We start from the raw sequence: 46,626 nt of genomic DNA on the forward strand, positions 1-46,626 counted from the left end.
GTGGGGGGCGGTGGCCCCGTCTGTCCCACGGCTGACGCATGCGGGAAGGACGGGGCAGGGCGGCGGACATGCGCGGGGCGGGACGGCCCCGGGCGGCCGGCGCTCACGCGAACGGGCGGGGCGGTCCCTGCGGGGCTTGTGCCGTACGGCGCGACAGCCCCGCCCGGCGGGTCACTTGCGGTAGCGGTCTCCGTGCCGGCTGACTAGCTGCTCGTCGAGGTAGGCGACGGACTCGGGGGCCATGTCGGCGGTCGGTACCGGCTCGGGGATGAAGGTCCCGTACGGGTCGCTGCCGCGCACCAGAGTGGCGGTGTCGGTGGTGCCCTCCTCCCGCTTGAAGGGCTTCATGTAGCGGACGGCGATGCCGATGCGCCGCTCGTCGCTGTGGCTCGGCCCCGAGCCGTGGAAGATGAACTGGTGGTGCAGCGAGAACTGCCCGGGCCGGAGCTGGATCAGCGTGGCGTCGTTCTCGTCCACCTCGACGGCGATCTCCTGCCCCTGGGAGAGCATGTTGGAGCCGTCGCTGTTGAAGGTGTGCTCGGCCTCCTTGGTGTGGGTGCCGGCGACCACCTTCAGGCAGCCGTTCTCCACCATGCTGGGCGCCAGCGCGATCCAGGCGGTGATGATCTCCCCGCCCTTCGGGATGCTGGAGAACGGGGCGTCCTGGTGCCAGGCCACATATCCGGGGTGGTGCGGGTTCTTGATGAAGAAGGAGGAGCCCCAGCAGTAGAGGTCGGGGCCGAGAAGGCTCTCGACCACGTCCAGCACGGGCTCCAGCCGGATCAGCTCGTTGACCCAGGGGAGCACCAGGTGGGCCTTCGAGCGCAGGATGGCTGAGCCGCGTTCGCCGTATTCGGCCTCGAACGCCTCCAGCTTCGCACGGTAGGAATCCGCCTGATCGGCCGTCATGGCATCCAGCGGGAACAGGAAGCCGTTCCGGCGGTAATCGTCGACCTGGCCCGGGGACAGGGCCCCGGTCGTCGCTGTGGTCATGGAACACACCTCTCTCTGGTGGGGTTCTGGCCGTGCCGAAGGGACCCGCCCGGGTCGACGGGCGGTGAAGCCGCCCTCGACGGGCCGGGTGGACGGACGGTGAAACCGCATGCGACCGCCCGGGTCAACGGGCCGTGAAGCCGCCGTCGATCGGCAGGGTCACGCCGGTGATGTACGAGGCGGCGTCCGAGGCGAGGAACGCGATACCGTTCGCGACCTCCTCGGGCTCGGCGAACCTGCCGCCGAGGAGCCGGTCCCGCAGGCGTTCCTGCGGCTGCGGGATGCCCCGGTCGGCGATCCGTGTGGTCATCGTCAGTCCGGGACAGACTGCGTTGACCCGCAGACCGCGGTCCGCGAACTCGGCGGCCAACTGCCGGGTGAAGCCCAGCAGTCCTGACTTGGTGGTGGCGTAGCCCAGCGCCGCCGGGTTGGCGGCCAGAGCGTGTGTCGACGAGACGTTCACGACCGACCCGCCGCGCGGTGCCGCGAGCAGCGCAGGCAGCAGTGCCCGGGTGAGCAGGTAGGCACTGGTGAGGTTGCGGGCGAGGTCCCGGTCCCACTGTTCCGGGTCCAGGTCCTGGATCGAACGCCGGCTGTTGACCCCGACGTTGTTGACCAGTCCCTTGATCACGATCCCGGACTCGTCCACCGCCCGGGGGATCCGCTCTACGTCGGACCGGTCGGTGAGGTCGGCCTCGACAACGGTGCAGGCGGCACCCGAACCGGCCAGACGTGCGGCGAGTTCGGTCAGACCGTCGGCGTCGATGTCGATGGCCAGGACGTGCGCACCGAGTCCGCCGAGCACCTCGGCGGTCGCGGCGCCGATTCCGGCGGCGGCTCCCGTGACGACGACTCCCAGGCCGTCGAATCCGGACTTTTCCAGCATGCGGTCACCCCCTTGGAAGGAAGGACGGGCAAAGGTCGGTCGATGCGGTCGACGCGGCTCGCATCGACCCGACAAGAAATCCAGTCATCCGCTTCTCCGAATGAATCAGCTGCAACGTACATGGCTCCCCGCGGTCGCACCAGAGGCGTGCAGCAACCTTTTCAAGGGCCTTCCAGCCCTTTTCTGTCGACCAAAAGGACCTCGACAGCACCATTGCGCCCCCTGCCGACCGGCCCTATCCTCCAGTCATCCTGATCAGCGGATGAATCTTCAGAGCTTCGGTCGCACCCCCGCCCTGCGGCCGCCTCACCGCCGGAGCCGACCGTTCAAGGGTCGGAAGAGAAGGAGGCGCAGATGCGTCTTGGAGTCTTCGACGGGAACCGCCTCGCGGTCTCGACGGACACGGAAGTCATCGATGTGACGGACCTGGTCCCGGGCCCCGACACACCACAGGGCCCGCTGCAACGGCTGTTGGAGCAGGACCTCGGTCACGTCCTTGCCGCCCCGGAGGCACTGCGCGACTCCCCCCGGATCGACCCGGAGAAGGTGGCCTGGTCCGCCCCCCTGCCCCGGCCGCACAAGATCATCGGCGCGCCGGCCAACTACCGGGCGCACGTGGCCGAGATGAACAACCCGAACACCATCGCCGAGTGGGGTCTGTTCCTGAAGGCCGCGTCCTCCGTCATCGGCCCGGACGAACTCGTCAGGCTCCCCTACAGCGACGTGCGCACCGACCAGGAGGCCGAACTCGGAGTCGTCATCGGCAGGCGGGCCCGCAACGTGAGCCGGGAGGAGGCACTCGACTACGTCTTCGGCTACACCTGTGTCCTGGACATCACCATCCGCTCGACCGAGGACCGTTCCACCCGCAAGTCCTTTGACACCTTCACTCCGATCGGCCCGTTCGTCGTCACCAGGGACGAGGTCGGCGACCCCGACGACCTGGAACTGCGCTGCTGGGTCAACGACGAGTCGCGTCAGCACAGCCGGACCTCCCTGATGATCTACAGTGTGCCGCGGCTTATCGAGTACGCCAGTTCCGTGATGACCCTCATGCCCGGCGACGTCATCGCCACCGGCACCCCGGAAGGCGTGGGCCCACTGGCCGACGGCGACCGCATCGCCATGGAGGTCGAGAAGGTCGGACGCCTGGAGGTGGGCGTGACCGCCGACGGCGCACTCCCGTACGTCTCCCGCCTGGGCCGCGGCACGAACTGATTCCCCGGGGCCGGGGCCCCGCCACGAGCGGCCAGGGAGCCGTGACGCCGCGGCGGGCACCGGCCCGGGAAGCCGGCCGCCGCAACTGTCAATCCCCTCGGATAGTGGAGACCTTCCTATGCAGCCAGCTCCTCGGTGAGGGCGGCTCGGTAGTCGTGTTCGTAGTCGATTGGGCTTTTGAACCCGCACACGCTGTGTAGCCGACGCGTGTTGTAGAAGTCGGTGATCCAGGTCGCGATCCTGATCCGGGCCTCGGTGCGGGTAGTGAAGGTGTGCCGGTGGACGTACTCGACCTTCAAGACGCTGTTGAACGCCTCGCTGACGGCGTTGTCGAAGCAGGAGCCGACGCGTCCCATGGACCGGAAGACGCCCAGCCTGCGGCAGGCCCGGCGGAACCTCCGTGAGGTGTATTCGCTGCCGCGGTTGCCGTGGAAGATCACGCCACGGACGTCCCCGCTGCGGGTCGCGGCGGCCATGTGCAGCGCGGCGACGACCAGGTCGGCGTCGTGGCGGGCGCCCATCGCGTAGCCCAGCAGGCGCCGAGAGAACAGGTCGATGACCGTGGCCAGATACAGCTTGCCCTCTCCGGTGACGATCTCCGTCATGTCCCCGCACCAGACCAGGTCGGGCTCCTCGGCGGTGAAGTCGCGGTGCACGAAGTCCGGGCTCGCCGGCCGTTTCCCAGGCCGGGTCAGCCCGCTCCGCCTGCGGACCTTGCGGGCGACGAGGCCGAGCTCGGCCATGAGCTTTGCGATGGTGTTCACCGAGACCCGCCAGCCCTGACGCACCAGCGCGATCCAGATCTTCGGAGATCCGTAGGTGCCGCCGGACTTGGTGAATTCCTCCGTAACCGCTTAGGCCAGCTGTTGGCGGCGTACTTCCCTGCCGGTGGGTTCGCGGTTGCGGTGCTTGTAGAACCACGACTCGCTCACGCCCAAGGCGTGGCAGGCGACGCGGTGCGGGATGCCGTGCTCGGTCCTGAGGTCGCTGATCGCCCCGACGACGGCCGCCGGGTCCCCCACGGCTACTTCACCCACAGGACCATGCAGCGTTTGAGGACTTCACGCTCCATCGCCAGCTCCTTGTTGTCCCGCTTGAGCTGAGCATTTTCCCGTGTCGGTGTCACTGCCACGAGCGCACCGGAATGGCTGATTCCGAGTCGCCGGGTTTCACCTGTTGGCATCTCGCGGTGGGCGATCTCACGCACTTGCCTCAAGACTGGCCGACGCTCCACGAGACGTCCACCAGCGAAGGAGGGGGCAGTGGCTCTGACCGAAGAGCAGGAGATCAAGGTCCCAGGACTGCTCAGCCGGTTCGTCCGGCTGCAGTCGGGTGTGAAGGCGCACTATTCGACCTCGGGTGAGGCCGGTCCGGCTGTCGTGCTGCTGCACGGCGGCATCCCCGGCTCATCGGGCTCCGCGGGTTTTCGCTACATGGCTCCGTTCCTCGGCGCGCAGGGCTTCCGCGTATATTGCCCCGATTTCCCCGGGTTCGGCCTGACCGAGGATCCAGGTCGCTTCTACGCCTACGGGCAGGGCGGACAGGTCGATTACCTGCAGGACTTCGTCAACGCGGTCGCGCTGGACACGTTCTGCCTGGGCGGCAACTCGATGGGCTGCCAGACAAGCGTCAACTACGTCGTGGCGCACCCCGAGCGAGTGGAGCGGTTCGCCGTCATCGCCGGCATGATCGGCGACCTGGTCACCCGCGACGAGATGCGTGCCGTCGACAACCGCGCCAAGCAGGGCCCGCTGCCCGGCAGCGGCGGAACCTACGACGGCTCCGAGACCATGATGCGCGCCATGATCGAGTCCATGGTCGTCGACCGGTCCGGTGTCACCGACGAGCTCGTCAGCATGCGCACCGCGGCCGCCAACCGCAACCGCGACTACTACGACCTCAACATGGGCCGGGTGCTGCGGCCCACCGACCCGAACGAGCTGATCCGGCTCACCACCAAGGGGCGCCTGGACAAGGCGACGATCCCGGGCATCGCGATGTTCGGCGACAGGGACGTCCTGTACGCCGTCGAGGCGGCGCACCTTCAGGAGGACGCCCTGCCGAACGTCCAGTTCTTCTACCCCGAGAACACCGGTCACCAGGGGCAGACCGACCGCCCGGAACTGCACCACCAGGTGTTCCTGGAGTTCTTCCGCGACGGCAAGGTCTCCTGGGAGACCGCCCGGGCCGCGGGCATCTCCACGCGCCGCCCACCGAACCCTGATCTCGTCGGCATCCCGACGGATGCCCCCTTCACCAGCTGATTCACGAAGCGATCGGAACCTGCTCCATCAGCGCGGATCAGCCCAGACCAGCACTGATGAGCCATCGACCACCAAGGAGACCTTCATGACCGCACCGACCGGAGCCGCTGTTCGTGCGCACCACCGCACCTCGCTGGTCGACCGGGCCCGGGAGATCGCTCCCGTCGTCGCGAAGTACGCGGCCGACAACGACGCCCATCGTGTGGTGGCCGACGAGGCCGTCCAGGCCATGGTCGACTGCGGACTCACGCGAGCCCTCCAGCCGGCCCGGTACGGCGGCGAGGAGGCGCACCCGGTCGAGTTCGTCGAGGCCGTCATCGAGGTCGCCAAGTCCTGCACGTCGACCGGCTGGGTTCTGATGCTGCTCGGCGTGCACAACTGGGAGGTCTCGCACATGACCGAGCAGCTGCAGGACGAGCTGTTCGGTGACGACCCGACGACCCTGCTGTCCTCCTCGTACGCGCCCCACGGCACCGCCACCCCCGTCGAGGGCGGCTACATCCTCAACGGTTCGTGGAAGTCCTCCTCGGGCGTCACCCACGCGTCGTGGGTCATCCTCGGCGCCAGCGTGGAGGTCGACGGCAAGCCGCTCATGCACAACTTCGTCGTGCCGCTGGCCGAGGGACGGATCATCGACGACTGGTTCGTGCTGGGCATGCGGGGGACCGGGTCCCGTTCCGTCGAGCTCGACCAGGTCTTCGTCCCCGCGCACCGGGCGCTCGACCGCCAGATTCTGCTGGCCCAGGCCGGTCCCGGTCTGAAGAAGAACGACGGCCCGCTGTACCGCGTGCCACAGGGCTACCTCTACAACCTCGTCGCCGGCGCGCCCGCGCTGGGCGCGGGCTGGGCGTTCTACGAGGAGTACGTCGACCAGCTGAAGAAGTTCACGCGCCGCTTCGACAACGCGAAGCTGAGCGAGGACCGGGTCGAGCTGCTGCGTACGAACGACGTGCGGGTGCGCCTCGACGACCAGCAGAAGGTCGCCCTGCGGATCCTCGATGAGGGCTACCGGCTCGCCGAACTGGGCCAGGTGCCGGGCGACCTCGAGGCCGCGCGGGGGATCTACGACGCCGCACGCACCGCCGAAGCTGCGCTGTACGTCGCCCAGCAGCTGATGCCCACCATGTCGGCGCGGGTGGTGCACGAGCTGAACCCGTTGTCGCGGCTGTACCGGGATCTGATCGTGGCCCGTCAGCACTTCACCCAGAACACCGACTTCGCGGCCGCCACCGCGGCCAACCTCGAGATGGGCAACCCGGCGGCCGCCACCTTCCTGCTCAGCGAAGCCGAGCGCACCGCGGCGGTCGACCGTTCGAAGCGGCTCTATGGCTGACCCTGCCAAGGCAGGCCCGGCTCGTGGGGACTCCCTGGCGTCGGCGCTGAGGCACCGCCCCTTCGTGCAGTTCTGGCTGGGGGCCTTCCTGGCCAGCGCGGGCGGCTGGTTCCAGTCGCTGGCGGTACCGTTCGTCCTCCTCCAGCTCACCGGGAGCGCCTTCTGGGTCGGTCTCGCGACCGCGGCGCAGTTCGTCCCGATCATGGTGCTGGGTCCGTGGGCGGGCGTGGCGGCCGACCGGCTGGACCGCCGCCGGCTGGTCATGGTCACGCAGCTGGCCCGTTCGCTGGTGGCGCTGGCCATGTGCGTGTGCTGGTGGTCGGGCCGGCACGACCCGCTGCTGCTCGTGGGCCTCGCGGTGCTGACGGGGTGCGCCCAGGGCATCTCGATGCCGAGCTGGCAGGCGCTGGTCAACGACTACGTGCCGCGTGAGGCGCTCGACTCGGCCGCGTCGCTGAACACCATCCAGTTCAACCTCGCCCGCTCGCTGGGCCCTGCCGTGGCGGGTCTGGTGCTGTTTTGGGTGGGCCCGGCGGCCGCCTTCTTCGTCAGCTTCGTGATGGTGCTCGTGGTCGTGGTGGTCCTGCTGGTCACCGAACCGGTCAACCCACAGCCGCGACGAGCCTGCAAGGATCGCGTCGCGGACGGTGGTTTCCGTGAGGCGTTGCGCTACACCTGGGGCTCCCCGGGGGTGATGACGGCCCTGACGGTCGTCTTCCTGGTGGGCAGCCTCGGCATGCCGGTCTTCCAACACGTGATCACCTTCGCGGAACAGGTGTTCGACTCCGGTGCGCTCGGCGTGGCCCTCCTCAACCTGGGTCTCGGTGCCGGAACCCTGGCGGGTGTGCCCGTGCTGGGCGGAATGCTGCGGATCATGAGGCGTTCGACCGTCGTGGCGATCGCGATGTGCGGCTACGGCATCGCCTTCGCCGTCTTCGGGCTGGCCCCCAGCCTCCTGACCGCGACCCTCGCCACCGTCGGTGTCGGTGTCTTCTTCCTTCTCGCCCTGTCCGTCGCACAGAACACGATACAGATGCTGGTCGCCGACCGGGTGCGCGGACGGGTGCTGTCCATCAACGTCATCGTCTACACCGGCTCCGTCTCCCTGGGGGCCGCCGTCCAGGGCGGGATCGGGGACTGGCTCGGTCTGAGGGCGACCGTGCTCGGTGCCGCCGCGCTCCTCGTCCTGGCCGCCGCCCTCCTGGCCGTGGGCTCCCATCGCCTGAGCCTGCGCCACCTCAACGGCTCCAGGGACGAGTCGTACGTCTCCGTCACGCCGGAGCCGGCTTCCTCCAGCGCCTCCTCAGGCGCTTCGACCGCTCACGAAAGGACAAGAACCGATGCCTCCTGACGCCTCCGTGCTGTCCACGTCCGCCCCCGAGGCCATCGACCCCCAGGTCATGAGGCAGGTGCTGGGCAACTATCCCACCGGGGTCGCCGTCGTCACCGGACGCGCGCCCGACGGCACACTTCTCGGGATGGTGGTGGGAACGTTCAGCTCCGTGTCGATGGAGCCGCCGCTGGTCTCGTTCATGCCGATGAAGACGTCGCGGACCTTCACCGCACTGCGCGAGTGCGCGTCCTTCTGTGTCAATATCCTGGCCGCCGACCAGAGCGACGTGTGCGGGTCGTTCATGCGGCCCCCGGAGGAGAAGTTCCGCGGCCTGCGGTGGCGTGCCGCGCCCGACGGCGCTCCCATCATCGAGGGCGTGACCGCCTGGATCGAATGCACCTGGGCCGATGTCATCGAGGTAGGCGACCACTACTTCGTGCTCGGCGCCATCCAGTCGCTCGCCGCCGAGCGCGAATGTCTGCCGCTGCTGTTCTTCCAGCGTGGGTACGGCCGCTTCACGCCGGGCCTGCTGATGACCTCCGACCACCGTTCCCTCGCCGCGGCCGTCGGCGTCGCCGAACGCGGTCGCCTGGAGCTGGAGCATCTGGCCTCGGAGCTGGGCGCGGAGGTGAGCCTGCTCGCGCCGCTCGGCGACGAGTTCGCGTTCGTGGCCACGGCCGGCTCCTCCGGCGGAACCTCCTCGCCCCCTCCCGGAACCCGGCTGCCCTTCGCTCCGCCCCTGGGAATGCTGTTGGTCGGGCATCCCGGGGCTCCCTCGGCCGGGCAATGGCTCGACCGTGTGCCGGCTTCGGCACCACAGGTGCGGGAGGCCGCCGCCGTCCAACTGCGCCGGACCCAGGAGCGCGGCTGGTCCCTGACCCTGCACGGTCCGCTCGCGACCGCACTGCTCGACGAGCTCGTCGACGCGTTCAGCGAGCCGGCACGCACCCCGGACAACGAACGGCGTCTGCTGGAGGCGCTGCGCCGGATGACGGCGTTCCACGAGCCGGAGCAGATCGTGCCCGACCGGTCGTACAACGTTCTGCAGGTGTCGGTGCCGGTCTGTGACGCCGATGAGAACGTTGTTCTCGTCCTGCGCCTGTCCGGGCTCCCGGGAAGCTCCTCAGGGGCCGAAATCATCGCCTTCGTCGACCGGCTGCGCCTGTCCGCGAGGGCCATCGAACGGACATTGACCCCCGTTTTGTGACAGCGGCCACCTGGTGGCACAGCAGGATCGAGCCAACCGCTGTGATACAGCCAACGTGTGGCCTCACTTCACCTCGCGGGAAGGTGACCGTCTTATCGATCGCGTCTCGGCCGCCTGGTGATCCAGGTCCGGGACGCGACCGGAGAAGAGGATGTTCGATGGATGTGTTGGCTGAAGTCCGGTCGTCCAGAATGACCGGTCTCCAGATCCGCGCCGTGGCAGTCGCGATGGCGTTGATCATCATGGACGGCTTCGAGATCGCGATGATGGCGTTCACCGCCAAGCCGATGGCGGACGCGTGGGGCGTGAGTGATGCGACGCTCGGGATCGTGCTCAGCGCGAGCCTCTTCGGTATGGCCGCGGGTGCGATCCTGTTCAGCCCGGTCGGTGACCGCCTCGGCCGCCGACCGCTGACGACCATCTCGGTGACCATCGTGCTGGTCGGCATGGTGCTCGCCGTGGTGGCCCCGAACGTGGCCGTCCTGATCGTGGCCCGGTTCATCACCGGGTTCGGCATCGGAGCGATGTCGCAGCTCAACGCGTACGTCTCGGAGTTCGCCTCCGATCGCCGTCGCGGAACGGTGGTCGGGATCTACGCCACCGGGTTTCCGATCGGTGCCACCCTGGCCGGCGTAGCCGCGAGCCTGCTCGTCGAGCCGGCCGGCTGGAAGTCGATGTTCGTGGCCGGTGCGGTCCTGGCTCTCGTCATGCTCGTCGTGTCATGGGCGTTCCTTCCGGAGTCGATCGACTTCCTGGTGGCCCGCCGTCCCAAGAACGCCCTCGAACGGGTCAACACCGTCCTCAACAAGATGGGGCGGCCAAGCCTGAAGGAGTTGCCCGAAGTGACCGAGGGCGAGCGTGCCCACCTCGGTGTCTCCGCGGTCTTCGCCGGTGCCACCGGGCGCAAGACGCTCGTACTGTGGCTCGGCTACGCCTGCCTGATGGCGTCCTACTACTTTGCGAACTCCTGGATTCCCAAACTGGCCGCGGAGGCGACCGGTGACGATCAGATGGGCACCACGGTCGGCTCGTTCCTCAACTTCGGCGGCATCTTCGGCAGCCTGCTCTTCGCGGCAGTCGCGATACGGGTGCTGCCGAGGAGGATCCTGCAGGTCGCCATGGCCCTCAGCGTGGTCGGCACCGTTGCCTACGGGGCCACGTTCGGTGTCGCCTGGCTCGCCGTCGTCCTGGGAGTCCTCCTGGGAGTTCTCGCGGTCGCCGCGGTGGCCGGCTTCTACGCCGTGGCACCCGAGGTCTACCCGGCGGCGCTGCGCGGCACCGGTGTCGGCTGGATGCTCGGTGTCGGACGGCTGGTGTCGATCGTCTCGCCGATCAGCATCGGTTACCTCCTTGACGGCGGCTGGTCCGCGGGGAGCCTGTTCTACCTGATGGCTGTACCCCTCGCGATCGGCACGGTCTGCATCATCGTCCTGGGCCGACTGCAGAAGGGAGATGCGGGCAAAGTCCACCGGGCGCAGGTGCCGGCGAGCCCGTCCCCCGTCTCCTGATCGGACTTCCGAATCCGTCACGCGGTGCCCGGCCGGACTCCCGGCCGGGCACCGCGTGGGTTGTGGTGATGCCGGCGTCGCGACGGGCGCGGCGCGACGGCCTCTCAGGAACAACCGTGCGGGAACTCCGCCTCCATGTCCCAGTGGACGTCCTGGAGCCCGTAGTCCTCCGCGAGCTCGCGGGCGCGGATGAACCGGCCGGCCACCAGACGCGCGGTGCGCAGCACCGCTCCGTCCGTCCTGGCCTTGTCGATGCGACTGCTCGGTGCCGAGACGCTGACCGCGGCGATGGGGCGACCGTTCACCAGGACCGGAGAGGCGATGGCGCCCTCGCCCATGGTGTATTCCTCGTGCGTGTAGGCGAGGCACGTCTCGTGCGTCAGCTGCAGTTGCGCCCGCAGCCGTCCGGCGTGCATCACGGTGTGCCGCGTGCGGCGGGAGAGCTCGAGGTGCTGCGCGATCACACGGTCGCGGTTCGCGGCGTTGACGAAGGCGAGCATCGCCTTGCCCGATGCCGTCGTCAAGGCGTCTTCCCGTACGCCGACCACGGAGGAGGCGATGCTGCTCCGTGAACTCGTGACCTGGTCGATCAGGATGACGTCGGAGCCGTCCAGGACCGACAGACCCACCGCCGCACCGAGCTCGAGGAAGAGATCACCCAGCAGCGGAGCCGCGACCTCCCTCAGACCGTGGGGACGCGCGTGGACGAAGTGGTTTCCGAGTTCGAACATGCGTATGCCGAGCCGGTAGCTGTTCCCGCTCCGGATGACGTGACCGCTCTTGGTGAGCTGGACGAGGATGCGGAAGGCGGTCGACTTCGGGATCCCGGTCCGCTGTGCCAGTTCGGTGACACTGACGGTGTGCCCGGCCTCGAGGAAGGCATCGAGGAGAGCCAGGGCCCGGCTGACCGCGACACTCGGTTTGACGCGGAAGGAAGCTTCGAGAGGATCCGAGCCTCCGCCCGCATGCTCGTCAGTCATGGTCAACTTCCTTCCCTCCCCCGACGCCGTACGGGCGCACACCGATGTCCGACCGATGATTTCCCGACGGAGGACAACCCGCAAGGCCTCGAGTGCCCTGGTCAGCCCGATCCCAAGGAACGGCGTACGGATCGCCGGTCTCGGAGAACGAACCCCGGATTCGCGACTCCACGCCGTCGGAGGACGCGGAACGCAGGGCAGGGAAAGCGATGCGTCAGCGCACGGAGCGGAGCCGGGCCCGGAACCCTGCCGACGCGTCCGTGCCGCGGACCACCCCCGCTGACCGACGGGGCCGACGCGGACTCAACGACCGGCCGGCTCGACGGCGAGCCGTGCCTGCCAGCGGTAGAGGTCCCCCCGGTACCAGCTGTGCAGGCAGTCGAGCGGTCCGGAGGGCGAGCGCAGGACCCGCTCGGCGAAGAGGACGGCGGCGCCCAGCCCGATGTTCAGCCGGTCCGCGACCTCCACGTCCGCGAGTCGCGCGGACAGGGTCTGCTCCGCTTCGCTCATCTCGACGTTCTCCCGGCGCAGGAGGCTCATCAGCCCTTCCTCCGCGAGCTCGGCACGGCCGAGAACCGCCGCGACGGTGGGACCGACGTAGTGGACCGAGTACACGAAGGGCTGATCCCCCCACAGCCGCCTGGTGCGATAGACGGTGCCCGTCTCGGCGTCCGTGCCGAGGGCCTGCCGCACGCTCGCGGGGAACCGGACGTCCTCCTCGACGTGGACGTCGAGGACCTTCAGCTGTGGCGTACCGCGGATCAGATCGCCGATGGACCCCACGAAGCCGCGTGCCGCAGGGTCGTCCCCGGAGCCTCGGACGTACGTACCGCTCCCCTGTCGCCGGATGAGCTGACCACGCGCGACCAGCTCACCGACCGCTCTGCGGACGGTCGCCTTGCTGACGCCGAACTCCGCCACCAGTTCGTCCTCCGTGGCGAACCGGGAGCCGGGCGCGTAACCGCCCTGGCCGATCCGCTGGGAGAGCACCGCGAAGATGCGCTGGTAGAGCGGCGCCGGTATCGGCGTGAACGTCATCTCGGTCCCCCTTCTCGGTCCGGCCCCCGGCCCGGGGCCCGGTCAGCCTGCCGTGCCGGCCACCGGAACAGCGGCACACCGCGATTCCGGGCAGGGAGGTACGCGCACGCCCCGATCGGACCGGTGTCCCTCAGGTGCCACGTTCAGCTCCTCTTCGGCCTGTGCCACTGTGCAGCACCCTGGCCACGGCCCTGCGAAGACACCGACCCTAGTCTATTCATACGGAAGTGCGGATGACAGTGACTGATGGGGTGGACGCGGTGCTTCTCGAGAAAATGCGGTTCGACGGCCAGGGCGTCGTGGTCACCGGCGCGGCCGCGGGGATCGGCGCGGCGACGGCCCGCGCCTTCGCGGAGCTGGGGGCGTACGTCATCGCGGTCGACCGCGACAGCGAACGGCTCCCGGCGCTCGCCGAGAGCCTCGGCGACGCCCAGCACACGCTGGTGACCGCGGATGTCACCTGCGCCGGCCACATCGACCGGATCGTCCGGGCGGTGGCGTCCAGCGGCGTACCCCTGAAGACGTTGGTCAACAACGTCGGCGTCAACGACAAACTGGCAGCCTCGGACACCACCCGAGAGCGCTGGCACCGTGCCCTCGACCTCAACCTGAGCGCGAACGTCTTCCTCACCCAGGCACTGCTCGACCCGCTGCTGGAGTGCCCGACCGGCGGAAGCGTCGTCAACGTCTCCTCGGCCCACGGACTGGTCGGCATGCCCGGCGCCGCCAGCTACGCGACCTCGAAGGCCGGACTGATCGGATTCACCAAGCAGCTGGCCGCAGAGCACTCCGCAGCCGGCCTCCGGGCCAACGCGGTCTGCCCGGGCCTGACGCTCACCGAACGGATCACCGAACGCGGTGCCCTCCCCGAGGATCAGCGTGATCGCCTCCTCGGGCGGCGCTTCGCCGAGCCCGGCGAGGTCGCCTCGTGCATCGCCTTCCTGGGCTCCGACGCCGCGTCCTACCTCACCGGCGCCGTCCTGCCGGTGGACGGCGGCTACACCGCACGCTGACGACGGACCCCCGGCCGACCCGATCGGGCCGCGGACCGGCACCGCGCCCATGACGGAATGCCGGTCCGCGGCCCGTCAGACGGTCGGCATGCCCATACGGTTCCCGTACGGCAGCGCGCCGGCGGCCGAGACGGTCACGGCGAGCCGGCCGACCCGCTCGATCTCGACGACGATCTCGTCCCCGTCGGCAAGGGGGCCGACCCCCTCCGGGGTGCCGGTGGCGATCACGTCACCCGGCTGCAGGGTCATCACGGAGCTCGCGTACGCGATGAGCCGGCGGACACCGTAGATCATCCGGCTGGTGTTCGAGTCCTGGCGCAGCTCCCCGCCGACCCAGCACCTCAGGGCGAGGTCGTCCGGGTCGCCGACCTCTTCGGGGGTGACGACGAGCGGGCCGAGGGGCGTGAACGTGTCGTAGGACTTCCTGGTCGAGCGGTCCTCGGTCGAGCGGGTCGTGATGTCGAGGACGCAGGTGTAACCGAAGACGTAGTCCAAGGCATCCGACGCCGACACGTGCCGGGCCTCCTTCCCGATGACGACCGCGAGCTCGCCCTCCTGGTCGGTGCGCACGTCGGTGTAGGGCAGCTCGACCGTCCGACCCGGCCCGATCACGGACGTACTGGCCTTGAGGAAGACACCCCACTCCACGATCGTGTTCGGGTTGCCCATCTCCGCGACGTGAGCGCGATAGTTCGCCGGCGCACCGATGACCTTCCGCGGGAACGGCAGTGGCGCGTCCCAGGCCGCACCGCCGACGTCGACCGCCGGGGCGCTGCGCACCTCGGCGGCGCTCAGCGGCCGACCGCGCTCGATCAGCCTCTGGAGCGGGCCGGCCGGACCGGCCGGCGGGCCTGCCAGGGCGGTGACGTCGTGGGCCGCGCCGTCCGGCAGGACGGCGATGAGGCGGTCGTCGAGTACTCCGAAGCGCATCCGGACTCCTTGTGGGCTGGTGTGAGTGGGGGTCAGATCCAGGACCCGGGCCCGGGACCTGTCGAGGCGCGCCCGGCCGGCCGGGCGACGAGGGCCGCCGCGTGGCCCGGGCGATCCGGCCGGCGGGCGACGTCGTCGCCGGGCAGGCGGGACGGCTCGGCGAGTGCCCCGTCGCTCAGGGCCCCGACAGCACCGAGGAACACCGCCGTGCGCGGTTCCTTCCCGGTGCGGGTCCCGGCGAGATCGGTGGACGGAGGCACACCTGCGGAGCCTAGGCACCGATCAGCACGCCCACCTGAACACGATGCCACCTGGTGACACAGCCGCATGGCTCGCTCCCCGCGACACGAAGGACTCTTCTGGGCACCACCCTCCCCACCTCTGGAGGAACAGCTTGAGTACGACAGCCGAAAGCCGTGCAGCGGCGAGCACCGGTCCGAACTTCGCGGTTCCGGGAGAACCCGACGCCGCCTTCTACGGGCGTCTGGGCGAGGCCCATCTCGCCCCCCTGTGGCGTGTCCCCGGCACCGACGCTCCGGAGCCGGTGGTCACCGACGTTCCCCACGTCTGGCACCGACGCGACGTCATGGCGCTCATGGACGAGGCCGCCACGGCGGTCGACCTGGGCGGTGAGTCCGATCGCCGCGCCCTCAACGCCGTCAACCCCGCGCGCCGCAAGGGCACCACGCACACGATGATCGCCGGCTACCAACTCGTCCTGCCCGGCGAGACAGCCCCCGCGCACCGGCACACGCCGTCCGCGATCCGGCTCATGCTCTCCGGCTCCGGCCACACCATGGTCGAGGGAGAGCCGATGCGGATGAACCCGGGCGACCTCATCCTGACCCCCGGCTGGACCTGGCACGATCACCGCAACGACGGCGACGAGCCCATGCTCTGGCTCGACGCGCTCGACGTCCCGTTCGTGCAGACGATGAACGCCCAGTTCTACGAGGACTTTCCCGGCAAGCAGCTCCAGCCGCTCACCCAGGCCGAGGACGCGAGCACCAACCGGTACGGCACCGGGATGGTTCCGTACGGCACCCGCTCCGGGACATTGCACTCGCCACTGACCAAATACCCGTACGCCGCGACGAAGGAGGCCCTCGCCAAACTGCGGGTGGACGAGGGCTCCCCGGAGCACGGGGTCGAATTGGAGTTCACCAACCCCCTCACCGGCGGGCCGGTCCTTCCGACGATGACCTGCGGGATGCACCTGGTGCCCGCCGGCAACGCCGCGATCACGCGCCGGCACACCTCGAGCGTCATCTTCTGCGCCGTCGAGGGGGCCGGCCACACGGTCATCGACGGTGAGCGCTTCGACTGGGAGCAGCACGACTTCCTCGCGATCCCGTCCTGGTCGACGTACCGGCACGTCGCCGACGACGGAACCGACGCGGTTCTCTTCAGCATGAACGACCGGCCCCTGTACGAGCCGTTCGGGCTCTACCGCGAAGAGCGGGAGGACCAGTCATGACCGCACCTGACACGATTGTCGTCGTGGGCGGGGGAATCGGCGGCGTGAGCGCCGCCGTCGCCCTCGCCAAGCGCGGGATGGAGGTCACCGTCCTGGAGCGCGCCCCCGAGATCAAGGAGATCGGCGCCGGCCTCCAGCTCGGCCCGAACGCCGGGCGCGTCCTCCAGGACCTCGGCGTCATGGACGCCGTCCTGCGCACCGCGGTTCTCCCGCACCGCTTCGTCCTGCGCGACATCTACACGGGCAACGAGATCTACCAGGCCACGATGGGCAAGGAGTTCGTGCAGCGGTACGGCGCCCCGTACACCGTCATCCACCGCGCCGACCTGCTCGACGCGCTGCTGGAGGTCGCCCTCGCCACCGGCAACGTCGAGGTCGTGACCGGCAAGGAGGTCGTCGCCGTCGAGCAGACCGACACCGCCGCGCGCGTCCAGTGCGCCGACGGCAGCACCTATCGGGGCGACGCCGTCATCGGCGCCGACGGCCTGCGCTCGGCCGTACGCAGGCTGACGCTGGACGGCTCCGAGCCGATCCGGTCGGAGTACGTCATCTATCGCGGTCCCGGGCCCCGGCCGGAGGGCACCGAGGACGCCGTCATGCTCTTCGCCGGCGACGAGATCCACCTCATGCAGTACCCCGTCCAGGGTGGCGAGCTGCTCAACCGGGTGCTCTCCTTCCGTAGCCGCACGGCGGCACCCGGCAGTGAGGAATGGGCCACCCGCGAGGAGCTCTTCGAGCGGTTCGCGAACACCTGCGACCACATCAAGGAGTCGCTGCACACTCTCGACCTGGAGACCAGATGGGTGCAGTTCGACCGCAAGCCGATGGCCGGCTGGAGTGACGGCCGCATCACCCTGCTCGGCGATGCCGCGCACCCGATGCGGCAGTACCTCGCGCAGGGCGCCGGTCAGGCCATGGAGGACGCGGTCGTGCTCGCCGACGCTCTGGGAAGCGGCGCTGCGGACGTCCCGGCCGCCCTCGCGAAGTACGAGGAGATCCGCTACCCGCGCACCAGCGCGGTGCAGGAGAACACCCGGTTCTTCGGCGAGATGGTCCACCTCGGCGGCGCCGGTGCCATCCTGCGCGACGCCTACCTCGGCACGCTCGCCAACAACGACTACTCCCTGGCCCAGTGGCTCTACGGCACCGACGGCGTCGCACCGCCGAGGGTGCCCGGCCACATGGACATCTACTCCAAGAGCTGAAGGCGGCTGACGATCCTCTGATGAGCAAGCTCAACCTGACCATCGCGGCCACCAACTACGACCGCCTGCGCGCTCTGCAGGACGGACGGGTGCGGGCCGAGGGCATCGACCTCAACTACCTGACCCTCCCGGTCGAGGAGATCTTCCACCGCCAGATCAAGCACCACGAGTTCGACCTGAGCGAGATGAGCCTGTCGTCGTACGTGCTCACGCTGGAGCAGGGCGCGCCGTTCGTCGCCGTTCCCGCCTTCCCGTCACGTTACTTCCGGCACCAGTCGATGTTCGTCAACCGCAACAGCGGCATCGCCTCACCGGCCGACCTGAGGGGCAAGCGCGTCGGCCTGCCCGAGTACCAGATCACCGCGGGTGTCTGGCAGCGCGGCATGCTGGAGGACGAGTACGGCGTCGCCGTCGAGGACATGCGGTTCTTCACCGGAGGCGTCGAGGACAGGGGCCGCAGCGAGAAGATCCGGCTCGACCTGCCCGAGGGCATCTCCGTGCGGCCCATCGGTCCCGAGCAGACGCTCTCGCAGATGCTCGCGGCCGGTGAGCTCGACGCGGTCTTCAGCGCCAGCACGCCGTCCAGTTTCCACACCAGCCCCGACGTGACCCGGCTCTTTCCGGACTACAAGGCGGTCGAGGCCGACTACTACCGGCGCACCGGGATCTTCCCGATCATGCACGTGGTGGCGATCAGACGTGATGTCGTCGAGACGAACCCGTGGGTGCCGCTGTCGCTCTTCAAGGCGTTCGAGCAGTCGCTCGCCCTGGCCCGGGAGGACCTCGAGTACCGCAGTTCACTCAAGCTGATGCTGCCGTGGCTGGCCCATCACCTCGAGGAGACCGTCGAGGTGATGGGCGAGGACTTCTGGAAGTACGGGGTGGAGGCCAACCGCCAGACCCTGGAGACGTTCCTGCGCTACTCCAGGCGTCAGGGACTCGCCAAGCGGAAGTGGAGCCCGGAGGAGCTTTTCGCCCAGACCACCACCGCCGCCGGCTTCACGGTCTGACCAGGATCGCTGTCAGCTCGGCGAGGTCGTCGACCTCGTCGAGCCGGCCGAGCAGTTCGAGGGCGTCGTCGGCACGGGCCGGCTCGAGTATCCCGGTGAAGCACCAGTTGGCACGGAACTTGGCCTCGATCCGGGCCGCGCTGAGCGGGGACGAGAGCGGGTTGCCCGTGGCCGTGTCGCGACTGGCGGTCAGGGACGTACCGTCCCGCAGCCCGACCGTGAGAGTCGCTGCCTCGGGGGTCGCCATCGGACGGCCACCCGTGATCGAGACGCGGTCGGCCAGCGCCGCGACGGCGGGGTCGCCGACCGCCTCCTCGGTGTATTCCGCCAGAGCCGCCCGGCCGCGGAGCAGGGCGCTGGCCGCGGCGTACCTCAGACTGAAGATCGCGTGCCCCTGCGGGTTCCGGCCGGGGGCGAACGGCTGGTCCAGCGGTGAGTCGACGTGCATCGGCGCGACGTCGAGGTGGATCCGGCCGATCTGCCGGGCGTCCGCGCCGGCCTCACGGAGCCGGGCGGAGATCTCGAGCGCGCAGTCGATCGCCGAGTGGGTGAAGCGGCATGAGGGGTAGGGCTTGAAGGTCGCGTCACCGTGGAAGACGGCGCCGAGACCATCCGCCAGGACGTCCAGGTCGACGCCGTCGCAGTACATGTCGATGTAGCCGTTCGGACCGAAGAACGGATCGGGGCTGCCGGTCCAGCCGTGAGCCGCGAGCTCCGCCGCCTCGATGCCGTCGCGGGCGGCCAGGCCCTGGGCCAGCTTGAAGGTGTGGGCGCCGGCGTCGATCGCCTGGAAGGTGCCGCCGAGCTGGTGGAGCACGATCCCGAACGCGTCGCGCAGCCGGAGTTCGTCCAGGCCGAGGAGCCTGCCGGCGATCGCTGCGACGCCGAACTTGTTGACCAGCCCCGGGCTGTCCCAGCCGGCTCCGGGGACGTACGTCGCTCCCGCCGTGAGCCGGGCGGCCAGGTCGTCGCCGAGAACGAGGGCGGTGATCAGCTCACGACCGGACGCGCCGGTGCTCTCCGCCATCGCGAGGGCGGCCGGCACGGTGGACTCGGAGATGTGCGACCAGACCGGTGTGGTGCCGATGTAGGGGATGAGCACGCCGAAGTCGTTGCCGCGGGCCGCGATGGCGTTCGCGAACGCGGCCGGGGCGGTCGGGAGGCGCTCTCCGCCGGGCAGGACCGTGGCGCCGGGCCTTCCGCCCCGAGCGACGAGGAGGCTGCGCAGTTCAGGGCTGCCGGCGGTGTCCGCACCGCCGATGACGCAGCCGACGATGTCGGTGATCCGCTGCTTCGCGTGCCGGACGGTTGCCGCGGGGAGGTCCTCGAAACGCGTGCGCGTCACGGCGGCGAGGATCGCCGCCGTGACCTCGGAGGGGACGGGCGCCGTCATATCCGGCTCCCCGTGCGGGCACCGTCGAGGGTCGCGTGGACCAGTCGGCGGGGTGCCAGGGCATCCCCCACGCGATAGAACTCGCCGGCGGTCTCGGGGAAGGGCACCGGCGTGGAGGTGGTCACGAAGACCACCGCGTCGACTTGCCCGATCGAGCTGATCCGGCCGCTGAAGACGTCGCGCAGCTCAGGCTCCACCCCTGCCTTGTGGAACCGGGTGACCGGCCGGATGTCGACCTGCTTCTCGTGGAGCCGCTTGGTGAGCAGGTGGAGGATGGACGGCTCGGCGCTCTGCCCGGGGAGCAGGCACTCCGAGATCAGCGTGACGCTCCTGCCCGCCTGGGCGAGGTAATCGGCCGCCGCCAGCGGGGCGACGTGGTCGTTGAGCCCGCCCACGACCAGCACCCGGTCACCGATCCGGTCGAGGTCCTCCTCCAGCAGCGAGAGCCCGGAGTAGACCGGCACGTCGTCGATCCCGGCCATGTCGGGGATGTCGGGCACCGAGCCCGTGGCCACGACCAACGCGTCGGCACCGTACGCGGCGATGTCCCCGGGCCCGACCTCGCGGCCGAGCTGCACCTCGACGCCCGCCTCGTGGACCTCGCGGACCAGGTCGCCGAGCAGGTTGGCCATCTCCTTGCGGAACGGGTCGCTCACGAGGGTCGCGATCTTGCCGCCGAGCCGGTCGGACCGTTCGGCGAGCACGACGTCGTGCCCGCGCTGAGCGGCGGTCCTGGCGGTCATCAGACCGGCCGGGCCGCCGCCGATGACGAGCACTTTCTTGCGGCGGACGGGGTCGGGCAGGTCGAGCTCGTCCTCCCGGCCGGCCCAGGGGTTGACCGGGCAGGAGGAGGCGCGGTCGGGGTAGTGGCACTCGTTGATGCCGATGCATTGGTGGATCCGGTCGGCACGCCCGCCGGCGGTCTTCCGGATGAAGTCGGGGTCGGCCAGCAGCGCCCGGGTGGTGCCGATCAGGTCGCAGACGCCCTCCTCGAGGAGCCGCTCCATCAGCTGGGGGCTGTTCATCCGGCCGGTCAGGCCCACCGGGATCGAGACGGCGGCCTTGACGGCCGCCGCGGCCTCGGCGTTGAAGCCGGGCTCGAAGAGGGTGGAGGCGACGTACGGGAGAACGACCCCGTCGTGCAGCGCCATGATCGTGCCGGCGGTGATGTTGACGTAGACGAGGTCCTTCTCGACCGCCTTGACGATCCGGCAGATCTCCTCGGTGGTGAGCCCGTCGGTCTCGGCCTGGTGGCCGCTGATCCGCATCGCGATCGGGAAGTCGGGGCCGCATGCCTCGCGGATCGCCGCGATCGTCTCGACGAGGAACCGTGTCCGGTTCTCCAGCGAGCCGCCGTACTCGTCGGTGCGACGGTTGGTGGTGCGGGAGAGGAACTGCTCGATCAGGTAGCCGTGGGTGGCGTGGATCTCGACGCCGTCGAGGCCGGCCCGCTGGACGCGGGAGGCCGCGCGTGCGAAGAGACGCACGACCCGCTTGACCTCGCTGGTGGACAGCTCGTGCGGCTGGGCTCGCACCTGTGGGTCGGGCAGGCCGCTGGGAGACACCATCGCCTGGAACGTCTCGGGCAGCCGGATCGCGCCCCGGTTGGCGACCTGGCCGAAGGCGACCCCGCCGTGCCGGTGCACGATCTCGGCGCGAGCCCGGAGCGACGGTAGGAGGCGCTCGTCGTAGTAGGCGTCGCCCTCCTCGGTCTCGGCGTCCGGACCGTTGTCGATGTCGTGGACGCCGACATGGTCGAGGTGCCCGGTGTCCACGAAGGCGAGGGTGGAGATGGCCTCGTGGAGCACCGGGATCCCGACCAGCCCGACGCCGCCGGCCACTCGGGTCTCGAGGTACTTGAGGTAGCGCTCCTCGCTCAGCTTCGGGTTGTGCGTGGTGAGCATGATCCGGTTCGGGATCGTGAAGCTCCCGACCGTGACCGGGGAGAGCAGGCGGCTGTAGGCAGCGTCGGGCATGGGGGTCTTCCGTCCTTTACGCGGTGAGGTCCTACGACGTCGTCCGAAGGCGCGTCACATCGTGGTCCGGTAGCGGTCACCGTGGAGTCGCACCAGCTGGTCGTTGCGGTAGGCCACCGCTGCCGGGTCCATGTCGGAGGACGGGACGGGCTCGGGGATGAAGGCGTTGTACGGGTCCTCGCCGCGTACGAGCGTGGCGTAGTCGGTGGGCTCGCCCTCGCGCTCGTACGGCGCCATGTAGCGCACCGCGATGCCGACGCGGCGCTGGTCGGAGCGGCTCGGGGCCGAACCGTGGAAGATGAACTGGTGGTGCAGGGAGAACTCCCCCGGCTCCAGGACGAGCGAGGTGGCGTCGTCCTCGTTCACCTCGACGGCGATCTCCTGGCCCTGCGAGAGCAGGTTGTCCGTGCCTTCGACGAAGGAGTGCGGCGCCTGCTCGGTGTGCGTGCCGGCCACGACCTTGAGGCAGCCGTTCTCGGGGATGCTGGGGGCCAGGGCGATCCAGGCGGTGAGCATCTCCCCGCCCGCGGGGATGTTGGAGAACGGCGCGTCCTGGTGCCAGGCGACGAAGCCGGGGTGGTGCGGGTCCTTGATGAAGAACGACGAGCCCCAGCAGTAGATGTCGGGGCCGATGATGCTCTCGACCACGTCCAGCACCGGGTCGAGCCGGATGATCTCGTTGACCCAGGGCAGCACCAGGTGGGACTTGGAGCGGAGGACGGAGCCGGCCTGCGGCCCGTGCTCGGCCTCGAAGGCCTCCAGCCGAGCCCGGTAGGACGCCGCCTGCTCGGCGCTCATGGCGCGCATCGGGAAGAGGAAGCCGTCGCGTCGGTAGTCCTCGACGCGGGACTCGGCGAGTGTTGCAGTCATGGATGAGCCCCTATTCATGCGTAGTTCCGTAAGACCAGAACACCAGATGGAATTCATCCGGTCAACCGAATGACTCGTTCTTTTGCCGCACGTACGGCTCAGCCGACCCGCTTGTGGCCCCAGAAGTGTGCGGCGCTCCAGCGCCCGGGGACCCAGGTCTCCTCGTCGATCTCCAGGCCGCCGTAGCCGTACTCCATCTCCCAGCCCGACGGCGTCTTGACGTAGTAGGAGACCATCTCGTCGTTGGTGTGCTTGCCCAGCGTCGAGCCGAGTGCGGCGGCCCCGTCGAGGACCTTGTCGTACGCACGTCCGACCGTGTCCATGTCGTCGACCTGCACCATCAGGTGGCCCAGGCGAGGAGCGACGCCGGGCCGGTTGGCGAAGGCGATGGAGTGGTGGCGCGGGTTGCAGTGCAGGAAGGTTCCCGGGTCGGGACCGATGTCGATGAAGTCGCTCAGCCCGAGCTCGAAGATGTCCAGGTAGAGCTCGCGGAAGGGGGCCGAGGAACTGACCGCGAACATCACGTGGCCGATGCCCATGTTCTTGGTGACGAAGCGGGCGCCGGTCGGCGAGATGAACGGCGTCTGGTCGCGCCGGGCGCCGTAGTAGACCTCGACGCCGTTGCCATCGGGGTCCTCGAAGGCGAGATAGTCGGTGACCTCTCGGGAGGCGGCCTCCTCGGTCGTGGCGCGGTGCGGGGTGTAGCCGTGATCGCGCAACTTCTTTTCGATTGCCTCGATGTCGCCCGGACCCCGGACCTCCCAGCCCACCGCGTCGATGTGCTCGACCTCGCCCCGGTGAAGGTCGATGCGCCAACTTCGTTCGTCGAGCCGGAGCTTCAGCCGGTCCTCGGTGTGCTCGACGATCTGCATGCCGTGCACATCGCTGGCGAAGACCTTCCAGGCGTCGATGTCGCGTACGGTCGCGACCAGGTATCCGAACTCGCGGATGCGTCTCATCTCTCCTCCTGTTGCATGCAGGTCCCAGGCCGTTGTGCATGCCTTCTCGGAGTGTGGTGCCGGTCACGCGCATCGCTCATTCCTGCGGTGCCACTGCGTGAAACCGCATACAGCGACCCAAACCACATGCCGGGACACCATGTGCCGATGCTCGCCAACCCTCAGACCACGCAGCCGCCGCCGTGGGACGAGACCCGGAAACACGCCGACCTCGAACGCGCGGCCAACATGCTCATCAACGCCGACCTGACCGGACGTCCGGCCCGAGGCGTCACCGCCCTGCTGGAGCCGTACGCCGAACAAGGCGCGGAGACAGTCGCGTCACTCAACTTCCGGCGAGCCACGGACGAGGGCTGCCGTGTGGCCGGGCGGGCGGTGTCCTTGCCGGAGTCTCCGGACGGGGCGGTCGCTGTCGGTGGCTACTACCTCAGCAGCTCGGTGCACGGCTCGGGAGCGGTGATCCCGAGCAACCAACTCGTCCAACCGCTGGTCACGGGTGCCTTCGCCATCCGGATCGGCACCCCGCTGCACCACCTCGACGTCACCGTGCCTGAGATCCATGCCGCCGCCGCAGGGATGTACGCAGCGCTGGCGGTCAACAGTCGGCGGACCGTCATCGACGAGCCCTCGACGACGCTGGAGCGCATCGCGGACAACGCGCACGCGGGGCATGTCGTCGTCTCCGACACCTGGCTCGCTCCCACGGGCGTAGACCTCGCCTTGATCGGGCTCGATCTGGCGACGGACACCGCCGCGGGACGTTTGTGGCTGCATGCGGGGACGTGGACGCAGCTCGCCCATGCGCTGCGTCGTTCGATCGCGCTGTTCGGCCCGGTCCAACCCGGTGAGGTCGTGGTCCTGCCATGCGGGGGGCGTGCTCTCGAGCTCGCACCGGACGTCACCGCGACGCTGACTGCCGGGCCTTTCGGAACCGTGCGGGTCAGCCACGGCCAGGGCAGCTATGAAGAGGGGTTCGAGCCCCTGACACCCGCGAGCTGACTTGCGTCACGATACTGAACTTGAATTCGTGATGTCGGTCAGTCGTTCATGGTCAGGCCGGTGCCGGCGAGACAGCCGTCGACCACGTCGGGCCGGTACTGGATCTGCTTGAGCCTGCGCTTGACGGCCCGGGTGACCTGGGAGAGACCGGCGGCCGCGAGGTTGCCGATCTCGCGCTTGACCAGCGACCAGATGCCCTCCTGCGGGTTGAGGTCCGGCGCGTAGGTGGGCAGCTGGAACACGGTCAGCCAGTCGGCGTTCTTCTCGATGAACTCCCGCATGCTGCGGGTGAGGTGGAGGCGGACGTTGTCCCAGACCAGCACGATCGGGCCGCCGAGCTGCTGGTGCGCGCACTGGATGAGGTCGCGGCAGTCCTTCCAGGAGAAGCTTGTGCGCCCGTCGGGTCGGGCGTCCGGGCAGGGCCGGTAGATCAGCCGGGAAGGCTCGTCGGGCTTGTAGCAGACCAGGGTGGCGACCGATCAGCGGCGGCGGGAGCGGCCTCGGACGCGGACCACGGGGGGTGTGGCCGCGGCGGGACCAGGTGCGGGTGGTCGGCGACGGCACGGAGAAGCCGGCCTCGTCCTCGACGACGAGCCAGGCGTCGAGCGCCGCCCCGGTCCTTCCCCGCTCGGCCAGGTCTCCTTCACCCAGCCGGCCACCGCCGCCTCGTTGCGCTCGATCGCGCGGCGGGCGGGGATCTGGCAGCTCCGGCCGTGCCGCTTGAGCAGGGCGGCCACACCCTGGACGGTGTAGCTCTGGTGGAACCGGCGCCCGATCAGCGTCTTGATCCGCGACAGGGTCCAGGGTTGGTCCGGCCGGCCGTGGGCCACCGGCCCTTTGAGCAGTGGCAGCGAGGCCGGGCCCTTCGCGGCCAGGGCTCTCGGTCCGCCCTGTGAGCAGGCCTTGCGCCGGCGCTGCACCGACCGGACGCTGAGCCGCAGGTCGTGCGCGATGACCGCGTTCTCGTCGCCGTGCCGGAACCGCTCGGCCGCCTCCATTCGTACCTTCTGGCGGAAGGCCCGGCGTTCGTCGGTCAGGCCACCGCCCTGGGGATACCTCATGCACTCGGGATACCGCAGGGAGCATGGGCCGTCAGTCCTACCGACACCACGCTTTGAAGGTCAGTAACCGGGGAGTTCCTGCTGTGTTCCGCGCCGCCTCGTGATGAGGCATCTCCGATGTGGGGTACTCGGAGGGCCTGTCGGGTTCGGCTGTGAGTCCCTGGGGCCCTCCGCTTCGAGCCGGGATGGACGGGCTCGGCGTGACCCTTGTGGGGGGAGCGCTTGCTACCTGATGGAGTGTCAGGAAAGTCAGCGATGAGTCAGTGCGAACCCTGCTGGAGGCTCCGAACCTGGTAAAGCATGCAGGTGGTTGAATCGCTCAAAGATCGACGGCTGGCCGGGTAGGGCAAATGGCGCTCATATGAAATTGTGCAGGTTTTCCTCGCGTTGCCTTGCCCCTGGCGTGCGGCCCTGCCAGCCCCGTCGGGTCTGCCGTCCGAAGAGGATGCCGCCGGGTTCGGGTGGTGGGGGAGTGCCCGGTTTGAGGGGCCAGGCGATCAGCATGCCCACGACGAAGCCGACCACGTGGGCCACCGTTCCGGCGCCGGTGACGCCCGCGCCGGAGGAGTACGCCGCCTGGAGGGCGAACCACAGGCCCAGGACGATCCAGGCCGGCAGGCGTAGGGGCAGGAAGATCAGGAAGGGGGCGAGGACCCAGACGCGGGCCTTCGGGTAGAGCACCAGGTAGGCGCCGAGGATGCCGGCGATGGCGCCCGAGGCGCCGATCAGGGGAGTGGTGGCGTCGGGGTTCGTGAGTGCGAATCCGTATGCGGCCGCGTACCCGCAGACCAGGTAGAACAGTAGGTACCGCAGATGGCCCATGCGGTCCTCGATTGTGTTGCCGAAGATCTGAAGGGTGGACATTAACGCAGGTCAAATGCATGCTGGGTGACCCCTGGTCAGCAAGTAGTCAGCATGTGGCGAGTCGGAGGTCTCCGCCTTGCTGGCCGCGGGACGTGACAGCAGAGTCAGCCTTCGCTGGTTCGTCCGCCCCTTCGGAAGGTCTCGCTCCTTGGCTCGTCAGCTCGCTCGCGGCATGGGTTCCTTCTTCAAAACCTGCTCCTGTGCCAAGCCCAGCCGCTGCCCGCACCTATACACCATCCGCTTTCGTGATGCCCGTGGCAAACAATCGGAGGAAAGTGGGTACCGAAACCAAGACGCGGCGATCGACAGGCTGACGGAAATCTACGTCGATCGTAAGAAATCGTCTCCGGCGGTAGCCGAGGCACGACGAGAGCTGGGGCAGCAAACGATAGAGGAGTACGCCAAGACCTGGTTGCCGCGCCAGCGCAAGATCACGGAGTATTCGACGGGGCGCAACTTGGCGAGCCACTTCAAGGTTCAGATAAATCCGATCATTGGTTCGCGGAAGCTGAACTCTGTAACACCCACGGTGGTGGAGGACTTCCTCGACCACCTAGAGGCGCAGGGTGTGGGCCGGGGCCACCAGTTGAATGTCTACAGGGCTTTGGCGTCTCTACTGCGCGATGCGTTTGAGAAGGGAGTCATGGCTGACAACCCTCTGCGTGGAGTGCAAAAGCCAGAGTATGCCCCACAGCGTGTGGCCATTCCGGAGGCTGAGTACATCACTAAGGCGATCCAGAAGGCGGACCACCAGCTGGCGTTGGAGATAGTCCTGATGGTCGGCTGCGGGCTCAGGAACGGCGAGGCGCGCGCGGTCAACGTGAACAACATAGTTGCGGATGACGTGTACCGGGTGACCGAGCAGGTGCACTCCAGCACGCACCAGTTGGCGAAGCTGAAGCACCGCAAGGAAGGCGAGTTCCGAGAGGTGCCCCTGCCGCGCACGGTCAAGGATGCCATCGAACGGTTCGCGGACGAGCATGGGGCGACGGAAGACGGGTACCTCTTGAGGGGGCCCAAGGGCCCCTTCAGTGAACCGAACGAGCGATACCGGGTCGCGAAGCTGTTCAAGGCCCTCCCGCCGACGGAAGGCGTCGGCATGTACAGCTTCCGGCACTTCTTCGCGTCCAACGCGTTGAGCCACGGCATACCCATTACCGACGTGGCCGATTGGATGGGGCATAAGTCGATTGAGGTCACCTACCGCACGTACAGGCACCTCATGCCTGGGAGCATCACGAAAGCGGCGGTCCTCTTGGACGAGGAATTGAGGGCCGTAGTTTGAGGGACAGATAGCCCGTCTACCACCGCCGCGCCTGGCTGTACGGACTCGCCCCGCGGGTGCGGGGACGACCGCTTGCGCGCAGCGCTGCTCTGTCGGGGTCGGGGCACTTACCCTCGCGGGTGCAGGTACGACGGGCGGAAACATCGTGTCGACCTACCTGCCCCAGGGACTACCCCCACGTCGGTGGGGAGGACGCGCGCAAGGCGGAGGCCCGCTGCAAGAAGACCGGAACACCCCACGTCGGTGGGGAGGACGACGAGCGGCCCGTCGTCGAGGACCACACCAGCGGAACACCCCCACGTCGGTGAGGAGGACTACTCCCAGGAGTTCCGGCCGATCCCCCACCAGGGAACACCCCCACGTCGGTGGGGAGGACCCGGACGGTCGTCGGTGTCGAGCTGCGCCAGGCGGAACACCCCCACGTCGGTGGGGAGGACGCCTCCTTGCGGCGCGGCTCGAACGGCAGCAGCGGAACACCCCCACGTCGGTGGGGAGGACCTCCGCCGCATCGCCGAAGCCGGGCCCCGCCGCGGAACACCCCCCCGTCGGTGGGGAGGACACCGTGGCGCGCGCCGCGTACCCCTTGCGCGGCGGAACACCCCCACGTCGGTGGGGAGGACCCGTAGGCCTTGCCCAGGCGGGTGAGTGAGTCCGGAACACCCCCACGTCGGTGGGGAGGACAGGTGCGCGAAGCCCTGGCCGGATGCGTGAAGCGGAACACCCCCACGTCGGTGGGGAGGACCTGCTGGCGCACCGGATGAGCGACGACGCGTTCGGAACACCCCCACGTCGGTGGGGAGGACCACACATGCCGCCCCACCGAACCGACCACGCTCGGAACACCCCCACGCCGGTGGGGAGGACTCCTGCAGCACCGCCCCGAGGTGATCGCGCTCCGGAACACCCCCACGTCGGTGGGGAGGACCCGGGAAGCGTCAGGTAGGCGTTGTCGTCGATCGGAACACCCCCACGTCGGTGGGGAGGACGGCACCGGGTTATCCACAGGACGCGCGACCCACTGGAACACCCCCACGTCGGTGGGGAGGACTGAGCTCACTCCTCGATCGGCTGAGGATCCAGCGGAACACCCCCACGTCGGTGGGGAGGACGCCCGGGTCGCCTGCACCACCGGCTACAACGCCGGAACACCCCCACGTCGGTGGGGAGGACTGGACGACGTCGCTGTGAGCCCGGGTGGCGGACGGAACACCCCCACGTCGGTGGGGAGGACACGCCGACACCCCCGACAACGACCTCATGGTCCGGAACACCCCCACGTCGGTGGGGAGGACGTGCTCTGGTCCGCTCTGGACCGGGCCATCGACGGAACACCCCCACGTCGGTGGGGAGGACGCGGCCAGCCGGGCGCGTCCCCAGCGGCGCAGCGGAACACCCCCACGTCGGTGGGGAGGACAGAGCGCCGGTCACGGTGCCGCCCGTGATTGTCGGAACACCCCCACGTCGGTGGGGAGGACGCGATACCGGAAATACGGGTGCTCCACCCACGCGGAACACCCCCACGTCGGTGGGGAGGACGGGCTACGAATACGCCGCCACCTCCGAGGATGCGGAACACCCCCACGTCGGTGGGGAGGACCGATGCTCGGACCTGAAGTGGGCGCGCGACGGCGGAACACCCCCACGTCGGTGGGGAGGACTTGCCGCGGAAGCCGAACCGGGTGTCGATCTGCGGAACACCCCCACGTCGGTGGGGAGGACAGCACCTCGTACCAGTGACTCCGCCACCACCACGGAACACCCCCACGTCGGTGGGGAGGACTCCGGGTTCACCACGGCGTACGGGATGCGCCGCGGAACACCCCCACGTCGGTGGGGAGGACCTGCCCGGCCTCCTCATCGTCTCGATGATCGCCGGAACACCCCCACGTCGGTGGGGAGGACGTGACGACGCACTCGGTGGACCGGAGGATCGCCGGAACACCCCCACGTCGGTGGGGAGGACTGCGTCTGCGCCGCGGCAACGAAAACCCCGGGCGGAACACCCCCACGTCGGTGGGGAGGACGAAGTTGTCGAACGCGATGTCACGCCCTTCGGCGGAACACCCCCACGTCGGTGGGGAGGACCTCGTTACGCCAGGTGGGCATCACGCGACCGCCGGAACACCCCCACGTCGGTGGGGAGGACCTCGTTACGCCAGGTGGGCATCACGCGACCGCCGGAACACCCCCACGTCGGTGGGGAGGACGACGTCCCGCCCGTCTTGTACTCGGCTGTCACCGGAACACCCCCACGTCGGTGGGGAGGACCATTCCGACGCGCCACAGGTCGGCGTTCGGGTCGGAACACCCCCACGTCGGTGGGGAGGACGACTTCCACGACTACATGGCGAGGCCCTGGACCGGAACACCCCCACGTCGGTGGGGAGGACGATCTCATCCATGAGGGAAACGACGGCACTGGCGGAACACCCCCACGTCGGTGGGGAGGACCTGGAAGAACGGCCGTGCGTCGCCAATCCACTCGGAACACCCCCACGTCGGTGGGGAGGACTACTGCCGGACGGTGTTCCCGCCGTCGCTCGCCGGAACACCCCCACGTCGGTGGGGAGGACGCCAGGGACGCCCTGCGCGAGAAGTACGACGCCGGAACACCCCCACGTCGGTGGGGAGGACGTCGAACCGTGTCGTCATGACTTCCTCGTTCCTGGAACACCCCCACGTCGGTGGGGAGGACGAGGATGTCGTCGCTGCGCATGGTCAGGTCTCCGGAACACCCCCACGTCGGTGGGGAGGACTTGGTCGCCAAGCTGGGTGTTGGACCACAGGACGGAACACCCCCACGTCGGTGGGGAGGACTCCATCGAGGAGAACGCGAAGCTCCCGGCCCGCGGAACACCCCCACGTCGGTGGGGAGGACGTACTTCGCGTAAATGCGCATGGTAGGTGGTCCGGAACACCCCCACGTCGGTGGGGAGGACGCCCTCGCGGTCCCGGACGGCCCGCACTCGGCCGGAACACCCCCACGTCGGTGGGGAGGACGCCCAGCGGGTGATCCGGAAGACGCGCGGCTGCGGAACACCCCCACGTCGGTGGGGAGGACAGCGAACACCTGGAACTGCAGGCCGCTGCCGACGGAACACCCCCACGTCGGTGGGGAGGACGAGGCCGTCTACCTCGACATCGCCCTCGCCCACGGAACACCCCCACGTCGGTGGGGAGGACTCCGGCCGCAGGCACAACGCCCGGCACGTTGCCGGAACACCCCCACGTCGGTGGGGAGGACCTGGTGCGGTCGGCCGGGGCGTACACCCCGAACGGAACACCCCCACGTCGGTGGGGAGGACGGGTGCGGCGGAAGAGGCTCATCGGGGAATGCCGGAACACCCCCAGGTCGGTGGGGAGGACTCGAGCTGGTTGATGTCGGCACGAACCTTGGCCGGAACACCCCCACGTCGGTGGGGAGGACGTCGTGGTGGTGTACAGGGATTCCCAGTACGCCGGAACACCCCCACGTCGGTGGGGAGGACCCTTCCTGACCTGCGGCTCAAGAAGGGCTTTGCCCTTCCTTTGCATTGAGGGCGACTCTGCGTCGCGACGGGTGAAGCTGCACGTCTTCACCATATCGGGGCCGGACGACTGCAGCGCTGTCGGTGGGGAGTGGTTGAATGCCGGCTCCAGTAGTGGGGCGTGGTCCGCTGGCTGGGGTGAGGAGGCGAGGATGCCGGGGAAGTGGGAAGCGCCGGATGAGTCGGTGTGGGGGAAGTCGAGAGGTTTGGATCCGGGGCTGCCGCCGTATCCGCTGATCCGGCACCTCCTGGACGCTGCCGCGATGGCGCTGCACCTCTGGGATGCCTACCTGTCCGAGAACCAGCGTCTGCGGATCGCCGACGGGATGGGACTGGCGGGCGAGCTGGAACGTGCGAGGGCGGTCGTCGGGCTGTGTGCCGGTCTGCATGACATCGGCAAGCTCTCAGGGTTTCAGTTCTGCTCCTGGCACGGCAGCCAGTACCTCAGCGCGGAGCTGGGCGGCGACCGCATGAAGATGAGCGCGGAGCGGTTCGGGCATGACGTGGCCGGCCTGCAGGGTGCGAAGGAAGTGCTGGCGGATCTGGGCTTTGCCGCTGACGGAGAACTGAGGGTCGCAGAGCGGCTGGCCGAGGTCATCGGCGGTCATCACGGACGCTTTCACCGCGTCGAGGACGGCATCGCTCCGGCGTTTCTCGGCGGGGCCGCCTGGGCGCGGCAGAGGACTGCGCACGCAGCCACGGTGCATGAGTCGCTGGGAGCGCCGCAGGCGCCGGGGGTGTTCAAGGCGTCGGCCGCGGTGCTGGTGACGGGGGTGGTCATTCTTGCGGACTGGCTGGTCAGTCAGGAGGACTATCTTCGGGAACGCCAGCGGGGGCTCGAGCCGGTGCTGGCGGATCATTTCAAGCGTTCACAGGAGGACGCTCCCCGTCTGCTGGCCGAGGCCGGGTTGGCCCGGGTGTGGTTGCAGCGCAAGGGGTTCGCGGAGGCGTACGGCATTCAGGGCGAGCCGAATCCATTGCAGCGGTCCGTGATGGACGAGTTGCGGGAGGCGATGGGCGAGGGGCGTCGTGGGGGCATCTTCCTCGTCACCGCGGCTCCGGGTGACGGTAAGAGCGAGACGGCTCTGGAGGCCGAGCGGGTTCTGTCCGAGGTCTTCGGCACACAGGGGTACGCGTTTTTGCTGCCGACGATGGCTACCAGCGATCAGATGCACGGGCGGGTCGCGAAAGCGTTGCTGCGTCAGTCCGGCGAGGATGCCGGGCTGACGCTGGTCCACAGTATGGCCTGGCTGAACAGTGCTTACGCCGACGAGGACCTGGACGCGCAGAGCGTACTGACCTGTGACGGTGACGAGGCCGGGGTGGGGAGTCGGCGGGCGGAGGCGGACATGCGGCCGCAGCGGTGGCTGCGCGGGCCCAAGCGGCCGCTGCTCGCGCAGTTCGCGGTTGGCACGATCGACCAGGCCCTGATGGCGGTACTGCCGGTGCGGCACAACGCGCTGCGGTTGCTGGGCCTGTCGGGGAAGACGTTCATCGTCGACGAGGCCCACGCCTATGACCCGTACATGCAGGTGTTGCTGGGCCGGTTGCTGAACTGGCTCGGGGCGTACGGCGTGCCGGTTGTCCTGTTGTCGGCGACGTTGCCGGCGTCGGTCAGCGACCGGCTGATCAAGGAGTACCTGCAGGGCGCCGGCCACAAGACGCGGGCCCTGAGCAGACGGACGTTCCCGGCGCCCTACCCCGGGTGGCTGTATGTGGACGGGGAGAGCGGCCGGGCGACCCAGATTTCTCCTGCTCGCCAGTATGAGCAGGCGCGTGCGCGGGGCATGGAGCTCGGTGTCGTGGTGGAGCCGGTCGTCCACGGTTCCGGTGGTGCCCGGGACCGGCTGGCGGTGATCGAACGGCTCCTGAAGCCGGTGGGCGAGGGGGCGGACGGCACCGCCCTGGTGGTGTGCAACACCGTAGGAGACGCGCAGGACACCTACCTGAGACTCCGTGAACGGTTCGGCAAACGCCCCCACGAGCAGGGCGGAAGCGTACAACTGCTGCACGCCCGTTTCCCCGGGGACGTACGCGAGGCCCGTACGCGGGAGGTCACCGAAGGGCTGGGCCGGGAAGGCCCGCGTCCGCTGCGCCGGATCGTCGTCGCCACCCAGGTCGTCGAGCAGTCACTTGACCTCGACGCCGACATCGTCATCAGCGACCTTGCTCCGCTGTCCCTGCTGCTGCAGCGGGCCGGACGGTGCTGGCGGCACGAGAACCACTGGGCCCGGCACGGCTACCCCGACGGCCGCGGCCGCCCGGCCTGGGCGAGCGGGCCGCGTCTTATCGTGCTCGACCCGATCGTGGGCGGCGGGAAGACCCCACAGCAGTGGGGCGAGGTGTATTCCGAGCACCTCCTCACCACCACCTCCCACACTCTGGCCGGAATCGGGGGCGGGACCATCTCCATCCCGGGCGACGTGCAAGGCCTGGTCGAAGCCGTCCACGGGAACAACGAGGACTTCGACTGGAACAGTCCGGGTAGCAGCGAGGCGAAAGCCTGGACGGCTCACAAGGGCAAGGAGATGGCGGAACGCAGCATGGCCGGCCTTCTCGCCGTCACGCGCGCGTTGAGCGTTCGCGCGCTGCACGACCTGCACGATCTGCCCGGTGGAGAGGACGAGTGGGAGGTGTCCACCAGGCTCGGCGCCGACTCGGTGCGACTGCTGTGCGCCTATGTCCAGGAGGACGGCCGGGTCACCCTGGACCCTGAGGGTGAGCGACTGCTTCCCCAGGCCGCGTCGGACGGCAAGATGCCGGTCTCGTCCGTGCGGGAGGTGATGCGCCGCACCATTCCGGTCCGTGCCGACTGGCTCAAGGAAGCGGATCCCGACACTGTCGCCCCGCCGAAGTCGTGGACGGAGCACCCGATGCTCGGAGAACTGCGTGTTCTTCGCCAGCCCGTGCAGGGCGGGAGTGTGCAAGCGGTGAAGGTCGGCGGCAAGACACTGCGGCTGGATGAGGACCTCGGGCTTGTCCGTAAGTGACCGAGTCCAGTTGGGCACCCTGTTTTCGGCAGGATGAATGGGAGCCACTCCGGCACTGAGGTCGAGAGCCACGTTGCCCCATCCGTGGTGGGAATGGACACGACGCAAGTCCGTGATCGGCAATGAGATTGAGAGCCACCTCGATCGGGTGATTTCTGGCTGTGGCGGTGATGGCTCGACGCGCGAATGCCGGATGTGCGGCAGCCCCGTTGCTCCGCTGCACCGCTATGCCTCCAACGCTGCCCTGTGACAGAACTACGCACCGCTGGCGCCGCGGTCCGCGCCATACGCTGCCATCAACTACGCGTGGGTTCCTTGGTAGCTGGTGTCAGAGAGGTAACCTCGCCCATCTCTCCCCCCGCGGTAGCGGTTGAGGCCACGGCGGTGGCTGAGGCAAAGGTGGCGGCCAGGGTGGCGGCCAGGGTGGCGGCCACACGGCGATCACTACTGGTATCCGTTCGGTGAGATCCATCGTGCACCTGCCAAGAGCTTCACGGGCTGTGGGGTGGAGGGGATGAAGGTCCATCTCGGTGAAGTCAGCCGGGTCGTGCAGATGACGGGCGACTGGCGGTCCGAGACCAGGCGGGGTGGGACGAACTCGGCGGTGCTCCGCACCGACGGGCTGACCGGTGCGGGCTAAACAGGGCCTGCGGCGCCGCCTTCGGCCTCCTGGATCCGCTGGCCCTCCGCGTCGACCGCCAGCAGGGGCACCGCGTCGGGGATTTCGGGGGTGGTGCCGGTAGCGGCGAGGATCGTCGCAGCCGGCATGCGGTTGCCGGTCCGCGCGGCCATCGCCATGGCCGCCGCCGCGGCTGGCGCGGTGGCCCACGGCGGAACCACGAGAAGCATGAAGTGGTCGTTGAGCCCGCGGGTCACGCTCATCGTGTCATCGCTGGCGGTGAACCAGCCGATGTGAACGACGCGGCCGTCGATCGTGAGGCTGCGTGGGATGTCGTCCCAGGCGTCCTGGTCCAGCCCGACGCGCAGGATCGCGCCGAGGTGCGCGCTCAGTGCGGTGATGAGGCCGGGCAGCTCGGCGCGGACATCGCGGGAATGCGGCCACCACGCGCCATCGAACATTCCCGCGCGGGCCAGCGTAGGGTCCAGGGTCAGCCGGACTGCCGAGGGCGCCGTCGGCTGCGGGAAGAGGCTGGGGGAGCGCCCCCATACGAATGCAGTGCTGTGGTTCGGCAACATGGCGTGCCGCCCGTCTCGGTTCTCGACGGAACCGGTTTGGTCTAGGGCGACGCCGACTCGGCTGCCAACGGTGAAACGTCCTGGTGACTGCAATTGTACTCTGTGCAACCGGTGGCGGGGCGGGGGCCCGCGCTCAGGTGGTTCGCTCCCGCAGAGCCCGCCCGACGATCTCTCCCCCCCCCGCTGGCTCCGGGTGTGAGTAGTTGAGGTACAGGAAGCAGCGCCGAGATTGATCATGGTCGTGCGCTGGAGATGCATCACGTACGCGCCGCCCAGCCGCACCACGCAACCGGCCGGTCAGCCGCGCGCCGGCCGGTATCTGGGCGATCTGCTCGGTGAACGACCGCCGGGGACACCGCGGCTCACGGCAGAACCAGCGGCGCTTGTGCCACAAGAACTCCAGGCCGCTGTCCCCGTAGGGAAGATCGCGGGGCCGGGTCACCGCCGAGCCCTTCACCCGGGAGGCGAATGCCCCGCAAGCCGGACAAGCCCGCGCTGACTCGTCCGCCGTGACCGATGGAACCGGCGTCTGCCGCCCTCGGGCCGCTCGACACGTGCGACGGACACCCCGTCGAGGTCGAGCAGCAACGCCGTATCGTTGACCAAGCCCGTGGCTCCTGCGTGATCGTTCTGCGTCGAGAACAGAAATGATCAGGTATGACCACGGATGCTCTGCATTCGGATGCCGACAACCACCACGACTGTCACCATCGTGACGACAGGTCAGCACCGCCAGCCGAGTGCACCGCTCAAGTTCGAAGGCCCGTCAAAACGCCCTGATATCCGTCACCCTGAAACCGCCCGGCGGGCTGTATCCGGGAGTACCCTGAAATTACCGAGGACATTTCGCATAGGAGTTTCTAAGCTCCTGTCGTTCTCGGCGATTCACAACACCGGGCCGGTGTACACCGGCCCGGGGACAGGTCCGCGTCATGACCGCGACCATTGTGTATACGTCGGCGGTCGAGGAGCGGACCTTTTCGCTGCCTCTGCGTCTCACGCTCGCCTCAACGGACACCCCTGGTGCTCTTCTGGACGGTGCCTGGTGGCCCCGCTCCCGCGACCTGGCGGCGGAACTTCCTGCGTTGACAGCGGTGCTGGATCCCCTTTGGGGGCGCATCACCCATGTCACGGTGAACCCGACCCTTTGGCCGGTCATCCCACGGAAGGTGCCCGTTGACGGGCACGTGGTGAGCGTCGGCTGGTTCAAGGCCGAGCAAGACCCCCACAAGCTGTTGCTGCTCTCCTACACCGTCAGCCGCTGGGACCTGCTGGTGATTCCGCCGCAGACGGATCCGGCCATCGCCGCCTGGCTGATGACCGCGGCTACCGGCCCGCTGCGCAGCCACACAGCGAGTGACCTGCTGGAGAGGGCCGAACTCCAACGGATGGTGACAGAAGCCGACCAAGCCCGAGAAGCGGTCTGGGACTCCGAGGGCGGCCATGGCGCCCGTGTGACCGCGCCAGCACGCTCAGCGTGATCCTCAAAACGGCCCCGGTGAAACCGCCGGGGCCGTCCTTTCAGGCGCAACACGTGAGAGTGCGCAACCCACAATCCACGGTACACCTGCAGGTAGTTTCCGACGTGATTCCGCAGGCTGACGCGAAGCATGAGCACATTCTGCTCGGACCTCAAGCACCGACGACCGAGCTCAGCAGCCGGCAGCGCCCGGCCGCCGGCAGAGTGCTTGCTATTCCGCACTACCGCGCCACTGCCCCTGGACACGGAACCAGAGTCCGGGAGCGTAGATCGATTCGACGACAGCGGCTTCGCCTTTGGTCACCCTGAGGATCCGCAATGCGCCGCTCGGAAGCAGGTCGTACTCGTACGTGGCGGGCGAATCACCTTCGGTGATGTCGTCGTAGGAGATATCTGCAGCCGCCAGCTCCGCGTATTCCTTGGGGGGCCGGTTCTCCACCAGCTTGATGAACACGCTCATACCTTGACGATAGATCCCTCGCGGTTTTCTCGCGTGACATGCCAGATCTCCCCGCCAACGGCCGCACCACCAGTCGGGCGGTATCGGCTCATTCCAGGGTGGCAAGGTGGTCGGCGGCGCCCCCGCGCCACTCGATCAGGAAGAGGGTCGCGTCGTCGCTGGTCGTGCCGCCCCGTTCCTCCATCAGGGCGTGGGAGAGGGAGCGCACCACCGCCCGCACTCCCTTCTCGGCGTGCTCGATGCGGTTGACCCAGGCGATGAGTTGTTCCACGCCGAACTGCTTCCCGCCGGCTTCGTGCTCCTCGATCAGGCCGTCGGTGAAGCACAGCACCCGGTCGCCGACCTGGAGCGTCTGCTCGCTGAGCTGGGGCTGTTCACCGCCGAAGCCGACCGGCAGGGTGGTCGCACTCTCCAGTTGCCGGACGACCTGGTGGTTGCGGATCAGCAGCGGTGCCGGGTGGCCCGCGTTGACCCGTTGCAGGTGGCCTGTCGCAACGTTCAGGCGCATCATCTGCGCGGTGACGAAGTGGTCGGGCCCGAATTGCCCGGCGATGGCCCGGTCCATGAACGCGTAGATCTCGGACAGGCCGACGTCGGCGCGTCTGGCGTGGCGGTAGGCGCCGATGGCGACGGTTGCCATGGTGGCGGCGTCCAGACCGTGGCCCATCGCGTCGATCGTGGCCACGTGCAGGATGTCGTCGTTGAGGGCGTAGTCGAAGCTGTCGCCGGCGACGCTGTAGGCGGGCTCGAGGATTCCGGCCACCGCGACCTGCGGGGTGGACATGGCCACTGGCGGCAGCAGGGACCACTGGATCTCCGCGGCCACGCTCATCGGCTCGCGCCGTCGGGTCTGGAAGAACTGGTCGGTGTAGCTGTGTTTGGTGACCAGCATGTCGGCGACCAGACCGGCGAGTCTGCGCAGCAGTCGCCGGTCGTCGTCATCGACGGTGTTCAGGGTGAGCGCCATCACTCCCACCTGGTCGCTGCCGTCCAGCAACGGCAGGTACATCCGGACGCCGTCGGCCTGCGGTACCTCCACAGGGGTCGCATACAGGAAAGCCGTGCCGGCGTGGGAGTCACCGATCGGCTCGGGCTCCCCGACGAACAGCCGCCTACCCGCCAGCGGCACCAGCACCCGCTGGCCGTAGTCCTGCAGCAGGATCGAGACGTCGCGGCCACCGACCCTGGCCACCTCTTCCGCGATCAGCGGGGCAATCAGCTGCGGCGGCATCTCGTGCGCCCGGTCCAGCAGCACCCCCAGCAGCCGCTCACCGAACCCTTCCGACCGGTCCACCATGGCCTTGTCAGGCCGCCGCCCACCGTCCGCCACAGCCGCTCCCTTTCACCACAGCAGAACCGGTTTCGCCCGCTGGGCGATCCTCTCCAAGGGGCCGCTCACCAGGCGGCTGGCCTCGGCCTTGGGGCTTGGGACAGACCCGGCTCACCTTGCAGATCCGCTCGAAGACCCACTCACGCGATCTGTACGCACGGGTTCCTGACCGACCGTGATCAACCCGCACAGAGTGACGCGGCTGACTAGCCTAAAGGGCTCATTACGCCAAAAGCGGCATGTCGTACCCGGTCGGGACAGGTGGCTCTCAACTTCGATGCCCAAACAGTGGCTCCCGATCTCACTGTCCGAGTGGCTCCCATTCACCCTGTCGAAAACAGGCACCCCCACGTCGGCGGGGAAGGCGTAGGGCTGAGGCAACCTCCCTGCCCCTCGACTGAAACACCCCCGCTTCGGCAGGGAGGTGGCCCTCAGAGAGTGCCGAGGGGCCACCTCCCTGGAGATTACCGGGAGAGGCGGCGGTATGCCTCAGTGGCCCCCAGCAGTAAGACGCTGCACGATCCGACCGTCGCCGGGTCCGGACGCATGCCGATCACGATCACGATGACGGCGACCACAAGCACCCAAGGCGCTGCGGCAGTCCGCGGGACGGGAAGAGCCGGCTGCATAGTTCTCCTCATGGTTGGGCCGACTAATTCCCTTGCCCAGTCGGCGTGTTGACGATGGTTGTAGCCGACTGAGGGCAACGCGGGCAAGTCGATCTTCCCCTCCCTCGCCCTCCGTACCTCCTGCACCCTCCCTGGTCTTCGACCTTCTCAAAAACGCTGCGTGCACTGTCCGGGAGTGCTGTACTGGTGCTGCGTTCGACGGAAAACGGCTCCGCTGTCGGTGGTGGCTGCTTGAATGCCGATACGACGCCGGAGCAGGGCTGCTGGGGGCTTTGCCGTGCCGGTGCGTCATGGACCAGGGTTGTTGGAGGGGATGGCCGTGAGTGGGGGATTCGACCTGCGGGTCGAGCCGTGGGTTCCGGTGCGTCTGCTGACCGGGGGGTCGGCGTGCGTGGGCTTGTGCGAGTTGTTCAAGCGGGCGCACGAGATCGAGGACCTGGAGATGCCGGTGCCGCCGGCAGCGGCGGGCTTGATGCGGATTCTGGCGCCGATCGCGGCGAGGATCGCTGCCGATGGTGGTGACCGGCTCGACGATCCGGACGTTGCGGAGGACATCGACGACTGGTTCGATCTGCGGGAGCGTGTGCTGAAGGCGGGCCGGTTCGATCCGCAGGCGGTGGACGCGTACTTCGGCCGGGCAGCTCTGGCGGGCCGGTTCGACCTGTTCCATCCCAAGCGGCCGTTCCTCCAGGATCCGCGGCTGCGCGCGGAGTGCGTGGACGCGAAGGGGACGCCGAACCCGTCCGGGGTGAACAAGCTCGTGATGGGCCGCCCCACGGGCGTCAACGGGGCGGTATTGTTCGGGCATTTCACCGACACCGCGCCCGTGCCGGTACCGGCCGCCGAGGCCGCCTGGCATCTGATCGCGCAGTTGTACTACGGGCCGTCCGGGCAGTGCACGCCCCGCCGGATCACCGGTGAGCGGGCGGGCAGCGGTGACGCGGCCCCGCTACGCAAGTCCGTCTCCTACTTTCCCTGGGGGCCCGACCTGTTCAGCACGCTGGTGCTGGCCGTGCCGAGCCCTCAGGCCGAGGTCGACTGGGAGGCGCAGGACGCTTGCCCGTGGGAGGAGGACCTCAACGCCCCTCTGGAGTCTTTGCCGCCGGTCACGTGGCCGGGCCGGATGCTGACCGGCCGGTTCCGTCATGCCGCGTTGCTCGTGCCGTCCGAGGACGGCCGGACGGTGACCGACGCCTACATCACCTGGTCGACGCACGAGCCGCCGCAGAAGGTGCGTGATCCGTACCAGATCCTCGACCGGCGCAAGGACGGGGACTTCCAGCCGCGGGAGGCCGACGGGGCGAGGGCCCTGTGGCGGGATCTCGACTCGCTGCTGCTGAAGGACAGTCGGCAGGACGCCCGGCGCCCTCCGGCTCTCGAGCACCTGCCCAGGCCGCTGCTGCCACGGTTGAGGGTGCGCGCCTACGGTTTCGACCAGGACGGTCAGCAGAAGGACAGCGTCTGGTTCCGGGCGACGAGTCCGCAGGTCCTGCAGTGGCAGGAGGAGAACGACGCGGAGATGGCCTATCACGTCAAGCGCTGCCACGCTGCTGCGGAGAAGGCAGGTGACCGGCTGGACTTCGCCGCGAGGATCGCCTGGAAGATCGCCACCGACGCGGGTGTAGACCTGTCGCCCAAGGCCAAGATCAAGCTGGATGCCCGCAAGCCCGGTCCGTGGGCTTCTGCCGCGCTGACTCGTTACTGGCCGGCCGCCGAAAAGAAATTCTGGCAGCTTACCGAGCCCGGCCGCATCACAGACCGGGTCGACAAGCCGTTCGTCGACGCGGCCCTCGCCGCTCTCGACGAGGCCATCGGCCAGGCCAACCGTGCGGACATCCGGGTGGCGCGCGCCCGTCACCGCGCCCGCGGTCTCCTTCTCACACTGCTGCAGCCGTCCGCATCCGACTGAACCCACCCGGCTGCGCCCACGCCGACGCTGTCGGCGCTTCGTCACCTCACCCTTCCCCGCATCAGGGATGTCTCATGACCGATTCCGTGCCGGCGGTGTCTGTTCCGCCGACCTCCTCGACCGTCCGTATCTCGGACCGGTTCGTCGCCTACGTGCACCAGGTGTGCGAGTCCACGCAGGCCCGTGCCGCCCTGCGGCGCGGGCTCGGGCTGCCGGTGGAGCGGTGCAACTACATGCACCGTTACCTGGTGCCGTGGATGCGCGACCACGACGACCAGCACCATGCCGATGTTCGGCGGGCGTACTACGCGGTGGCCTCGCTGATCGCCGCACGTCCCCGCTCGGCCCGCGACGCCACGCCCGACGAGAGCGCGTCCGTCTCCTGGTACGAGCGTTCCAACCTGGGCGCCTCGCTTGGCCAGGCCGTCTCTCAGGGCGTCCTGAAGGAGAACTCTGCCGAAAGCGCTCTTCACCTGATGGCCCGCCAGAGCAGTGATGCCGTCCACCCGGGCCTGCCCGCCCTCGTCCGCCAGCTCCTGGTCGGCGGCATCGCGGTCGACTGGGCGGTCCTCCTGGAGGACCTTGCCCGGTGGAACCGCAGCCGCGACCGTATCGCCACCCGCTGGCTCGAGAGCTACTTCCGCACCGCCAGCAGCGGCACGACCGAGCCCGCCCCCTTTGATTCTGCCGAGGAGAACGACCGATGACTCTCTACCTGGACCTGAGCGCCCTGCAGTCGGTGCCCGCCGCCAACCTCAACCGTGACGACCTCGGCTCCCCCAAGCAGGTGCGCTACGGCAACGCTCCCCGCATCCGGGTCTCCAGCCAGTCCTGGAAGCGGGTCATCCGGCTCGGCGTCGAGCAGGATCTCGGGGAGAAGGCCGCCCGCACCCGCCTGGTGCCGGCGAAGGTGCAGCGCGCCCTCGAGAGCGCCGGCTGGCCGACCGAGCTGGCCGCGTTCGCCGGAGCGCAGGTCGCCGCGAGCGCCGGGAAGAAGGGCATCGGCACGGAATCGGCCGGCCACACCTCGGTGCTGCTGTTCCTGCCGGAGGCGGCCATCGACGAACTGGCCGCCGTGTGCGCCGAGCACCGTCAGGCCCTGGAGGCGGCCCAGGACAAGAAGAAGCCCGGCCAGGTACTGCCGCCCCAGACGATCGAGGCGATCCTCAAGCGGCGCACCGCCTCCATCAGCCTGCTGGGTCGCATGCTCGCCGAGCTCCCGGACGCCAACGTGGACGGGGCGGCCCAGGTCGCCCACGCGTTCACCACGCACGCCGCCGAGCCGCAGCGTGACTACTTCACCGCCGTCGACGACTGGCTGGGCGAGGCCGAGACCGGCAGTGGTCACCTCGACACCGCCGAGTTCAGCGCCGGCGTCTTCTACCGGTACGCGACCGTCAACGTCGCCGACCTGCTGAAGAACCTGGAAGGCGACGTCAAGGCCGTCCGGACCGTACTCAGCTCCTTCGCCGAGCACTTTCTGCTCTCCCTCCCGCAGGCCAAGAAGAACAGCACCGCCCCGCACACCGTCCCGGACCTGGCCTACCTCGCCGTGCGTGAACACCGACCGCTCTCTCTGGCCGCGGCCTTCGAGACACCCGTCACCGGCGACCAGCAGGGCGGCTTCTCCCAGCCCTCCCGGCAGGCCCTCGACGCCTACGCCGGCAACATCAACCGCCTCACCGGCAACCGCAACCGCCGCTTCCACGGCCACACCGTCATCAACCCCAAGGAGAAGCACGCTGGGCTCGGCACCGCCCACGACTCCTTCGACCAGCTGATCGATGCCGCCGTCGATGCTGCTGTGCCCGCTGTGCAGGATCAGCAGTGAGCGGGCTCCTGCTGCGTTTGGCTGGCCCCCTGCAGTCCTGGGGTGAACGCTCCGCGTTCACCCCGGTGCGGGACACCGCGCCCTTCCCGACCCGCTCCGCACTGATCGGAATGTTTGCTGCGGCCGAGGGAATCGGCCGCGATGAGGCGGGCCTGGACCGCTACCAGGACCTGCGGTTCACCGTGCGCGTGGACCGGCCGGGCGTCCGGCTCGTCGACTACCACACCGTCGGTGGCGGATTCCCCAAGGACCGCACCGCCGCCACCAGCGGAGGCAGCAACAAGGGTGCCGCCGTCATCACCCGACGCCACTACCTGTCCGACGCGGTGTTCGTCGTCGCCGTCACCGCAGCCGACGAGACCGTCGAGCGCCTTGCGGATGCCCTGAGCCGCCCGCACTGGGCGCCCTATCTGGGCCGTCGTTCCTGCGTCCCCGACGAGCCGTTCCTCCTGCGCCGCCACGTCGACGACCCCGAGGAAGAACTCCGCACCCGGGTGCCGCTCAGCCGCACCGCACCGCGGGCGAAGGACGGCGACGGTCAGGAAGCCGGGACGGTCGCCGTGGAATTCCTCCTGGAACAGCCACCGTCCACCAGTACTTCCGGACAGCCTGTACCGGTCGACGTCATCGACGTGAACGACGTGCCGGTGAGCTTCGCCCAGCACGGCCGCAGCCACACCGGCCGCCGCCTCCACCGCACCCGGGTACTGGTGCCCCGCTCCCTCGCAGGCCCCTCAGAGACTCTGATGCAGCGCCTGATCGACTACGCCCACCTCGAGGAAAGCGCATGAACGACCATCCGGTGATCGCACGCATCCGCCTCAACCCGCACAGCCGCGACGTGCAGCGGGACCTGCGCGACGCCACCCAGATGCACCGCACCGTCATGCGGATGGTCCCCGACGGCCTCGGCGACGCCCCCCGTCACCAGGCCGGGCTGCTGTACCGCCTGGACGAGACCGACACCTCCAGCACCCTCCTCGTCCAGGCCGCCAGGCTCGACCCGGCACACCTGCCCACCGGATACGGCCAGGCCGATGTCAAGAGCCTCGCCCCGATGTTCACCGCACTGCGCAAGGGACTCGGCGTCCGCTACCGCATCGTCCTCAACCCCGCCAAACGGGAGCGGCTCTCCCTGGAGGAGAAGGGGACGCGAGGACGGATCGTGCCGCTCTCCGGCGCCGACGCCGACCAGTGGTGGCTCCGCCGGGCCGCCGAAGCTGGCCTCGACCTTCACGTCCTGACCCCCATCAGCATGGAGCCGGCCCGCCCCCGTGGCCGAGACGCCCCCCGCATGCGGCACAGCCTGCTCCGTTACGACGGCACCGCCGCCGTCACCGACCCCGACGCTCTCCGAGACGCCGTCATCCACGGCATCGGACGTGGCAAACCGTACGGCGCGGGACTGCTCAGCCTCGCACCCGTGAGAACCACGTGAGCGCGCCACGACGGGGCGGCGACGCGCGCAGACGCCTCGCCGCCCCCACCCTGGCTATGCTCCCCCGCGTCGCGGACTCCCTGTCCTTCCTCTACCTGGACATGGTCCGCGTGGTGCAGGACGACACCGGAGTGTGCGCGCAGATCCAGATCGACGAACACCGCACCGACCTCGTCTACATCCCCACCGCCGCCCTGTCCTGCCTGCTCCTCGGCCCGGGCGTATCCATCACCACCCCGGCCCTGACTACCCTCGCCCGGCACGGCACCAGCGTCGTCTGCGTCGGAGCGGGCGGCGTCCGTGCCTACGCGGGCATCCTCCCGGACTCCCTCACCACCCACTGGCTCGAACAACAGGTCGCGACGTGGGCCGACCCGACGCGGCGCCTTGAGGTTGCCGTTCGCATGTACCGGATGCGCTTCAAGGACGCCGACGTACCGGAATCCGTCACCCTGGACCAGCTCCGCGGTATGGAAGGCCAGCGTATGAAGGCGTTCTACAAGATCCTCGCGCAGCAGCACGGCATCGGACGCTTCCGCCGCAACTACCGGCCCGACCAATGGGACACCCAGGACCCCGTCAACCTCGCCCTGTCCGCCGCCAACACCTGCCTGTACGGCGTCGTCCACGCCGCCCTGCTCGCTCTCGGACTCTCCCCGGCCCTCGGCTACGTCCACGCCGGCACCCAGCACGCCTTCATCTACGACATCGCCGACCTTTACAAAGCCGACATCACACTCCCCCTCGCCTTCGCCCTCCACAGCTCCGACAACCCCGAACAGGAAGCCCGCCGCCGCTTCCGCGAAGACCTCCGACTCCTGCGTCTCCTGCCCCGCATCGTCCAGGACGTCCAGTCCCTGCTGACCCCGCCCCACACCCACACGACCACAGCCGACGATGACATTGACGAGGAACGCTCCGAACGGCGTGACGTGCGGATGGTCCACCTCTGGGACCCCAAAGCCGGAGTCCTCCCAGCAGGCGTCAACTACGCCGAAGGAGGCGGCTGATGCCCTCCATGGTCGTCATCGCCACCACCGCGGTCCCCGACCACCTGCGCGGCGCCCTCAGCCGATGGACCAGCGAAGTAGTGCCCGGCATCTTCGTCGGCAGCGTCTCGGCCCGCGTCCGTGATGAACTCTGGAACGCCGTCACCGAAGTCGTGGGCAACGGCGCCGCCGTTCTTGTCCACCCCGCCGCCACGGAACAGGGCTACGCCATCCGCACCGCAGGAACCCGCCGCCGGGTCCCTGTCGACTTCGACGGCCTTACTCTGATCCGCATGACCGCCGCACCAAAGGTAAAGGAAATGCAATCCCCCTCTTAAGGTGCAGGTCAGGAAGGGTCCTCCCCGCCGACGTGGGGGTGTTCCGATCTGGGACGCCACGATCGCGGCCAACCCGGGGTCCTCCCCGCCGACGTGGGGGTGTTCCGGTGTGATGGTGGCCGGGTGAGCGGGGCGGTTGGTCCTCCCCGCCGACGTGGGGGTGTTCCAGGCGGGCGCCCGGGTGGGCGGTCACCGCGACGGGTCCTCCCCGCCGACGTGGGGGTGTTCCGTACCAGGACTACGTTGCCCGGGCCCGCGGCCTGTCCTCCCCGCCGACGTGGGGGTGTTCCGTCCTCGTGCGCCCGCTTCCGCTCGTCGCCCTCGTCCTCCCCGCCGACGTGGGGGTGTTCCGGAAGAGTGCACCGAGCTGCGTGAGGAACAGACGTCCTCCCCGCCGACGTGGGGGTGTTCCGTGTTATCTGGTCTGGGCGACGTGGGAGAAGGCGTCCTCCCCGCCGACGTGGGGGTGTTCCGCCGCTGAAGAACGGCTTCAGCACGGTGTCCCAGTCCTCCCCGCCGACGTGGGGGTGTTCCGGCACCGTCCAGAACCTCGAAGACGCCAACCGTGTCCTCCCCGCCGACGTGGGGGTGTTCCGCGGTACCAGCGGACCGGCCGGGTGTTTCCGTCGTCCTCCCCGCCGACGTGGGGGTGTTCCGCCGGCCCCGCCGGCGCCGACCGTGGCGAGCCTGTCCTCCCCGCCGACGT

At 69.0% G+C, this 46,626-nt stretch carries 37 protein-coding genes, 3 pseudogenes and 2 CRISPR repeat arrays; of the genes and pseudogenes, 22 read left to right on the forward strand and 18 right to left on the reverse strand.

Translation table 11 applies throughout. The annotated features are described in order from the left end of the window. Positions 1 to 171: 171 nt before the first annotated feature. Positions 172 to 993: a phytanoyl-CoA dioxygenase family protein gene (locus AOK11_RS05645; protein ID WP_055592519.1), complete on the reverse strand. Its 822-nt coding sequence runs from the start codon at positions 991 to 993 to the stop codon at positions 172 to 174. Between the two features lie 124 nt (positions 994 to 1,117). Then, entirely contained in the window at positions 1,118 to 1,879 is a 762-nt protein-coding gene (locus AOK11_RS05650) for an SDR family NAD(P)-dependent oxidoreductase (protein ID WP_055592520.1), read from the reverse strand. Between the two features lie 354 nt (positions 1,880 to 2,233). On the opposite strand from AOK11_RS05650, the gene AOK11_RS05655 reads away from it, so the two are divergent. Then, entirely contained in the window at positions 2,234 to 3,097 is an 864-nt protein-coding gene (locus AOK11_RS05655; RefSeq protein ID WP_055592521.1) for a fumarylacetoacetate hydrolase family protein, read from the forward strand. Positions 3,098 to 3,213: 116 nt separating this feature from the next. On the opposite strand, the pseudogene AOK11_RS05660 reads toward AOK11_RS05655, so the two are convergent. Together AOK11_RS05660 and AOK11_RS43820 are read right to left on the reverse strand one after the other, a co-directional pair. After that, positions 3,214 to 3,936: pseudogene (locus AOK11_RS05660) on the reverse strand (IS3 family transposase); the annotation flags it as partial. Between the two features lie 15 nt (positions 3,937 to 3,951). Then, a complete protein-coding gene (locus AOK11_RS43820) occupies positions 3,952 to 4,119 on the reverse strand; it encodes a hypothetical protein (RefSeq protein WP_206188784.1) in 168 nt (55 codons plus the stop codon). 240 nt (positions 4,120 to 4,359) lie between these two features. Here AOK11_RS43820 and AOK11_RS05665 point away from each other — a divergent pair, with 240 nt between their 5' ends. The 5 genes from AOK11_RS05665 (at position 4,360) to AOK11_RS05685 (ending at position 10,742) form a co-directional block, all read left to right on the forward strand. Next, positions 4,360 to 5,361: an alpha/beta fold hydrolase gene (locus AOK11_RS05665; protein WP_055592523.1), complete on the forward strand. Its 1,002-nt coding sequence runs from the start codon at positions 4,360 to 4,362 to the stop codon at positions 5,359 to 5,361. An 85-nt stretch (positions 5,362 to 5,446) separates the two neighbouring features. After that, positions 5,447 to 6,694 (forward strand): acyl-CoA dehydrogenase family protein, encoded by a 1,248-nt coding sequence (locus AOK11_RS05670; RefSeq protein WP_055592524.1) that lies wholly within the window; start codon positions 5,447 to 5,449, stop codon positions 6,692 to 6,694. Next, positions 6,687 to 8,045, forward strand: a complete 1,359-nt coding sequence (locus AOK11_RS05675) for an MFS transporter (RefSeq protein ID WP_079034654.1) — start codon at positions 6,687 to 6,689, stop codon at positions 8,043 to 8,045. Before AOK11_RS05670 ends, AOK11_RS05675 begins: the two co-directional genes overlap by 8 nt. Further along, complete coding sequence (locus tag AOK11_RS05680; RefSeq protein ID WP_055592526.1) at positions 8,035 to 9,234, forward strand: flavin reductase family protein; 1,200 nt, start codon at positions 8,035 to 8,037, stop codon at positions 9,232 to 9,234. Before AOK11_RS05675 ends, AOK11_RS05680 begins: the two co-directional genes overlap by 11 nt. Positions 9,235 to 9,425: 191 nt before the next feature. Beyond that, positions 9,426 to 10,742: an MFS transporter gene (locus AOK11_RS05685; protein WP_055592527.1), complete on the forward strand. Its 1,317-nt coding sequence runs from the start codon at positions 9,426 to 9,428 to the stop codon at positions 10,740 to 10,742. Positions 10,743 to 10,846: 104 nt separating this feature from the next. On the opposite strand, the gene AOK11_RS05690 is transcribed toward AOK11_RS05685, so the two are convergent. Beyond that, on the reverse strand, positions 10,847 to 11,722 hold the full coding sequence (locus AOK11_RS05690; RefSeq protein WP_055592528.1) for an IclR family transcriptional regulator: 876 nt from the start codon (positions 11,720 to 11,722) through the stop codon (positions 10,847 to 10,849). A 303-nt stretch (positions 11,723 to 12,025) separates the two neighbouring features. Then, positions 12,026 to 12,760, reverse strand: coding sequence for a GntR family transcriptional regulator (locus AOK11_RS05695; protein ID WP_055592529.1), 735 nt, complete (start codon positions 12,758 to 12,760; stop codon positions 12,026 to 12,028). Positions 12,761 to 12,993: 233 nt separating this feature from the next. Between AOK11_RS05695 and AOK11_RS05700 the strand changes: the two genes are divergently transcribed. Continuing rightward, positions 12,994 to 13,773 carry an SDR family NAD(P)-dependent oxidoreductase gene (locus tag AOK11_RS05700; protein ID WP_079034655.1) on the forward strand — a complete coding sequence of 260 codons (780 nt, stop codon included), beginning with the start codon at positions 12,994 to 12,996 and terminating at the stop codon, positions 13,771 to 13,773. A gap of 75 nt (positions 13,774 to 13,848) precedes the next feature. Here AOK11_RS05700 and AOK11_RS05705 read toward each other — a convergent pair whose 3' ends face one another. Together AOK11_RS05705 and AOK11_RS05710 are read right to left on the reverse strand one after the other, a co-directional pair. After that, a complete protein-coding gene (locus AOK11_RS05705) occupies positions 13,849 to 14,703 on the reverse strand; it encodes a fumarylacetoacetate hydrolase family protein (protein ID WP_055592530.1) in 855 nt (284 codons plus the stop codon). A gap of 32 nt (positions 14,704 to 14,735) precedes the next feature. Further along, entirely contained in the window at positions 14,736 to 14,963 is a 228-nt protein-coding gene (locus tag AOK11_RS05710) for a hypothetical protein (protein ID WP_055592531.1), read from the reverse strand. A gap of 134 nt (positions 14,964 to 15,097) precedes the next feature. On the opposite strand from AOK11_RS05710, the gene AOK11_RS05715 reads away from it, so the two are divergent. From AOK11_RS05715 to AOK11_RS05725, 3 genes are read left to right on the forward strand one after another with little or no spacing between them, the layout of a single operon-like run. After that, positions 15,098 to 16,180: a cupin domain-containing protein gene (locus tag AOK11_RS05715; RefSeq protein ID WP_055592532.1), complete on the forward strand. Its 1,083-nt coding sequence runs from the start codon at positions 15,098 to 15,100 to the stop codon at positions 16,178 to 16,180. Further along, the gene (locus AOK11_RS05720) at positions 16,177 to 17,385 is read left to right on the forward strand and encodes an FAD-dependent oxidoreductase (protein ID WP_055592533.1); all 1,209 of its coding nucleotides are present in this window, start codon (positions 16,177 to 16,179) and stop codon (positions 17,383 to 17,385) included. Before AOK11_RS05715 ends, AOK11_RS05720 begins: the two co-directional genes overlap by 4 nt. 20 nt (positions 17,386 to 17,405) lie before the next feature. Beyond that, positions 17,406 to 18,395 carry a PhnD/SsuA/transferrin family substrate-binding protein gene (locus tag AOK11_RS05725; RefSeq protein ID WP_055592534.1) on the forward strand — a complete coding sequence of 330 codons (990 nt, stop codon included), beginning with the start codon at positions 17,406 to 17,408 and terminating at the stop codon, positions 18,393 to 18,395. Here the strand turns inward: AOK11_RS05725 and AOK11_RS05730 are convergent. The 4 genes from AOK11_RS05730 to AOK11_RS05745 form a co-directional block, all read right to left on the reverse strand. After that, positions 18,385 to 19,788, reverse strand: a complete 1,404-nt coding sequence (locus AOK11_RS05730) for an MmgE/PrpD family protein (RefSeq protein ID WP_055592535.1) — start codon at positions 19,786 to 19,788, stop codon at positions 18,385 to 18,387. The two genes, AOK11_RS05725 and AOK11_RS05730, sit on opposite strands and share 11 nt — an antisense overlap. Continuing rightward, positions 19,785 to 21,764 carry an FAD-dependent oxidoreductase gene (locus AOK11_RS05735; protein WP_055592536.1) on the reverse strand — a complete coding sequence of 660 codons (1,980 nt, stop codon included), beginning with the start codon at positions 21,762 to 21,764 and terminating at the stop codon, positions 19,785 to 19,787. The genes AOK11_RS05730 and AOK11_RS05735 overlap by 4 nt, the downstream gene beginning before the upstream one ends. Positions 21,765 to 21,818: 54 nt before the next feature. Further along, entirely contained in the window at positions 21,819 to 22,634 is an 816-nt protein-coding gene (locus tag AOK11_RS05740) for a phytanoyl-CoA dioxygenase family protein (protein WP_055592537.1), read from the reverse strand. 98 nt (positions 22,635 to 22,732) lie between these two features. After that, complete coding sequence (locus tag AOK11_RS05745) at positions 22,733 to 23,593, reverse strand: VOC family protein (RefSeq protein ID WP_055592538.1); 861 nt, start codon at positions 23,591 to 23,593, stop codon at positions 22,733 to 22,735. A 147-nt stretch (positions 23,594 to 23,740) separates the two neighbouring features. On the opposite strand from AOK11_RS05745, the gene AOK11_RS05750 reads away from it, so the two are divergent. After that, positions 23,741 to 24,592 carry a hypothetical protein gene (locus AOK11_RS05750; protein WP_055592539.1) on the forward strand — a complete coding sequence of 284 codons (852 nt, stop codon included), beginning with the start codon at positions 23,741 to 23,743 and terminating at the stop codon, positions 24,590 to 24,592. Between the two features lie 38 nt (positions 24,593 to 24,630). Here the strand turns inward: AOK11_RS05750 and AOK11_RS46645 are convergent. Both AOK11_RS46645 and AOK11_RS05765 read right to left on the reverse strand, forming a co-directional pair. Continuing rightward, a pseudogene (locus AOK11_RS46645) lies at positions 24,631 to 25,653 on the reverse strand (IS630 family transposase). 357 nt (positions 25,654 to 26,010) lie between these two features. Further along, positions 26,011 to 26,517: pseudogene (locus tag AOK11_RS05765) on the reverse strand (rhomboid family intramembrane serine protease); the annotation flags it as partial. 172 nt (positions 26,518 to 26,689) lie between these two features. On the opposite strand from AOK11_RS05765, the gene AOK11_RS05770 reads away from it, so the two are divergent. From AOK11_RS05770 to AOK11_RS46130, 3 genes are all read left to right on the forward strand, one after another. Next, a complete protein-coding gene (locus AOK11_RS05770; RefSeq protein ID WP_055592540.1) occupies positions 26,690 to 27,802 on the forward strand; it encodes a tyrosine-type recombinase/integrase in 1,113 nt (370 codons plus the stop codon). Between the two features lie 165 nt (positions 27,803 to 27,967). Continuing rightward, a CRISPR array of direct repeats spans positions 27,968 to 31,290; the repeat unit is 29 nt; unit sequence CGGAACACCCCCACGTCGGTGGGGAGGAC. Positions 31,291 to 31,481: 191 nt separating this feature from the next. Next, positions 31,482 to 34,319 (forward strand): CRISPR-associated helicase Cas3', encoded by a 2,838-nt coding sequence (gene cas3, locus AOK11_RS05775; protein WP_055592541.1) that lies wholly within the window; start codon positions 31,482 to 31,484, stop codon positions 34,317 to 34,319. Positions 34,320 to 34,833: 514 nt separating this feature from the next. After that, positions 34,834 to 34,959 carry a hypothetical protein gene (locus tag AOK11_RS46130; protein WP_276204801.1) on the forward strand — a complete coding sequence of 42 codons (126 nt, stop codon included), beginning with the start codon at positions 34,834 to 34,836 and terminating at the stop codon, positions 34,957 to 34,959. On the opposite strand, the gene AOK11_RS05780 is transcribed toward AOK11_RS46130, so the two are convergent. Both AOK11_RS05780 and AOK11_RS46650 read right to left on the reverse strand, forming a co-directional pair. Next, positions 34,956 to 35,516, reverse strand: a complete 561-nt coding sequence (locus AOK11_RS05780) for a DUF5994 family protein (RefSeq protein WP_276204802.1) — start codon at positions 35,514 to 35,516, stop codon at positions 34,956 to 34,958. The two genes, AOK11_RS46130 and AOK11_RS05780, sit on opposite strands and share 4 nt — an antisense overlap. A 133-nt stretch (positions 35,517 to 35,649) precedes the next feature. Next, positions 35,650 to 36,246, reverse strand: a complete 597-nt coding sequence (locus AOK11_RS46650) for a transposase family protein (RefSeq protein ID WP_420902966.1) — start codon at positions 36,244 to 36,246, stop codon at positions 35,650 to 35,652. A 202-nt stretch (positions 36,247 to 36,448) separates the two neighbouring features. Between AOK11_RS46650 and AOK11_RS05785 the strand changes: the two genes are divergently transcribed. After that, positions 36,449 to 36,997 carry a DUF5994 family protein gene (locus AOK11_RS05785; RefSeq protein WP_055592542.1) on the forward strand — a complete coding sequence of 183 codons (549 nt, stop codon included), beginning with the start codon at positions 36,449 to 36,451 and terminating at the stop codon, positions 36,995 to 36,997. A gap of 210 nt (positions 36,998 to 37,207) precedes the next feature. On the opposite strand, the gene AOK11_RS05790 is transcribed toward AOK11_RS05785, so the two are convergent. Together AOK11_RS05790 and AOK11_RS05795 are read right to left on the reverse strand one after the other, a co-directional pair. Then, a complete protein-coding gene (locus tag AOK11_RS05790; RefSeq protein WP_055592543.1) occupies positions 37,208 to 37,456 on the reverse strand; it encodes a hypothetical protein in 249 nt (82 codons plus the stop codon). An 88-nt stretch (positions 37,457 to 37,544) separates the two neighbouring features. Further along, complete coding sequence (locus AOK11_RS05795) at positions 37,545 to 38,753, reverse strand: PP2C family protein-serine/threonine phosphatase (RefSeq protein WP_206188785.1); 1,209 nt, start codon at positions 38,751 to 38,753, stop codon at positions 37,545 to 37,547. A gap of 975 nt (positions 38,754 to 39,728) precedes the next feature. On the opposite strand from AOK11_RS05795, the gene casA reads away from it, so the two are divergent. The 7 genes from casA (at position 39,729) to cas2e (ending at position 45,920) form a co-directional block, all read left to right on the forward strand. Continuing rightward, the gene (gene casA / locus AOK11_RS05800; protein ID WP_055592545.1) at positions 39,729 to 41,324 is read left to right on the forward strand and encodes a type I-E CRISPR-associated protein Cse1/CasA; all 1,596 of its coding nucleotides are present in this window, start codon (positions 39,729 to 39,731) and stop codon (positions 41,322 to 41,324) included. 74 nt (positions 41,325 to 41,398) lie between these two features. Then, the gene (gene casB / locus AOK11_RS05805; protein WP_240497234.1) at positions 41,399 to 42,031 is read left to right on the forward strand and encodes a type I-E CRISPR-associated protein Cse2/CasB; all 633 of its coding nucleotides are present in this window, start codon (positions 41,399 to 41,401) and stop codon (positions 42,029 to 42,031) included. Further along, entirely contained in the window at positions 42,028 to 43,155 is a 1,128-nt protein-coding gene (gene cas7e / locus AOK11_RS05810) for a type I-E CRISPR-associated protein Cas7/Cse4/CasC (protein WP_055592546.1), read from the forward strand. Before casB ends, cas7e begins: the two co-directional genes overlap by 4 nt. Then, the gene (gene cas5e, locus AOK11_RS05815) at positions 43,152 to 43,946 is read left to right on the forward strand and encodes a type I-E CRISPR-associated protein Cas5/CasD (RefSeq protein WP_055592547.1); all 795 of its coding nucleotides are present in this window, start codon (positions 43,152 to 43,154) and stop codon (positions 43,944 to 43,946) included. The genes cas7e and cas5e overlap by 4 nt, the downstream gene beginning before the upstream one ends. Further along, positions 43,943 to 44,593: a type I-E CRISPR-associated protein Cas6/Cse3/CasE gene (gene cas6e / locus AOK11_RS05820; protein ID WP_055592548.1), complete on the forward strand. Its 651-nt coding sequence runs from the start codon at positions 43,943 to 43,945 to the stop codon at positions 44,591 to 44,593. Before cas5e ends, cas6e begins: the two co-directional genes overlap by 4 nt. 56 nt (positions 44,594 to 44,649) lie before the next feature. Beyond that, a complete protein-coding gene (gene cas1e / locus AOK11_RS05825) occupies positions 44,650 to 45,603 on the forward strand; it encodes a type I-E CRISPR-associated endonuclease Cas1e (protein WP_055592549.1) in 954 nt (317 codons plus the stop codon). Then, complete coding sequence (gene cas2e / locus AOK11_RS05830; RefSeq protein WP_055592550.1) at positions 45,603 to 45,920, forward strand: type I-E CRISPR-associated endoribonuclease Cas2e; 318 nt, start codon at positions 45,603 to 45,605, stop codon at positions 45,918 to 45,920. Before cas1e ends, cas2e begins: the two co-directional genes overlap by 1 nt. Positions 45,921 to 45,937: 17 nt before the next feature. Continuing rightward, a CRISPR array of direct repeats spans positions 45,938 to 46,577; the repeat unit is 29 nt; unit sequence GTCCTCCCCGCCGACGTGGGGGTGTTCCG. Positions 46,578 to 46,626: the final 49 nt, after the last annotated feature.

The sequence above is a fragment of the Streptomyces hirsutus genome (genome assembly GCF_001418415.1).
Taxonomy (GTDB): domain Bacteria; phylum Actinomycetota; class Actinomycetes; order Streptomycetales; family Streptomycetaceae; genus Streptomyces; species Streptomyces hirsutus.

Coding starts and splice junctions, on each gene's coding strand:
- AOK11_RS05655 (WP_055592521.1), top strand. CDS start 2,234: ATGCGTCTTGGAGTCTTCGACGGGAACCGCCTCGCGGTCTCGACGGAC.
- casA (WP_055592545.1), top strand. CDS start 39,729: ATGGCCGTGAGTGGGGGATTCGACCTGCGGGTCGAGCCGTGGGTTCCG.
- AOK11_RS05740 (WP_055592537.1), bottom strand. CDS start 22,634: ATGACTGCAACACTCGCCGAGTCCCGCGTCGAGGACTACCGACGCGAC.
- cas2e (WP_055592550.1), top strand. CDS start 45,603: ATGCCCTCCATGGTCGTCATCGCCACCACCGCGGTCCCCGACCACCTG.
- AOK11_RS05720 (WP_055592533.1), top strand. CDS start 16,177: ATGACCGCACCTGACACGATTGTCGTCGTGGGCGGGGGAATCGGCGGC.
- casB (WP_240497234.1), top strand. CDS start 41,399: ATGACCGATTCCGTGCCGGCGGTGTCTGTTCCGCCGACCTCCTCGACC.
- AOK11_RS05735 (WP_055592536.1), bottom strand. CDS start 21,764: ATGCCCGACGCTGCCTACAGCCGCCTGCTCTCCCCGGTCACGGTCGGG.
- AOK11_RS05695 (WP_055592529.1), bottom strand. CDS start 12,760: ATGACGTTCACGCCGATACCGGCGCCGCTCTACCAGCGCATCTTCGCG.
- AOK11_RS05780 (WP_276204802.1), bottom strand. CDS start 35,516: ATGTTGCCGAACCACAGCACTGCATTCGTATGGGGGCGCTCCCCCAGC.
- AOK11_RS05690 (WP_055592528.1), bottom strand. CDS start 11,722: ATGACTGACGAGCATGCGGGCGGAGGCTCGGATCCTCTCGAAGCTTCC.
- AOK11_RS05685 (WP_055592527.1), top strand. CDS start 9,426: ATGACCGGTCTCCAGATCCGCGCCGTGGCAGTCGCGATGGCGTTGATC.
- cas6e (WP_055592548.1), top strand. CDS start 43,943: ATGAACGACCATCCGGTGATCGCACGCATCCGCCTCAACCCGCACAGC.
- AOK11_RS05705 (WP_055592530.1), bottom strand. CDS start 14,703: ATGCGCTTCGGAGTACTCGACGACCGCCTCATCGCCGTCCTGCCGGAC.
- AOK11_RS05645 (WP_055592519.1), bottom strand. CDS start 993: ATGACCACAGCGACGACCGGGGCCCTGTCCCCGGGCCAGGTCGACGAT.
- cas1e (WP_055592549.1), top strand. CDS start 44,650: ATGCTCCCCCGCGTCGCGGACTCCCTGTCCTTCCTCTACCTGGACATG.
- AOK11_RS05650 (WP_055592520.1), bottom strand. CDS start 1,879: ATGCTGGAAAAGTCCGGATTCGACGGCCTGGGAGTCGTCGTCACGGGA.
- AOK11_RS05675 (WP_079034654.1), top strand. CDS start 6,687: ATGGCTGACCCTGCCAAGGCAGGCCCGGCTCGTGGGGACTCCCTGGCG.
- AOK11_RS05770 (WP_055592540.1), top strand. CDS start 26,690: ATGGGTTCCTTCTTCAAAACCTGCTCCTGTGCCAAGCCCAGCCGCTGC.
- cas3 (WP_055592541.1), top strand. CDS start 31,482: ATGCCGGGGAAGTGGGAAGCGCCGGATGAGTCGGTGTGGGGGAAGTCG.
- AOK11_RS46130 (WP_276204801.1), top strand. CDS start 34,834: ATGAAGGTCCATCTCGGTGAAGTCAGCCGGGTCGTGCAGATGACGGGC.
- AOK11_RS05670 (WP_055592524.1), top strand. CDS start 5,447: ATGACCGCACCGACCGGAGCCGCTGTTCGTGCGCACCACCGCACCTCG.
- AOK11_RS05745 (WP_055592538.1), bottom strand. CDS start 23,593: ATGAGACGCATCCGCGAGTTCGGATACCTGGTCGCGACCGTACGCGAC.
- AOK11_RS05680 (WP_055592526.1), top strand. CDS start 8,035: ATGCCTCCTGACGCCTCCGTGCTGTCCACGTCCGCCCCCGAGGCCATC.
- AOK11_RS05700 (WP_079034655.1), top strand. CDS start 12,994: ATGACAGTGACTGATGGGGTGGACGCGGTGCTTCTCGAGAAAATGCGG.
- cas7e (WP_055592546.1), top strand. CDS start 42,028: ATGACTCTCTACCTGGACCTGAGCGCCCTGCAGTCGGTGCCCGCCGCC.
- AOK11_RS05730 (WP_055592535.1), bottom strand. CDS start 19,788: ATGACGGCGCCCGTCCCCTCCGAGGTCACGGCGGCGATCCTCGCCGCC.
- AOK11_RS05750 (WP_055592539.1), top strand. CDS start 23,741: ATGCTCGCCAACCCTCAGACCACGCAGCCGCCGCCGTGGGACGAGACC.
- AOK11_RS05790 (WP_055592543.1), bottom strand. CDS start 37,456: ATGAGCGTGTTCATCAAGCTGGTGGAGAACCGGCCCCCCAAGGAATAC.
- AOK11_RS05785 (WP_055592542.1), top strand. CDS start 36,449: ATGACCGCGACCATTGTGTATACGTCGGCGGTCGAGGAGCGGACCTTT.
- AOK11_RS05725 (WP_055592534.1), top strand. CDS start 17,406: ATGAGCAAGCTCAACCTGACCATCGCGGCCACCAACTACGACCGCCTG.
- AOK11_RS05795 (WP_206188785.1), bottom strand. CDS start 38,753: ATGGTGGACCGGTCGGAAGGGTTCGGTGAGCGGCTGCTGGGGGTGCTG.